Source organism: Pseudoalteromonas sp. GutCa3 (assembly GCF_002836155.1).
Lineage (GTDB): Bacteria > Pseudomonadota > Gammaproteobacteria > Enterobacterales > Alteromonadaceae > Pseudoalteromonas > Pseudoalteromonas arctica.
This window is the reverse complement of record NZ_PJBK01000023.1, coordinates 1-53064: the sequence shown is the minus strand read 5'-3', so window position 1 is coordinate 53064 and position 53064 is coordinate 1. Positions and strand designations below refer to the sequence as shown.

The following is a 53064-nucleotide window of genomic DNA, read 5'->3' as shown; positions in this document are numbered from 1 at the left end:
CAATTTATATTTAACTTTATTCACTTTTAATAGCAAGCTTCTTCTTTAGCTTTTCTTGCCACTCTACAGCAAGCTCTGGCAAAGTTAATGCTTCTAAAAGTATGTCTTCATAACCTACATATTTTTTATCAAAAAATGCCTGAAACAGTTTTTTAACTGATATGTCGTGCGAGGCTTTCTTCTCGATAACAACACTATCACCCGTTTTTGCAACGCCCTGCTCTAGTACCCTAAAATACACGCCAGTGCAGTAATGCTGCGTAAACAGTTTAAGGCTGTTTTTATTATTAAGGGCGATAGCGAGTTTAAAACAGGGTACACGAGGCTGGCTTACTTCAAGCAGTGCAGTACCAATTCGAATATGGTCACCTATGTGTATATTCGCTTCATTAAGGTCAGAAATCGTGAAGTTTTCGCCAAAGGCACCTACTGCCAAATCATCATTCTCGAGGGTTTGTTTCCAATACTCATAATGATTGTGCGAAAAAGCATATACCGCTTTATCTACCCCGCCGTGATTAACTAAATCAGCTTGCTCGTCACCTATAATGTTTAGTTTTTCAATAACAACAGGTTCGTTAGTTGGGGTTTTGAATATTCCCGTTTTCACCTCTTTACCATTATGAATAAGAGTTTTAATTTTAGAAATATTAGTCGAGATGATTTTCATTGCGATACCAACGGATGAGGAAGTAAAGATTAATTATGCAGGTTTTAAAATTATTATAAATAAATTAAAGCAAAAATGACCGCTTAAAGCTAAGCAGTCATTTCACAATATACAGTTTTTATTATTCTGCTTGTTTTAAAAAATACGTTTCGGCCAGTCCGTTATGTATTCCAGCTAAGTCTATTTGTATTTCATCGATAAAGTCATGCAACAGACCATTTTTAAGTACTCGTACGTCTTTATTTTCTAACTCAACAATTGCATCATCAATTGATTTAATAATTTCTGTTGAGTTTGGCAAAGGTAAAACCAATGCTTTTAATTCATTCATACAAAATAAAATAGATCGTGGGAATACTTTGCTGTGCATCACAAATTCTATTACATCAGCACGCTGTACTCTAACGCCCATTTCTTGGCGATACATTTGATAAGCACTTAACGAACGCAATAAACTGATCCACTGAATATTATCAAACGGCTTCACTTCTTCTTCATTAGTAATTAACGTAGCAGAGCGAATATCTAAAATTCGCGATGTCATATCTGCGCGCTCTATAATCGAACCAAAACGGATAAAAACATAGCCCTGATCATGATTAATTGTGGCATCTAACGCCCCAAATATTTGATGGGCTGAATCTATAATCTTTTTTAAATACTCAAAACGCCCACGCTTTGTAATCCCTTCTTTTTGATTGTCTTTTACATAATAATACAGAGAGTTTATTTCTTCCCATACGTCTCGCGGTATTACATCACGAATTGTACGCGCGCTTTCTCTGGCAGAAGTGATAGAGTTTAAAATTGACGAGCTATTATCACTACCAACAAGTAAATACCTTAATGCTTTTTGCTCAGAAAAATCAGTATGGTTTTCTGAATACGCTTTGCGTACACCAATAATATCAATTAATGGCTCCCAGCCGGTACATACGCCTTTGGGTAAGTCCATCATCAGTAAATTGTTAACGTTGATTAAACGAGCTACATTTTCCGCACGTTCAATGTATCGAGATACCCAATATAAAGTTTCGCCTACTCTTGATAACATATTATTTAGCCTCTTCGTCAACAATCCAAGTATCTTTACTGCCACCACCTTGTGATGAATTAACCACCAAAGAGCCTTTAACCATAGCAACACGCGTTAATCCACCAGTGGTAACTTGCGTATCTTTACCTGATGATAAAATAAACGGTCTTAAATCGGTATGTCGGCCATCTGGTTTATTGCCATCAAATGTGGGTACTGTTGATAAATCTAATGTTGGTTGAGCTACCCAGTTTCGTGGGTCCGCTTTAATTTGAGCAATACACGCTTCTTGTTCTTTTTTGGTTGATTTAGGACCAATTAATAGCCCGTAGCCACCAGACTCATTTGCTGGTTTAACAACAAGCTTATCAATGTTTTTAATCACATGGTCGCATTCTTTCGGGTCCAAACATTTGAACGTTGGGACATTAGCAAGTTTAGCTTCCTCGCCTAAGTAGTACTTAATCATCTCAGGTACATAGGCGTAAACTACTTTGTCATCAGCAACGCCTGCACCTGGTGCATTAACCAAAGCAACATTACCTTTAGACCAAGCACGCATTAATCCAGGAACGCCAAGTTGGGATTCTGGTAAAAAGGCTTCTGGGTCTAAAAACAAATCATCTATACGACGATAAATAACATCAACTCGTTGTAGCCCTGTGATTGTTCTCATGTATACACAGTCATCTTTTTCAACAACTAAATCGCGCCCTTCTACCAGTTCGCAACCCATTTCTTGGGCAAGGTAACAATGCTCAAAATAAGCGGAGTTAAACACCCCAGGAGTAAGTACCACGACTTCTGGTTTATCTTGTGGACGAGGCGACATTGCCGCTAGCATATCAAATAATTGTGAAGGGTAATCATCAACAGGTAAAATCGATACTTGCTCAAATAATTCAGGGAATACACGCTTCATTACAGAGCGATTTTCAAGCATATAAGATACACCAGAAGGAACACGCAGGTTATCCTCAAGCACATACATTGTACCGCTACCATCGCGTACTAAATCTGAGCCACAAATATGCGCCCATATCTTATTTGGCGGGTTTATTCCCACGCATTGCTGGCGAAAGTTAACTGATTTTTCTAGTAACCCTTTTGGAAAAACACCATCTTTTATTATTTTTTGGTCGTGGTATAAATCATCTATAAAAAGGTTAAGCGCTTCAACACGTTGCTTTAAACCAACCTCTACGCTTTGCCATTCTTTTTTACCAATAGTTCGAGGGATAATATCAAACGGCCAGGCTCTATCAATCATATTACCTTCGTTGTAAACCGTGAAAGTAATACCCATTTCTTTAATTGCTAAATCAGCAACCGCTCTGGCTTTTACTAATTCTTCTGCTGATAAATTAGCAAAAAATTGTGCTAATTGTGTTCCATGCGATCTAACGTTTCCTTGTGCATCAATTAATTCATCAAAGAAACCTTTTGTTTGGTACGCTTTCCAATCAATTTTCATACACTCTTTCACCTTATCCATCATCATATATGACGTAGTTAAACTGCTATTCCATTCGAATCATATCAACCGCTACATCAAGCAATTGACTACCGCCACCAAATACCACTCCTTTTAAAGGAGTTACGTCAGAAAAGTCTCGCCCTACGGCTAGAGTAATATGCTGATCGCGTGGTAAAACATTATTTGTTGGATCAAAATCAACCCAACCAAAGTTTGGCACAAATACCGCAAACCATGCATGAGTTGCATCTGCACCTTCTAGCTTTTCTTCGCCTTCTGGCGGCATGGTTTCTATGTACCCACTTACGTATCGACCTGCTAACCCTACGCTACGTAAGCATGCAAGCGCAAAGTGTGCAAAGTCTTGGCAAACGCCCCTTTTTTGTGCAAAAACAGTGCTCAAAGGCGTACTAATTGTTGTAAAACCAGGATCATAATGAAATTCATGAAAAATCCGTGCCATTAGATCTTTGCATGCAGAAATTATATTTTTGTGTGCATCAAACGAAATTAATGCGTATTCCTTAATTCCTTTATCTATTGGAATAAGCTGTGAAGGTAGTACAAATTCAGACGTTTTTAATAATTCCGCTGTATTTGGTTTAACCAATAAATCACGTACTTTTCGCCATGCAATATCAACACTCTCTAAATTGCTATTAGCGCCGACTAACAGCTCTACCTCGCTGATCATCGTTACTTTAAGTTTTTTATGCTGTATTGCTATTTCAAACGCTGTTACCTGATTATTAAAATAATCAGTAAATGTTTGTAAGTAAGTCGGTGTAGGTTCAATTTCTACACGACTACTGTGGCATATTTGCCCGCGATTCGTTTTTGGCGTTAATCGCGCTTGGTTTTGACACAAACTAACAAAGTCTGAATAGTTGTATGTAGTCGAGTGCTTTATTTTATATTTCACGATTGAGCTTGCTCAATATTAGTCCAGTTCAATTTATTTGCCGTTTGGGTATGAGAAAAATACTGTAGTAATAATACATCACAAAATGTATCTAAGTTCATACGCGTATTATGGTTAAATTCGATTAACTGGTTACGTTGTCCATTTGCACTTTTTTGTAGGTAATCTTTTTCGGTTACATAACAACTTGTTTTAGAAAGTAAAATTGCTTTTTCGTGTGCCGCAATTACGCCTTGTCTGCGTTTTGTGGGTAAATGCTTACACAACTTATTAATTTCCTCTAACTGAAATAATAAAGAACGTGGGTATTCAGCATCTAAAAGTAATAGCTCAAGCCCTGTACCAATGGTTTGATACATTCTATATCGGCGCTTATGCGTAACTAAACTAACTTGGCAACTTAGCACGGCTTCAAGTAAGCCAAGCTCTTCGGGCTCGTCTAACTCTTTGGTTAATAAAGCCGCACTTAGTGATGTTATTTGTAAGCTACGCTCTACTCTTCTGCCCATTTCGAGTAAAAACCAGCCATTACTATTTGGCATACAATCTGCAATCGAGCCATTAAAAGCCATAATTGAGCCTATAACTCTATCTAGGCTGCTTTGCATTGCACGCGTTGGAATATTAATATTTACATTTTTAAATACTTTAATTTGCTCATTAATATCATCAATTATTCGACGACTATCATGAGATAGTAATTCTTGAATTTGCACCGACGCATTTGCAATGTACTTTAATGTATTAATAATACTGCCAGCGCATTGCTCGTCTGCAAGCAGTTGAAAGGCGGTTTCTTTAGACAGATTTACATCAATGCCATCTAGTTTTAAATCAGGTTCTATATAGGGATAAACAATATATTGCGACCTAATGGCATTAGAAAGCCGTGCAACTATACTTTTTCGTATTGAATCTGGGTAAACAGAAAATTCGGTGTACTTGTCTATAAAAATACGCAATATACGTATGGTATTTTCGCAGCGTTCTAAGTATCGGCCCAACCAAAAAAGGTGCTCAGCCGTACGGCTCGAAATAACCCCTTCGAGTAGCGTTACATCCATTCTTTTTCTAATTGGCACCGGTGGATTATGCTCGCCTAAATCAACTCTATCGGCTGTATTTATCCATGTATCTTTGATCCAACCAGATATTCTCGGGTTGTTACTTTTTTCGTTCGAAAAACACAGTGCTGAAGGAAGTACTTCTACGCCATTTTCAGTGGTTAATGCATAGCATCTAAACACCACTGGCTTGGAGATTAATTGCCCGTCATGCCAAAATGGTGCACTGCTAAAAGAAGGTTTTTCTTGGAAAAAGTAATTATCGGGTTCTTTGCTAATAAGTAGCTTTATTTCTTGCTCGTCTAGCACTCCATCTAACTTGAGTGTAGGGTCTATAGCAGATAGTAGTTCGAGGTTATTCCAATCAACGGCTTGCGCTTCTTTTACACTTAAGTAATTTGGCTCACCTAACAACAGCGGTTGTTTTAAAATTTGCTGCGATAACTTTTCTAAGTTGCACTTTATTGAAGGCGACGAGAGCACACCGCTACCAAACGGGTTTAAAACCTTAACCGACCCTTGTCGTACCGATTGTAATAAGCCCGGAATACCATGAAGTGAATATTCAGTTTGCTCTAAAGAGTCAATACAACGATCAGAAACCCAGCGTAAAATGACATTAATTTTACCCAAGCCTTGTAACGATTTTAAACAAACGTCACCACCACGTACAGTTAAGTCGGCGCTTTGTACTAATGTATAGCCAAAGTAGGTAGATAAGAATGCATGCTCGTTGTAGTTAGGATCATCAATTCCTTGGGTTAGAATTACAATTCGTGGGTCATCCATGTAGTGGGTATATTCATTAATACCCTCTTGGAATAGGTTTAAAAATTCTTTAATTTGCTGAACATTACATTCGGCAAATTCTTCAGCCATTACACGCCTTGCAATAATACGGCTTTTAATTAATAGCCCTAAGCCTAACGGGCACTGACAATGATCGCTTAATACTTTAAATTCGCCTGTTGGCGTGCGGTAAACATCTAACGCGGTAAAAAAAAGTGTTAATTCGTTACTAGGTAGGCTAAAACCTTCGCGTAAGTAATTAGGGTCTTGGAAAAGCTGCTTTGCAGGAATATGACCATCAACTAATAATGTTTGGTCACCGTAAATATCTTGCTGAATTTTATTTAATAAAAGGGTTCTTTGTTTTATTCCCTCTTCGAGCAACACCCAATCAGCTTTAGATAACATAAATGGCAATGGGTCGAAGTGCCACTGCTTATTGCTTTCATTTTTAATATTGCCATTTTGTAGCAATTGGCTAATTTCTGTAGCGCGGCTGCTAACATCATCTGCTGTTAGACTAGCTAAACGCTTAAATAAAGTATCCCAATGGTCTGGGTTTAAACCACTGTGGTTTGCTAGTTCATCATGTCCATGTGATTTATCAAGGTATAAAGACAACCACTCAGGCAATTCCGGCATCGCGTTATTGTTAATATACAAGCTGAAAGTGCTCCAATTTATAGTAAATAGCCGTGTTCATAATGATGCTTTAAAAATATTTAGTCATTCCACTTTAAATAATTTCAAAGTGGAATGACACAACTATCAATTATTATTTAAAGTTAGGCTGCCTGCGTAAATCCAAGGTATTTGGATAATCAGGATTACTACTTTCTTCATCAGGTACCACGTATTCACTTGCGCTTTGCGCCGATTGAAAACTATGCGTAACCGCCGATGGGCTCCAGCTTGGTTCTGCTGATGCAAGTAACGATGGTGTATGCCCATGCTCCCAAAATCTTGCAACTCTGCGCCCTTCAGCTTCAAATGCATTAACCGGTAGCGTTTCAGGATTACGACCCCCAGCATGGCTCACATGATATACAAAACCTCCAACTGAACGACCTTCCCACGTATCGATTAAATCAAAAACTAATGGAGCATGTACGCCAATAGTTGGGTGAAGCGCTGTAGGTGGTTGCCAAGCTCTGTATCGTATACCCGCGACCATTTCATCTTTTGCTTTACCTTTAACCGGTTTAAGCGGCACTCTTCGACCATTACACGTTACAACATAGCGATCGCTCATTGTTCCTTGTACTTTTATTTGTACTCTTTCTAATGACGAATCTACATAGCGCGCCGTACCCGACGCACTTGCCTCTTCGCCTAGTACATGCCAAGGCTCGATTGCGGTTCTAAGCTCAAGTGTAACGTTATCAAGTTCTCGCGTTCCACATACCGGAAATCTAAATTCAAAAAATGGATTTAACCAACTTAACTGAAATTGAAAACCTGCCTGTTGTAAATCGCGGCTTACTTCAGCTAAATCGTTTTCTACATATTGTGGTAATAAAAACTTATCGTGTAACTCTGTACCCCAACGTATTAATGGCTTGTGGTAAGGTTTTTTCCAAAACCAAGCAAGTAAAGTACGCAACAGTAGCATTTGCACTAAGCTCATTTGTGAATGTGGAGGCATTTCAAAGCCTCTAAATTCTACAATCCCTAAACGACCTGTGGCTGAATCGGGAGAATAGAGCTTATCAATACAAAACTCTGCTCTGTGTGTATTACCCGTTAAATCCACTAATAAATTACGAAGTAACCTATCAACTAACCAAGGTTCAGGCACTTCACCTTCGGGCATATGCGAAAAGGCAATTTCTAGCTCGTATAAAACTTCATCACGGGCTTCATCCACTCGCGGTGCTTGGCTTGTAGGACCAATAAAAAGCCCCGAAAATAAATACGATAAACCAGGATGATGCTGCCAATAGGTAATAAAACTTCTTAAAATATCGGGTCTTCGTAAAAATGGGCTTTGCTCAGGTGTTTCGCCACCAAGCGTTACGTGGTTACCACCACCAGTACCAGTATGGCGACCATCTGCCATAAACTTATCGGTACCTAATCGGCATTCTTTTGCTAAACCATATAACGTTGTAGTTCGACTGACTAATTGATCCCACGATGTTGAAGGATGAATGTTTACTTCAATAACACCTGGATCTGGCGTTACAGCGTATTTTTCTACGCGGCTATCTTTAGGTGGGCTATAGCCTTCAATAACAAGCGGCATTTTAAGTTCTTTAGCCACACTCTCTATACTACTTATTAAACCCATGTAATGTTCAAAATGACTTGTTGGTGGCATAAATATATATAAACGCCCCTCTCTCACTTCCATTACAAGCGCAGTTTTAACCATTTCTTTACCAATAAAGCCCTTTTTAAGCTTTTTAGCTTTGGTAAAATTTTCTGGAATATCAAACGGGTCGCGGTCAATAATATTGCCGCTCCACTCAAGGCTGTCTAAAGGTAGGCGATAACCAAGTGGTGATTCACCCGGTAATAAAAAACAATGACCCCGTTTAAACTCCCACGTACACGACTGCCAACAGTTTTTACTATCGTTCCATTTTAAAGGTAGAACATAGCCAACAGGCTTTTCTATGCCTTTATCCATTTTGGCTAAAAAGCCTTTTCGGCTCATTGCATGAAGAAGCTCTGGTTGATCTGGCTTTATTTCGGTAGGTAATGAGGCTTCTTGCCACATGTGATATAAAATATCTTCATAAGCCGTAGTAAGTGCCTTGGTTTCAAGACCAAGTGAGTCACACAGTTTATCAGCAAACTTTTTAGTATCGGTATGATCAAATTTATAATCTTTATTAGGATCGGCTAATAGTGCAGCATCTTGCCATAAAGGCTCACCATCTTTGCGCCAATAACATGCGTATTGCCAACGTGGTAATGGCTCACCCGGATACCATTTACCTTGTCCGTAATGAGTAAAGCCACCTTTTGTGTATACTTTATTCATTTCTACAAATAAATTTTGAGCTAATATTCTTTTTTCTTTACCATCGGCATCAGTATTCCACTGAGGATGTTCCATATCGTCAATAGAAATAAACGTAGGCTCGCCACCCATAGTTAAATGTATGTTTTCTTCATTGTAAACATTGTCAACGTGCTGACCTAAGCGGTTAATTGCCGCCCACTGCGCCTCAGAATAAGGCTTAGTAACACGTGGGTCTTCGTGTACACGCGTTACTTTATTATAAAAGCTAAACTCAGATTTACAGTCGTCTATACCGCCGGTTACCGGCGCTGCCGAGCTTGGCTCTGGCGTACATGCCAATGGAATATGCCCTTCACCGGCAAATAAACCCGAGGTAGGATCAAGCCCTATCCAACCTGCACCTGGAATATACACCTCGGTCCATGCATGCAAATCGGTAAAGTCTTCTTCTGGACCGCTTGGACCATCTAGTGATTTTTGATCTGAGGTTAGCTGTACTAGGTAACCCGATACAAATCGAGATGCCAACCCTAAATGACGAAACAATTGTACTAACAACCAAGCAGAATCACGACACGAACCTGTTTTTTTACTTATTGTTTCGTTTGCCGTTTGCACACCGGGTTCTAAACGAATGCCATAACCTACTAATTCATAAATAGCTTGATTAACAGCCACTAAAAAATCAACGCTTCTAAGCGGCTCTTTAGGGTTTAAAGATTCAATTAATTCTTTAAATTTTGGACTGGCTTTGCGTTTTTTTAAATAAGGAGTGAGTTCTGACTTTGAAATAGCATCGTAAACAAACGGGAAGTTTTCGGCGTAATCTTCTAAAAAAAAATCAAAAGGATTAATAACCGTTAGTTCGGCGACCAAATCAACTGTAAAACTAAATTCGGTAGTTGGCTTGTTAAACACCACCCTCGCTTGGTAATTACCAAAAGGGTCTTGTTGCCAATTTATATAATGATCTTCTGGAACTATTTTTAAAGAATAACTTTTAATTTTTGTACGGCTATGTGGCGCTGGACGTAATCGGAATATATGCGGCCCCATATTAACTGACCGATCGTATTTATACTGAGTATGGTGCGAAATCCCAACTGTAATTGTCATCTATTAATTCCCCTTTAATAATGTATGGCCACAATATAACGCTGAAAATATTATTTGGACTAATTCACTTGTGCAATTTTCATACCAAAAGACTTGCTTAAGTAGTACTGTTCATCCACTCGCGGCTCTTGCACAAAGCAACGTTATGCATAAAGGTTTTGACCTAATTAATAGGAAAAACACACCAATTCAATAAATAGTAAACTTAGTGTAATTTAAACCATCAATTTTAGATTTTTAATGGTGCAGAAAATGCACCAAAATAGTGCTTTAAAATAACTTACAATTAAAGCTAATTAATTTAAAATATTGAAATAAAACAAATAAAGTTAATTTTTAAAAATACTTACTCCGTTATTTATAACGCTAAACGGTTATAATTAAAAGTATTTATTTAGAGTTTAAAAATCATTAAAAATAATCATTAAATAGTAAGAAATAGTTCACAATAAAGCTGCTGTTAAAGTAAGTAACGGTGCTATACTAGATCGATTTTTAACCGCTTACGTTACAGTAAAACTAACAATCTCGATGACATAAAACAAGCAACTTTTAATACATAGATGCTTACTTTAAAGAGTAGTTTTGCAGTGGTGTGTTTTAATTTCAAACAAAACAGAACACGTCCAATTTGAAAAACCAGCACACCTCACTAACCTGTTAATTTTTCATTATCATCAATGCTAAAGGTAATGCAGCCCTGGCGTATTTTCAGATTTTTTAAATCAACCCAATCTACCTAATAGGATATTTTCTTATGCAAAAGCTAACAGATGTCGGTGAAAACTTAGTTAATGGTATAGCATCTCGTTATAACCTCAGTCACGATGCAGTAATTCACATGTTAGTTAGCGTTAATAACGGCGGTTGCTCAATGGCGCAGTTTAATTGCCCAGAACTTGGTGGTTCTGGTCAATGGATGCGCGGCGGAATGACAATGGTTGGCGACATGTTTAACAACGGCTTAAAATCAACCGTTGATAACTTATGCAACGAACTTGCTAATATATTGAGCAATAACCAAATATTTCCGGTTATTCCTGCAGGAACGCCTGGCAGCAATCAATGGTGGCCAGGTAATCTAGGCAGCCCATTTAGCAGTGGTGCGCAAAATAATATTCGCTACGCTATATTCCCTAATCGCTTAGCCGTTGAATTAAATGGACAAGTGAGCGTATACGACACGTTAGATCATAATATTGGTGGTGTAAGCCAACAGCAAGGCAATAATACCTCTCTTACATTTAACAGTCAGTGGGGGACAATTAATGTAAATACCCTGCCATTAATTTCAGGGCAAACGCCAACGCCTCCAGAACCTCAAAAAGATTTTACGCAGCAAGTAACGCAGCCGAATTTTGCATCGTTAACACCAAACCAAGTTGAAGCACCGGCTAATAATACTGTGGGGCAATACTCGGTAGACGAAACACTTCAAATTATTGAAAAGTTAGCACAACTTCGCGACTCTAATGCGTTGAGTGATGATGAATTTAATATTAAAAAGTCTGAACTTTTAAAAAGGATTTAACCACTATCCTCCAATAGCATAGCGCTAAGTAAAAGTGGTTTATACGGTCTCTTTTTTATTCGGTAACATATGAAAACATTTAAATGTAATTGCACAGATCAACTTATTTTATTTTTTGAAAGCAGCCATTGTTTGGCTTGTGGCAGAACCGTGGGTATTGATGATGAGTTCGACCAAGTTGAACCCTATGAAATTGATGAACAATCGGGGCTATTTTACAAAGCAGAAGCGCCTGAAGTTTTTTATAAAAAATGTGATAACAACGCTCAGTATCACGTATGCAATGGCATGGTTAATTTAGATACATTTATACCCGTTGCCGATAAAGACGAAGTGCTGTGTTTTTCGTGCCGCTTTAATGAAACTGTGCCCGATTTAAGTATTGTTGAACATATTCCATTATGGAAAAAAATGGAGACAGCAAAACGTCGCGCTTTGTATACATTAAAGTCATTATCACTCCCTTTAAATACAACGATTCAAGAACCTGAAAGCGGATTAAGCTTCGATTTTATAGCAGACCGTAACGTAAGCGATCACTTTGTAAGCCCAATTATAGGTCAAGACGTTGTATTTACAGGACACGACTGCGGGCATATCACTATAAACCTAGCCGAGGCAGATGACGTAGCACGCTCACAAGCTAAAATAGCAATGGGTGAGCGTTATCGTACTTTACTTGGTCATTTTCGCCATGAACTTGGTCATTATTATTTTGATCAACTAATTGCAAATTCACCAAAAAAACATACTTTATGTAAGCAATATTTTGGTGATGACGAATTAGATTACCAGCAAGCACTCGATACTCATTATAAGCAAGGTGCGCCAGCTAACTGGCATGAAACCTTTATTAGTGAATACGCTACTATGCACCCTTATGAAGACTGGGCAGAAACATGGGCGCATTACATGCACATTATCGATACGCTTGAAACAGCCAAAAACTTTTCAATTACAGGCTCAACAACGGGTAATGAGTTTGAATTAGATGAAGCAGACGAGCTTCGATTGCCACAAAGTGCTTATTACTTTAATTCACAAACATCGATTGATGCTATTTTAGATACTTGGATGGAATTTTCGATTATTCTAAATTCACTAAATCGCAGCATGGGACTTGCCGATGCCTACCCATTTGTACTAACTCAAGCGGTGCGAACTAAGTTATCTTTCATCCATCATGCTATCCATAACAGGCTTAATTTAATGCCTGATTTGGGCATAGGAAAAGTGTAATAAAATAAGCTCAGTCCAAAAAACATTTTAATAAAGAGCCATTTATTCTTGCTATGACTTTTCATGCATAGGTAGATGGCTTTTTTATGATGAGAAAAAAGCCGTAAAATAAAAGTCTAAAGATAGTATATATCCTACTTTCTCGCTGAAGCTTTATTAGCTTGTCACAGCGAGGTTATTCTTAAGTCGACTTATGACTTTTTCTTGATAAGTACTTACTGTAGAAAACTTTTGTATTGATACAAATAAGTCAGTTAGTTTTTCGTTTGATATATCAGAGATATTAATCCCTTTGTATATAATAGGTGCATTATTTTGTCTGGTTAAATTATCCGACAGTAAAATGTTCAATTTTACTGTACGTGCTAACTCTTCTTGATACAGAAAAAATTCTCTTAAATGTGTGCTAACAATATTGGCTGGTTTTGATCTGTCTATCATTAAAATCTCATCTATCAATCGATTCAATCTACTGCGAGATTCGATTGCTTCGTCGAGAATATCTAACCAATTAAGCTTTGTATTTGATAGTAAAGCTAAAAAATATACCGTACGTGCTTTATTATAATTAATAAAACCAGGCCACATAACATCTTCGCTAGATACTTTAAGTGCTTTATCAAACTGCTCAGCGGCAGATTTAAGATACATACTTACTTCTTCAAGTATTGATGGCTCTATAGTGTTAATATTTTTTTGAGCCAGCTCTAAACCATCAATCGACAAAATATCTACAGAGTTCATATTTAGCGACTCACGTAATAAATGCATGCCTTTTTTGTTGTAATACAAACCTAGGTAATTATGGTAAATGGTTTTTGTCACTGGATTACGAAGAATTGGACCTCTCACATGAAGTAAGTCTGCATGAATATTAAAATTATCATCAGCCACAAAACTTTGGTAAGAAACAACAGCTTTAAATAGCTTTATTGTTTCCGTTATTTGAATTGAATTACCTTTACTCACCGAGTGCAATATTTCACGGCGCCTATCAACTTCTGACAAAATTGTGTCCATACGCTTTTTATAAAGCTCTTTGTTAATTTCTGATGCATTAAAAACAGCTGGAAATAAAACAATTAGGTCAATTATATATTGCAGGGTATCGGCAAAAAGAACGGCGGTTTCTGACTCTTTTTTTAGTTTATGCTCAATAGAGTCAAAAATTTCTTTCTCTAGTGTATTTTCATCTTGGGACTTAAACTGATTAATTAACTCTGGAAGTGAGGTTACGTAATTTTCATTATCTAAAATGTTACCTTCCATTTTACTAATGTTATTTACACTATCAATTGATGTATATGTTCTAACAGTAATAAATAAAGCTAATACGGCTATACAAAAGCTTACTGTTGATATGGTAAAGCTTAGTAAATCTTTACCTTCTTTTAAATCATATACCCATACAGCAAGAAAAGCTGAAAGTAGAACAAGTAATAATATTGTAAAATATAACATTTTTGATGTGCGCATATGTCTTCCAGACTTGGGTCGGGCTAACAATCTAATATTGCTGATTTATAACACGAAAAACGCAGACTTCACACGCAAACTGAGAGCTATATAACCCCTGTAGAGCACAAGTAATGAAATATCTGCATCACTTTTCCCATTTACCCAGCGCTTGTTTGTCACTTTGTTTAAACTCAACCCAATTTGATGAGTCTTTAAAGTGCTCTTTTTTCCAAAACGTGGCGTGGTTTTTTAAATAATCCATTATAAATTGTGCGCCTTCGAACGCGGCTTGGCGATGGCGGCTGGTCACGCCTACAAACACAATTTGCTCGCCAAGTGCTAAGTAACCAACGCGATGAATAATACATATTCGCGCCAATTGCCAGCGAGTTTGTGCTTGCTCTGCAATAGATTGAAGGAGTTGCTCGGTCATACCAGGGTAGTGCTCCAGCTCAAGTGCAATAACGTTGTCACCACTGCTGAACTCTCTTACCAATCCTGTAAAGGTGACAACAGCGCCATCGCTTTTATTATTACTACAAAGCGTATTGTGCTCGTCACCTACATTGAAATCATCGGTTTGTACTTGAATATGTATGCTCATTAGCCACCTGTAACCGGCGGGAAAAAGGCAAGCTCATCCCCTGCTTTCACTATTTCGTCGCTTGATGACATAGTTTGGTTAAGCGCTGCAAGTAGCTCACGCTCTTCCAGCCACGGTTGCCAATGCGGGTATTGGCTCACTAATCTTAATTTAAGCTCTGAAATAGTAAGCGGCTGCGTAATCTCAAGGCTTAATTTACTGCACTTTAACCGCTCTTTTAGTTGCCCAAAAAACAATAACTCTACTTTTTGGGCGCTAGATATTGCATCGTTTGGATTAATCGCGCTGCCAACTACCATTTTTGCCCCCTGCTTTTTGAGTAACGCGCATGCCGCTAATTTCCATTAGTGGGTCGGCTGCTTTACACATATCAAACAAAGTAAGGCTAGCCACAGATACCGCTGTTAACGCTTCCATTTCTACACCCGTTTTACCGGCAAGTTTGCAGTAGCTGGTTATTTTAATTTGGCTGTTCGCTTCATCAAGTTCAAAATCAACAGCTACTTTAGTAAGTGCAAGCGGATGACAAAGCGGAATTAAATCGGCGCACTTTTTAGCGCCTTGAATACCCGCTATACGTGCCACGCCTAACACATCGCCCTTTTTGTTTTGATTAAGCATTACTTGTTCAAAGGCAAGCTTGCTCATGCTAATAAATGCTTCAGCTGAGGCATCGCGCAGGGTTACGTCTTTGAGCGATACATCAACCATATTCGCTTGGCCGTTTTCGTCAACGTGGCTTAACATACTATTGCTCACGCGATTCACACTTTTTACCAATGGTAACGTGCGGTGCAAAGTTACACGGTTTATGCATTGAGTTAAGTTGATCTTTTATAATGCCTGTCCACGCTGTTTTACATGCGCCTGTAGAGCCTGGCATACAAAAAATAACGGTGTTGTTAGCAAGGCCTGCCAATGCACGAGATTGAATAGTTGAGTTACCAATTTCACCGTACGAAATATGTCTAAATAGCTCACCAAAGCCGTCTACGCTTTTATCAAACAGCGGCGCAAATGCCTCAGGTGTTGAATCGCGTTCGGTAAATCCTGTACCACCAGTCACTAAAATAGCGTGAATGGTGTCATCGGCAATCCACTGCGATGCAATAGCGCGCATTTGGTAAACATCATCTTTTACAATTTCTTTATCTGCTAAGTGATGACCCGCCTCAGTTAGCGCTTTAATTAAGTAATGACCAGAAGTATCGGTAATCGCATCGCGCGTGTCGCTTACTGTAAGTACGGCAATATTTAAAGGTATTTGTGTATCGCTTGTGTGGCTCATAATGTTTTTCTCAATTGGTTAATGCTTAGGTCAAAATGCTCATTTACAGCTTTAAATTGCGCCGGTGTATTGGTGTTTATTAATGCATGCGCTTTATTACATGAAAGCGTTTGCACACCAATGCTTTGGGTAAACTGTTTTATTGATTTATGACTGTTTGCGTTTGTGAGTATGTGTTTTAAATGATTTTTTACACTGTGTGTATTACGAATATACAGCGGTAGCGGTTCATTTTCAAAGTGCCAAGCATGTATTTGTGACTGATTTAATTGATTGCTCACACTTTGTACGTTATTTGTCTGAGAAGCCAGCACTATTGTGCTTAACAAACTACTTGTGAGTAGTGGCATATCTACCGCAGTAATAAGTAAATCGTGCTCGGTGGCTATTAATGTTGAGTAAATTCCGCCAAGGGGTCCACTATTTGGGTATATATCTTTAACGTACTTCTCTGAGGGATAATCGCTCGGTGAATAATGGTTCAATGACTTGACTGGATTTGTAACGTTGCGGCTTATTAGTGTATTTTTAGCACCTGCGTCTTTTAATAAATCACACGCATTGTGCAATAGCGTTTTGTTTTTTAAAACTAAATCGGCTTTGTCTGTGCCCATTCTTGATGACTTACCACCAGCAAGCACAACGCCTGTAAAATCTCGCTTAACTTTTATATTAGCTTTTATATCAGCTTCTATATGAGTATTCACATCAACTCCCATATTAGCCACCTAACATGGCTAAGTGAGTTGTCGCACCTGTTAAGCGTTTATCTAGCTCATGACTTATTTCTTTATTGCCCATAGCGGCTCGAATTGCCTTTACGGTCGCTGCAGTATCGTCCTCGTTTAGCAGTTCGCGTAAATCTATACCTTGCTCTGCAAACAAGCATAAGTGTAATTTACCCAGCGCCGACACCCTTAAACGATTACAGCTTTTACAAAAATCTTTGCTGTAAGGCATTATTAAACCGATACGACCATCGTAATCAGGATGACAAAATTCCTCAGCGGGCCCATTTAATTTCCCCCTAACGACTTGTAACCAGCCTTGAGCTAAAAGCTGTGCTTTAACCGTTTGCCCACTTAAGTGGTTTTCTTCAAAAAAGGTTGCGCCGTCACCCGTTTCCATTAATTCTATAAAGCGCACTGTAACTTTGTGGTGTTTTACCCACGCTAGAAAATCCTTCAATTGGTTTTTATTGAACTGCTTGGCAAGCACCGCATTTATTTTTATATCTTTTATGCCCAGCTCTACCGCGCGTTCAATCCCTTTTAAAATAAGGTTAAGTTTGTCGTGCCCTGTTATGAGCTTAAACATACTCGGATTTAAACTATCAATACTGACATTAAGCGCATCAAGCCCTGCTTCAGCAAATTCATCAATTTTCTTTAATAAATTAAATCCGTTGGTAGTAATGGCTACTTTTTCTATGCCAGGTGTATTTTTACAGAGTTTTATAATATCGGTTACGTCGTTTCGTAAGCATGGTTCGCCACCTGTAATACGCACTTTTTTAGTACCTAGCTCTGCAAACGCATTTACCAAAGTGCTAATTTCGTTTTTATTTAAAAAATTACGCGGCGTATCGCACTGATACCCGTTTGGTAAACAATAACTACAACTAAAATTACATACATCGGTTATTGAGAGGCGCAAATAGTTAAACTGCCGACCAAATTGATCATTAAGCATATGCTTCCTTTTTTCTTTACATTACAACCGCAACATCAATGCTGCTAGAACCTGCTTTGTAATGTTGTTTTATTAATTGGCTTAATTGTGTTTTACACGAACCACAGTTCGTTCCACATTTAAGTTCAGACCCCAATTGCTCGACTGTGTTTGCACCGTTTTTAATGGCGTTTATAATCGGCTGCTCTCTTACTTTAAAGCAGCTACACACTTGCACGCCTTGGGTAAATTCTTCATCGGGGGTTGCATAAAGCAAAGACTGTAACTGTGTAAAAGTCAGTAATGGCTCTGCAAATAAATGGTTTATCCACTCAAGTGATATTTCTTTTTGCTCATTAGAAATAACACCAACAAACGCTAATTGATCGTTTTGAATACACTGCACATGCATGGCTTTTGCCGTGCTCATAGCCGACCATTGCCCTTTTAGACCAGTTAAGGTTTGGCAGTAATACAGTAAATCACTTTGTGGCTCATTAAGCGCCAATTGGTAATTAAAGCAATTGCTTGCATTAACTTTGAGCCAAAAATCACTGTTTATAACAAGTTCGTTTTTAGCAAACAGCTGCATATATTGCACAAAGGGTGCTTTAACTATATTAACAGCGCCGTGTTTGCACTCAGCCTGACCAGATAGAGGGTCAACTACCGATTGATACAACCCACTTACTGTTGCTGACGATGCAAATTGTTTGTTCCAATGAATAGGCATAAAGCATTCACCTTTTCGCACCGAATCGGTTACTTTTGCATGCGCGGTAACGTGCCCTGTTTGGGCAATTGCACTTATTAAATCGTTTTGTTTAATTGCTAATTTACTGGCATCAAGCGGATTAATTTCTATATACGGGCGTGTAATATGCGATGAAAGCGCAGTGCTTTTACCCGTGCGGCTCATAGTATGCCATTGGTCGCGTATACGACCCGAGTTCATTACAAACGGATAATCACTTGATGTTTGTTGAACAGGTAGTTGCGGCGTTATAGGTATAAAACGCGCCTTTTTATCAGCGGTGCTAAATTGGTTATCTGTAAAAACCTGACCGTTTTTATAAGGCTGATTTTTAACAACAGGCCACATAATGGGTTTTAAGTTATCGTACTGGCTTTTTGTGAGCCCAACTAAACCAGAGAGATTTAATAGTCGGCTGCCTTTATTTTCAAAGTCGGTTAATTGTGCCCATTCTTCAAAAATGCCACTTGGGTCTGTAAAATCAAACCCTTCAAAGCCCATTTTTTTAGCAACATCGCACATAATTTGCCAATCGTTTTTAGCACCAGAGTAAGGTGCAACAAACGGGCGCTGCCTTGATATTCTGCGCTCTGAGTTGGTTACTGTGCCGTTTTTTTCGCCCCATCCTGTTGATGGAAAAGCAACATCGGCAAATTTTAACGTATCACTTTTTGCAATACAGTCAGATACAACCACCAGCTCGCAGGTCTCTAATGCTTTTTTTATAGCGGCGTTGTTAGGCAAGCTCACCATTGGGTTTGTTGCCATTATCCACACTGCTTTTATTTTGCCTGCGGCTATTTCATCAAACATATCAATAGCATTACTGCCTGCTTTTTTAGCGATAGTTGGCGAGAGCCAAAAACGTTGTACAAGTGACTGATGCGCTTCGTTTTCAATATCTAAATGCGCCGCTAACTGATTAGCCAAGCCACCGACTTCGCGTCCGCCCATCGCATTGGGTTGCCCAGTAATCGAAAACGGACCACTGCCTGGTTTAAGTAATTTACCTGAGGCTAAATGCGCATTAATTATGGCGTTGCATTTATCTACACCCGAGCTTGATTGATTTATACCCATTGAATAAAAGCTAATCGCACTTGGGCTGTTAGCAAATAGCGCATAAAACTCAGTTACTTGCTCAATTGCTATATCGCAAAAGTCGCTAACTGCCTCACAGCTCCATTTTGTTGCCTCTTGCAGTGCGCTTTCAAAGCCGTTTGTGTGCTGAGCAATAAATTGCGTGTTGAGGTGGTTATGCTCATTTAAATAATTAAGTAAGCCGTTATAAAGCGCGGCGTCACTGCCTGGTTTTATATTTAAAAATGTGTCGGCAAGCTCAGCGGTGTCGGTTTTTCGTGGGTCAATAACCACCACTTTCATATTTGGGTTAAGCTGCTTTGCACGCTCCATTCGCTGATACAAAACCGGATGAGTCCATGCTGCATTAGATCCAATTAAAATAAGCAGCTCAGTTTGCTCTAAATCCTCGTAGGTACACGGCACTACGTCTTCACCAAAAGCGCGTTTATAACCTGCCACAGCAGATGACATACACAGGCGCGAATTTGTATCAATATTGCCTGAGCCTATGTAGCCTTTCATTAATTTATTCGCGATGTAGTAATCTTCAGTAAGTAACTGCCCTGATACATAAAATGCCACCGCATCGGGTCCGTGCTTTTGTATTATGTCGTTAAATTTATTGGCAACGTAGTCGGTTGCTTCATCCCACGTAACGGATTGGTTATTAATAAGAGGCGACGTTAAGCGATTATCACTGCCTGTTGTGTCGAGCAAATGCGTGCCTTTTACACATAAACGACCAAAGTTTGCGGGGTGCTCTCGCATGCCTTCAAGCTTGGTTGGCACATTATTAAAAAGTGAAATATCAACACCACACCCTACACCACAGTAAGCACATGTTGTTTGTTTTAAACTCGTTTTATTTATAGTTGGTGACGTGTTTGCGGTTGCCATACTGCTCTCTTTTAGTGTGCTTTAATTTATGCGGGCTGTTTAACAGGCTCATTAAGAGTAACTACGTTAATAGTGTTACTTGCTTTAGCGAGTGCGCTGCTTATTACGTTTTGAACGAGTTTTTCACAACCACCACAGCCTGTACTGGCTTTGGTGCTTTGCTGCACACTTGCCAAATCTATGCAGCCTTTAGCGACTGTTTGTTCAATGGTGTGTTTAGTTACTTTATGACAAGCGCAAATAATGGCGTCATCAGGCAAGTCATCGGCGCTTAGCTCTGCTATGTCGCCAGCAAGGGGCATAATGAGCGCTTCTGGGGCGGTGGTAAGTTCAATGTCGTTTAAATGATATTGCAGTAAATTATCGTAATCGCTGGTATCGCCAACAAGCACGGCGCCAATCAGCTTATTACTTTGTGAATTAGTGACTACTTTTTTATAAATACCATTGGGTTGATCTTCAAAATAATAGCTTATTGCACCTTCGCTGCGTGCATGTGCATCGCCAATAGAGCCTACTTCAACACCCATTAATTTAAGCTTGGTGCTCATATCGGCACCGCTAAATTCATCGGCTTTATTGTCTAAGCCAGTACTTTGCAAAGTACCTTGCTGGGTCTGTTGTAAAATATGCCCAACTGCAATTTTAGCCATGGCGTAACCGGGTGCCACTAAGCCAAAAATAAAATTATTCCATAGTGCACATTCACCAATTGCGTATATGTTTTTGTCGCTCGTTTGACAGTGGTTATTAATTACAATACCGCCGCGCTCGCCTAACTCTAAATTAAACTCGCGGGCTAAATTATCATAAGGGCGAATACCCGCCGAAAATACAATCATGTCGGTTTCAAGGGTTTTGCCGCCTTTAAAACACATTTTGTAACGGCAACTTTCACCTTCTACTATTTCCTCAGTCGCCACTGACGTATGTACAGTAACGCCCAAATCTGTAATTTTGTTTTTTAGTAACCGACCGCCCCCCGCATCAACTTGTACACCCATAAGTTGCGGTGCAAATTCTATTACGTGGGTCTCTAAACCCAATTGCTTTAATGCGTTTGCAGCCTCAAGACCCAGTAAACCGCCACCAATTACCACGCCTACTTTGCTGCCGTGGGCTGAGTTTTTTATTGCGTGTAAATCGTTAATGGTGCGATAAACAAGGCAATGCTCACGATCTTTACCCGGTATAGGCGGTACAAATGGGAATGAACCTGTAGCAAGCACAAGCTTGTCGTATTCAAACAACTCCCCTTTAGCGGTTGTTACAGTTTGCGCATCACGATTTATGTCAACCACTTTAGAATGAGTATGAAAGCGTACTTGCCAATCGTCATAGGTTTTATTGCATGTAAGTGCTAGGTCGTCTGCGGTTTTGCCTTTAAAAAAAGAGGATAGTTGCACGCGGTCATACGCTAAACGGTCTTCACCGCTCAATACGGTAATTTCAAATTGCTCATCAGCCTGATTTTGAGAAACCAGCTGCTGCACAAAATGGTGCCCCACCATTCCGTTTCCTACCACTACAACACGCTGCTTGCTTAGCATTTACTCACCTTAAAATGATATCTACTTTAGTAATTGACTAAAATTGAAATCGAATGATTTGTTATAGGATTGTTATAGCAATATGTAAGCCAAATATATAAGCATTTAAAATCAGCAAGTTGCCTACATTGGTGCAGAAGTAAAAAGCATAAAGCCCCACAAGATGGTGCAATTGCACCATCTTGTGTCGCTATAAATTACAAGAGGATATTAGAAGATAGTGAGGATTAAAATTTAGCGCTCATCCATACCCACAATTTTTGAGTATCGACTTTATTAGCTGCAGTATCGCCCGCTGAGTAATCAGCATATTTAACACCCACTGCGTATTGTTTATTAATAGGTTTAACGTATTGTACGTTTAGTTCAGTACCTAAATCGTCAACCCCATTTGATTGCTCATTAGCATCAAAACTGTGATAAGCCACCAGCCATTTTCCGTCAAACGCTTTACCATTTAAGCTTATGTAAGTGTCGTCCAAGCCTTGTGCGGGTGTATTTAAAAATGTATCTGCCCAACCATTAAATTTATGTAACGTGGCAAGCGGTGTTTCAAACCCGTAATCGCCATTATCAGAGCCAAGTGACTCTATGCCAACTTTTAATGTTACTGTTTTTATACCCAAACCATTTAAATCAACAGCGCCTTCAAGTGCATAGTAATCGGCATCAAAATCACTCACGCTTGTTGAGGCAGACTGCGTTGCATACTCCGCTTTGTAATAAAATTTTATGTCGTTTAGGGTTTTATTACCGTTAAAAGAGACGCCATAAGTGTCTAAACTGTCGTCTTGTAGTGCATCGTCACTTAATAAGTAACTGTATAAAACCACTTTACCGTAGTCTGTTTTAAAGCTTGCATTAATAAGATGATCGGACGACTCAATGTCTTTATCGTCAGCAAATATGCGGTTACGCTTATTTAAATAACTGTATTGTAAATCTATGTTATTAAATGCGTAATTAATGGTTGCTGCATCAAAGGTTTGTCTGTCTTGGCGCCAACCTACATGCCCAACAAAACGCTGCCCATCAAGGGCTATTACTTGGCGTCCTACTTTTAGCGATAGACCATCGCGGGCATATTTAACAAAACCTTGGTCTATCTCAGTGTTTTCTGGGTCTGCAATAACAGAGTAATTAGTGTTTTTCCCCACCGTATTGTTGTAATCATCTACGCCCAATAGGCTGCGAGTGTCTTCTACTTCAATAAGGGCTGAAAAACCATTAACCTCGTCTGTTTGATGCGTTAAGCGGGTTCTAAGTGTTAAGCCGCTTGCATCTTTTAAGGCATTGTTTTGATCAACGCTTTCAAAACGCAGTCTAAAATCAAGATCAGTTTGCGAAGCTTGGCTTATTGAAGGCGTAGTGAAGCAACCCAGTATAAAAATAATAGGTAAGTTGTTCTTATAGTTAAGCATTTTGGTTCTCTACGTTTTAATTATTAATACACATACCAAAGCAATAAATAAACACAGCGAAATACATTTCCACACCATAACTGGATCGCGTTTCATTATTGAACTTTTATTAGCGGTACTTTCTAAATAAGGATTAGGTTTGTTGATATCGTTTATAAACTCAGAAAAAGCTTGGTATCTGAGCTCTGGTTTAGGGGCAAGCGCCTTCATAAGGGCTTGATCTAACCAAAACGGAATATCGGCTCTGTATTTACGAATACTTGTGTAATGCCAATGGCTGTAATCTTTTGGCGCTACGTGGTTAAGTGGCAGTGGTTTGTAAGGCAATTTTGAGCATAATAACTCGTATGCAATAACGCCAAGTGAAAACAAATCACTTTTAAAATCGGCATGCATAGTAATAAGTGTTTCGGGTGCGGTGTAGTCGGCAGTACCTTGTGGGCAATCATCCGCAATTTGTTTAACCGATTCGTCCATAGCCGCAACACTTACTGTGCCGTAATCTATTAGCGTTACTTTTCCGTGCGCATCTATCATTACATTATCGAGTTTTAAATCACGATGTACCATATCGAGTCGTTGAAACGCCCTTAGTGCATGTACTATTTGTTCAATAATACTGCGCACTTGGGTTATTTCTGGGTGCGGCACGTCGTGCTTCCAATCACTAAGTGTTTGCCCGTCCATGTACTCACAAATATGATACAAAAAACGACTTTGCGATTGCGTACTCAGTACTTTCATCACGTTTAAATGGTTTATGCGTTGACCTACCCAGCCTTCTCTTATAAAGCCTTGAAGGTAGTGCACATCGTCTTCAAAATTAACCGAAGGTGCTTTTAAAACCACAGGCGGTATATCCGGCGCTTGTTGCACTAAATAAATATGCGAGCGACTACTGGCATGCAATTTACGGATAACCGTGTAGTCATCAATTTTTTGCCCAACATTAAGCGCAGGTGGAATTTTTCGTCGTGTTAGCGAATGATAAAGTTCATCTAACTTTTGCTCGGCAATATTTTCTACTTTTACAAGCAAACAACTTACGTTGTCGTCACTACCTCGCGCTAATGCAAGTTCGGTAATTGCTTTAGCTGCATTTTCTAAATTAGTGTGATCTAAATTAACGTGTTCATTAATTAATTTAGCTATATCACTACTTGGGAGCACATCGTGTACACCATCGCAGGTTAATATATAAATATCGTCTGCTTTTAGGTCAACTTCGTATACATCTATTTCTTGATGAAGTTGTGCGCCAAGTGCACGTGTTAGCGTATCATTTACTTTGTGATCCCGTGTTATTGCCTCTATTTTATTTCCTCGTAGGCGGGTAATACGCGTATCACCTAAGTGAAATATATAACCCGTTGCCGACTTTAAAATAAGTGCTGTAAAAGTGGTCATCCAATCGGCTTGGCGTTGACCAAGGTGATTGTAATTAACTGATTGCGAATAAAGCCACTGATTTAAACTCGCTAATACCTTCGACACTGACTTTTTAACAGCCCAACTTTCGGGGGTATTTAAATACTCATTTATAAAATGAGTAACCGAAAGTTGAGACGCTTGTTTAGCATTTTTTGCTGATGAACACCCATCGGCTAAGCAGGCAATAACGCCTTTAGACTCTTTTTCTTGCGCTTTGGTATTAAGAGCTGCAAACGCATCTTGGTTTTCTGCTTTTAACCCTTTAGCACTGTGCCCGCCAAATGAAACGTTGAGTTCATTTTTTAGCGCTTTAGCGTGGAGTGTTTCATCAAACATAGTCAATAATGCCTTAAGTCACTGAAATAAGTTCAACGGTGCCGTCTTCATTTACTTCGGTAATGTGTCCGTCTGGTTCTTTCATAAAAAACAGTGCGCCTAAGCCAAGTAATGCACTACCCGCAATAATGAAAAAGAAGGTTTGATAATCAACAAGTGACAATGCCGTTAAGTACACTACTGCACCAACATTACCGTATGCGCCTGTCATACCTGCAATTTGCCCTGTTAAACGACGCTTAATTAGCGGTACTGCGGCAAATACAGCGCCTTCACCTGCTTGCACAAAGAACGAACATGCCATAGCAGCTACTACAGCAAGCCATAAAGGCCACGATGCATCAACCAAGCCCATTACAAAATAACCAACAGCAAGACCCATCGTAAGTACAATAAGTGTTATACGACGACCCAATTTATCTGAAATCCAACCGCCACCAGGGCGAGATGCTAAGTTCATAAATGCGTAAGCAGAGGCTAAAATACCGGCATACACCATATCAAGCGCAAATACATCCATAAAAAACAGCGGCAGCATAGAGACAACCGCAAGCTCAGAACCAAAGGTTGTAAAATATAAAATATTTAAAACAGCCACTTGCTTAAATTCATAACGATGCGACTCAGGTACAGGCTCTTTAAAAATATGACCATTTACGTCAAAGGTTTTATACACTTCGTAAATATAAAGTAGGACTAAAAAAGCATACACAGCAAGTACAAAATTAGCCGAAATTAGATTAGCACCGGTTGGCGAAAGCTTCCAAGTAAGTAATGCTAATGCGCCGTACATAGGAATTTTCATAATAAGCAGTAATACAAAGTCTCCTTTACTGGTAACTTCCATTGCGCCTACTTTTTTAGGTTTAAAGTATGTACCGCCTTTTGGCGTATCGGTTACATTTAAGTACCAAATAACACCAAATATAACGCTTAATACACCGGTTAAACCTACTGCATAACGCCAGCCATCTTCGCCGCCAAACATTAGTGCAATAATTGGCAATAACATAGCCGCTGCTGCTGAACCAAAGTTACCCCAACCGCCATAAATACCTTCCGCTATACCCAACTCGTTAGCAGGAAACCATTCACTCACCATACGAATGCCTACAACAAAGCCTGCACCAATAAAGCCTAAAGCAAAACGCGCTATTGCGGCTTGCTCAAATGTGGTTGCCATAGCAAACATAAAACATGGAATACTACAGCTAATAAGTAGTGCCGCATAAACAATACGGGGACCAAATTTATCGGTTAGCATACCCACCACAACACGCGCTGGAATAGTTAACGCTACATTTAAAATTAGTAATGTTTTAACTTGTGCCATGGTGATCCCAAGCGAACCTGCTATAGCACCTAATAATGGAGCATGGTTAAACCATACAAAAAATGACACAAAAAAGACCATCCAACTCAGATGTAATACTTTCATTTTTCCTTTAAAGGATATTAGGTTAAACCCAGAACTCGGTTGCATGTTTATTTTCCTCGTAAACGTATTGTTGTTTTATTAAAAGCCCCACCCTTTTGTCTAGGCAGGCACTCGAACTTGTTAAGTTTTAGTTAACACATTACAGCAATTACTGAGCCACTAATTAAATTTCATATATTTCAGATGGTTATGTGTAAATCCTGTTTTAATACGTTATAGTTGCACTATATGAGTGAAGAGGGATGGACTGTTAGAGTGCAAATAAAAAGCGTTACTACTTGCTCTTGGATTTAACAAATTGGTATTGTTCAAAAAAAGTATGAGAAGTTTAAAAATGCAAAAACCACCATTAACTTACCAGCAGCAACTGCGCTATTCTCGGCACATTATGCTCCCGCAGCTTGATATAGACGGACAAGAGCGACTATGGCAATCGCATGCCTTAATTATTGGTGTGGGTGGGCTTGGGTGTGCGGTAGGTCAATACTTAGCGGCATCTGGCGTTGGGACGCTTACCTTAGTTGATAACGATGAAATAGACGTGACCAACCTGCAAAGACAAATACTGTATAAAGAAAGTGATATTGGTAGCTCAAAATGCAGTGCTGCTAAAAAACAGCTTAACGCGCTTAATAGTGAAATAGACATAAACACTATTGAGGCATTTTTTGATGCAAGTACCTCTACAGAACAATTATTTAATAACATTGATATAGTGATTGATTGCTCAGATAACCTAACAACGCGCAATGCGCTTAATAGCGCCTGTTTTAAGGCTAAAGTTCCGCTAGTGTCAGGCTCTGCAATACGTATGGAAGGACAAGTCGCGTGTTTTACTATGGATGAAAACAGCCACTGTTATGGTTGTTTATCGCAATTTTTTAGTGAACAAACACAAAGCTGCTCTGAATCCGGCGTACTTTCCCCAATTGTGGGGCTAATAGGCAGTATTCAGGCTACTGAAGCGCTAAAAATGCTTGCTGGTTTACCCAGCGGCTTAAGCGAACACTTATTGCTGGTGGATGGTTTAAGCATGGAGTTTAATCGTTTTAAAATAGCTAAAAACAGTCAATGTGCGGTGTGCAGCATTTAGTTATTCTAGATTACTGATTGTTGTATAAAGCACATCGCCCACTTTAAAGTCGTTTTTGTCCCACACTCGTCTTGAAGCCAAGCAATACAATGTTTGCCCATCTACATTAAGCGTTAGCTGCCACTTATTATTAATAAGCTCAGCCTGAGTTAATATCGACTTTAAAACATTACTGTGCGTTGTTTGCTCAGGCTTTAACGCACTAAACGACATTTGCTCACTTTCTATAATTAGCTTATTACTGCTATCTATAAGTGCAGGAAGCACAAAAAGCGGTTGCTCACTTTGCTGTAATTGCAGTTGATATAGCCCGTAGTCTTCATCAAATTTAACCACATTGTAATTAATTAAGCTCAGCGGTGTTTGTCTATCGTTTGCATAAATAGCTTTTGCAACGTGTGCACTTGCACCTTGGTTTATCACCTTACCTTTATCAAGCTGAATAAGGGTATCGCAGCAAAATAGCAGCTCTTTTAATGAGTGACTTACTATTATAAATTTAATATTAAACTTAACTGCAAACTCGCTAAGTTTAGTGAGCGTTTTAAAACGCAATGACCAATCAAGCGCACTAAAAGGCTCATCAAGCATTATAAATTTTTGACCAGCTAATAGCGTACGCGCAAATACTACACGTTGGCATTCGCCACCCGATAAGCTTTGTACGTCACGGTTTAGTAAGTCTTGTAATTCAAGCGCTTTAACAACGTATTCTAGCGTTAAGCTAGTTTGTTTATTCCCGCAGTGTTTTTGTGTAAACGCTAAATTACCTGCCACATCTAAATGAGGAAACAACGGGCACGATTGCAACTGAAGCGTAATACCGCGTTTATCGCTTGGCAACTCATGCACTGGCTGATTGTTTACATAAACACTTTTTGCAGGCTCTAAACCGCTAATACAACGCAGTAATGTTGACTTACCCGAACCGGAAGGTCCGTAAACACCCAATACATTAAACGACTCAAGCTCAAGGTTTATATCTAAATCAAAATTATTGAGTGCTTTAAAAAGGCTTAACTTAATCATGTTATTGCTTAACCCCTACAATGCTTTTATTAAACTTAAATAACAGCACTAAACAGGCAAACGAAATAGCCAGTAAAATAAGTGAAAGCTGATGCGCCGCCGTATAATTTAACGATTCAACATGGTCATAAAGCGCAATAGACACCATCTGTGTTTGCCCCTGAATATTACCGCCAATCATTAATACCAAACCAAACTCACCCAATGTATGCGCAAAGCCTAAAGCAAATGCGCTACCAATACTGGGTTTTAAAAGCGGAATAATTAAATGCACAAAGCGTTTAAACGGGCTTAATCCAAGCGCAATGGCAGCTTCGTTATAGGTTTGATTAATATGTTTAAATCCAGCCACAAGCGGCTGCATTACAAAAGGCAGCGAATAAAAAAGCGAGCCAATAACAACTCCCTGAAAACTAAACGCAAGCTGTGTACCCGTTAGCCAAAACCAAAACTGCCCAAAAGCGTGATCAGGCGAAAATAAAACAAGTAAGTAAAACCCTAATAACGTAGGCGGCAGCACTAAAGGCATTGCAATTAATGCCTCTAAAAATGGTTTAAATTTACCGTTATAGCCAGCGAGCTTGTAAGCCAGTGGAATACAAAAAACAAGAAGGAGTACTGCGGTTATAAAGGCAAGTTTTATAGTTAACCACAGCGCGGTTAAATCACTTTGAAGCATTGTTGTCCTTTATTCTGTAACCTAATTCAATTAACTGCTGCTGCGTAGCCTGCGTCATTAAAAATTGCATGAGTTGCTTAGCGCTAGCACGCTTTTTAGTCGACTTAATAATAACGCCTTGTTGAATTATATCGGGATATTGATTTGTAGGCAGCACGGTGTAATCTAAATATTTTTGATCTTGCGTGTTACTGTAAGCTGCCTTTAGTGATGAAACAGCCACCAGCCCTATTCCTACATTACCACTTTCAACAAACTGAAATGCATGCGTAATATTATTACCGTACACATAATTTACTGGCTTTTTAAAATGGTTATTCGCGTAGTGCTCTGAGGCACGCCCGTATGGTGAAAAACGCGGATTAGCAATGGCTACTTTATCATTTACTTTTTCAGCTTTGGGTTGCCACAAAGCAAGTTCGCCTAACGCGTAAGTGATTAAGCTACTTTGCTCGGCATAGCCTTCTTTAATAAGTGATTGCGGTCGAAAATCGTCAGCCGATAAAAACACATCAAATGGCGCGCCATGCACTATTTGCGAATATAAAACACCGCTAGAAGCGGCTGATATTTTCACGTCAACATTAGGTAATGGGGATTTTTTTAGTAGGGTTTGCAATACAGTTTTAAAATTACTCGCTACGGCTACTTGCAGCGTTTCTTTTGCATTTACGCCGCACGAAAGCGTGCATGCTATAAGCAAAAAATAACCCAACCATGTATTGTAAAGCTTTGACATTATAAGTATTGTTTCAAAATAAAATGATTTAAGTAAGCAATATATATGAACGATGTTTGCAATGCACCCGGTTTATTGCCAATTGAAACTGCAATACAAAATATACTTGGCTCAATAACGCCTGTTAAAGACGTTGAAACCATCACTATAATGCAAAGCGTTGATCGCGTTTTAGCAAGCGATGTTAAATCAACTATAAACGTACCAGCGCATAACAACTCCGCAATGGATGGCTATGCGCTATGTATTTCAGATAAAAGCTTAACCTATACACAAGTAGGTAGCGTGTTTGCAGGGCAAGTTTTTGAAGAAACGCTTACCCCTGGGCAGTGCGTAAGAATAATGACCGGCGCCGCCATTGCACCTGGCGCTAACGGCGTTGTAATGCAAGAAAACGCCTCGGTTGATGGCGATAATATTACGTTTACCGCGCAACCAGAACTAAATGAAAACGTACGTTTTGCTGGTGAAGATATAGCAATTGACGATGTTATTTTAAAAGCGGGCGATAAATTAAAAGCCGTTGATGTGGGGTTACTTGCATCTTTAGGAATTGCCAATATAGACGTGGTAAGAACCCTAAAAATAGCCGTGCTTTCTACAGGCGATGAGCTAATTGAACCTGGTCAGCCGCTTAAGCAAGGCGCTATTTTTGAAAGCAACCGCGCTGTTATTATTAGTGCGCTGCAACAAAAAAATATAGACGTGATTGATTTAGGAATTATTCCTGATGACAAAGAACTCATCACTAATGCATTTTTAAAAGCGAACGAACTTGCCGATGCCGTAATAAGCTCAGGCGGTGTATCGGTTGGTGAAGCCGACTTTACGAAAGAAGTGCTCAACGAAATTGGCAATATCCACTTTTGGAAAATAGCCATGAAACCAGGCAAACCTTTTGCCTTTGGTAAATTAAGTAACAGTTACTTTTTTGGCTTGCCAGGTAACCCTGTGTCGGCTGCTGTTACGTTTAATCAGTTAGTAGAGCCTGCACTGCAAAAGCTGTCGGGGCTTGGTGAAGTAAATCCTAAAATGCGATTTAACGCGGTTACTACATCCGTTATTAAAAAGCGCCCAGGAAGAGCCGACTTTCAGCGCGGTACAGCAACAATTAACGAGCAAGGTGACTTAGTGGTTGCCCCGTTTAATAAACAGGGCTCGGGTGTACTTTCGTCGCTTAGTAAAGCTAACTGCTTAATTGTAGTGCCAGCACAAAGCGGCAATATCGAAAAAGGCGCAACAGTAAGTATTGAGTTGCTATAAAGCCTAAAATGCTACAGCTAACTGTATAATTTAGCTGTAGCGCTATGTAGCCTCTAAAATATTTTTATATTTAATGTTTGAATTAAACAATTTAACTTTTCGCTACGTCCTACAAACTCTTCTTTACTCAATTTATTAACACACTTTAGCGCATTTTTAGTCGCAAAGTATCTATCATAACTTAGGCTTCTTTCGCATTTAACACTATACGTTGAGGGCCAAGAGCCACCAGCACCTGTTGCTACTCCAACAACATTACATGTAGCATCTATATACTGCTCCCATGCTGATATTTGCGCTTTAACTGCATCTACTTGGTAATCGTCATTTAGTTGTGGGTAGATTTCATCCATCATTTTACTGATTTTAGTTTTGTATCTATTGCCCTCTAAATTATAAGTATTGCCCGTGTGCATTGCACCGCCTTTAGGCCAACCATCAGCACTTTGTGCAAATGCGCCAAATGATAAAATAGCAAAAGCAAACCCAATAATAATTTTATTCATTTTAAATCTCTTTAATACCAATCTGCTTATATATGGGGTCTATTTAACGTTAAGAAAATTACGCTAGAACTAGGCAAAAATTTTTGTATCTAGTTGTTCTAAATAAAAAATTTTTAACGACGTTATAGTGCAATTTAATTCGTTAAATTGATCAAAGATTTATGCAGGTTGGTATAATAGTTAGACCAGATACCTGTAAAAAAACGCCTATAAAAAATGCCGCTAAGCTTAACTGAGCGGCATTTTATTATTCAATAAGCTTTTAAAGAGGTCTATTTAAAAACCAAATATTTTTAAATCAAAAAACTTAGTCGCCACTGTATTTATAAATATCACAGCTAGAATGACAGGAATAAACGTTGAAAGTGAAAAGTTAACGTACTTTTCCATCAAGCTTCCCGCATAATTAGGCGAACCTAAGCTTAGCTCTTGTGTTAAGCGTGCTTTTTTCCAGCGGTACATTACAAACAAACACACCATTAAGCCATTAAGCGGTAAAATTGTGTCGTAAAATACATCAACAATAATATCAAAAAAGCTCTTATTAACGCCGCCATAACTGGTGAACGAAGTAAGGCTGTCAATCATACCAAACGACATTGTACATAAAATAGTAAGTACACCGGTTGAAAGTGTAAGGATGCCCAATGCTTTTTTACGGCTAATACCTTTACGGTCACTTAGTGTTGCTGTCGGTACTTCTACTATTGAAACAAGTGAAGTAATCGCTGCAAAAAATACTAATAAGAAGAATGAGAACGCAACAATAGACGCACCTACATAACCAATATCATTTTGTAGTGCTAATAATATTTTAGGTAGGTATACAAAAATCATTGATACAGACGAGTCAGAAAGTGCTGATGGGTCTGTGTTTGGATCAAAGCTAAATATAGCGGGCAACACCATTAGGCCCGCTACAAACGCAACGAGTGAGTCCGTAATAGCGACCATTTTAGCGCTACTTACAATGTCATCCTTTTTAGAAATGTACGACGCGTAAGTCATTAATATACCCATACCCAGCGATAGCGAGAAAAACGCTTGGCTTAATGCGCCATTAAGTACACTTGCACTCATCTTAGAAAAATCAGGAATAATGTAGTATTTAACACCGGCCATTGCGTTATCAAGCGTTAATACATAAGTAACTAAGGCAAGTAGCATGAAAAGTAAGGCAGGCATTAAAAATTTAGCGGCTTTTTCTATGCCTTGTTTAACACCCCCTAATAAAATTAAGTTAACAATAATAACCACAACAGCCATATAGCCAAACACAGTGTAACTATTAATAAAAACACCAAAGTGGCCAGGATCTGCAAGTAAATCTAAATTACCGAGACCTGTTTGCGTTAAGTAACCAAAAATCCAAACCGTAATTACCATATAAAACACAGCAATCATAAATGGTGTAAGCACCGCTAAAAAACCTGCTAGCTTCCATTTTTTATCGTTATTAGATAATAGCTTGTACGAACCAAGTGGATCTTTTTGAGCGTTACGACCCATTGCCATTTCAGCCATCATGACTGGTAAACAAATGAACACGACAAATAAAGCGTAAATTAATAAGAATGCGCCACCACCATTTTTGGTAGCAGAAACCGGAAAACCAACTAAATTACCAATACCAACAGCCGAACCTGCCGCTGCCATTATGAATCCGAGACGGGAACTAAATCGTTCTCTATTTTCGCTCATGCATAAAACCTTTTTATTATTTTGTATATTTCAGCGACTCTACCAGTGTTACACAGAGATTTTCAAGCAATTACAGCTTAAAAATAAAATCGAAGTGTAAACCTGTGTAAATACGCTTTTAATTCACCAATTTTCAACGCTGTGGTAGTATTGCGTTAATCAAATTTAACAATTTTTATGAGATTCCTTATGTTGTACATGATTCACTCAACAGACGTTGAAAACAGCTTAGAGCTTAGAAAAGCAGCACGCCCGGCACATTTAGCACGCCTTAGTGAGCTTGATTCACAAAACCGTTTATTAACTGCGGGTCCATTTCCGGCAGTCGATAGTGAAGATCCTCAAGAAGCAGGTTTTACCGGTTCATTAGTTGTTGCTGAGTTTGAGTCAATAGAAGCAGCTCGAGAGTGGGCAGCAGCTGACCCTTACGTTGCCGCTGGCATCTATGAAAATACAATTGTTAAACCTTTCAAAAAAGTGTTCCCTGCTTAAAAGTGTATTAAACCCTAAGAGCGTGTGTTGCACTGTAATTCAGGGTTTGTTCACAAGATTTTAATTAAAATTACTGGGATAAAAGCGAATTTAGCGTTTTTACTTGAATTTTAGTAACTTAGTTAATTAAACTAAGTGGGTCTGGTCTAGGAGTTTTCCATTATGCGCGTATTATTAAGCCTCGGTTTTATTGCTTGTGTTAGCTTAGCTAACTTTGCTCAAGCAGCGACGGCCACCCAAGCATCTCATGCTGAGGTGGACAAAAAGAAAGCCGTAATACTTGCAAAGAAAACAATAGGCGGTAAGACCTTAAAAATTACCGAAAAAACAGATTTTTATACCGTACGAATACTCAAATCTGACGGCCACGTCGTTGATTTACATATAAATAAAAAAACCGGCGAAGTGAAAAAGGATTAACAAATGCGAATTTTAGTTATTGAAGACGATTTACATTTAGCAGATAACCTACGTAATGCTTTAGAAAAAGAACGTTACAGCGTGGATTTATGTCACGATGGTGAAGCAGGTCTTTTCCACATTACAGAATACCCGCTTGATATGGCCGTAGTTGATTTAGGTTTACCTAAAATAGACGGTATTGAGCTAATCAATAAAGCACGAGCACAAGGCATTACTATCCCTATTTTAATCTTAACAGCGCGCGATCGCTGGCAGGATAAAGTAGAAGGTTTGGATGCAGGTGCAGATGACTACCTTACTAAACCATTTCATGTTGAAGAACTTATTGCACGTTGTAATGCATTAATTCGTCGCAGTGCTGGTAAAGCAAATCCAGAAATGACTGCGGGTCCAATTAAAATTCATACACGTTCACAACAAGTATGGGTTGATGATAAAGAACTTAGCCTTACAGCTTACGAATATAAAGTACTTGAATACTTAATGGTAAATCCGCAAAAAGTAATTTCTAAATCAGAACTTACTGAGCATATTTACGACCAAGATTTCGACCTTGATTCAAACGTAATTGAAGTATTTGTACTACGTTTGCGTAAAAAGCTTGACCCTGAAGGCGTACTAAACCCAGTAGAAACACTACGTGGGCGTGGTTACAGGCTTAAAAGCCAGTGGTAATACCGCAAATATCGTTAAAAATAAGGCAAGGATTTATCCTTGTCTTTGTTTTATTAGTCGCACTCCCTATCTTATTTTATTCAATTGGCAAAGCGTATTACGCTTCACTTGTTGATGCGACAGAAAAAACCCTCGAGGCACAGCTCTACTCGCTAATATCTGAAGTCGACTTTACTGAGCATGGTATTATTATGCCCAGCACTATTTTAGCGCCTGAGTTAAACAGATTAAATTCAGATACCTACGCAATGATTTACCGCGATGATGACCCTGTTTGGAACTCAGAATCAGCTGTAAATTTAAACTATGTACCTCAACAAATAGAGACCAAAGCAGGTGCCGCCGACTTCAGGCGCGTGGAGTATAATAATACCGCGTACTGGCAACTTAGCCTGACTGTAATTTTAAACAACATAGATCAATCAGAACAAGCTCGCTTTATATTAGTCAAACGTAACGACGCTCTACTTCGTATAATGGATGGCTTTAAGCAAACCCTTGTAGATTGGATGTTTATCATGGGGATTGCAATTGCAGGCCTAATGGCGATTGGTTTCATTTGGAGCGCTCGCCCACTCCAACGACTCGATAAAGAAATAAAAGCGATTGAATCGGGTGATATTCAAGAAATTAAAGGCCTCTACCCTGTAGAGCTGCAAACAATAAAAGCAGACCTAAACTTGCTACTTGAGTCGCAACAGCGCCAAAAAGAGCGCTATAGAGCCTCATTGAGCGACCTTGCTCATGCACTTAAAACACCGCTTGCAGTACTAAAATCAAGTCCATTGGCAAACGATGCCGATGCACAAGAACAACTCGACCGAATTAATGTGATGATCGAGCACCAATTAAAGCGTGCTGCAACGGGTGCATCAGACACGTGGAAAAAGCAAACACCTATTAAGCCAGTACTTGATTCAATACTCAGTGCTATGGCAAAAGTATACCGTGATAAAGATATTATTTTTACCTGCACCGTAACCGAAAAAGATTACTTTTTAGGTGACCAAACAGATTTAATGGAATTACTCGGTAACTTGATTGATAACGCCTGTAAAGCGTGTCGCTCGCAAGTAGAAATACAAGTAATCCAAAGTAAAACTCTGTGTATTGGAATTAGCGATGATGGCCCTGGTGTGCCAGAGGATAAACGTGAATCTTTACTTACACGTGGTACTCGCCTCGATACATACGAAAGCGGACACGGCGTAGGCATGGCGATTGTATCTGATTTAGTTAAGTCGTATAACGGGACGCTTACCATTACCGATGCTGATAACTTAGCCGGCGCTCAATTTATCTTAGAGTTTAATTACAATGACAAAAAGTAACTATTTATTAAAACTAACTGCCATTGTGCTATTAGCTACAAGCCAGTACAGCTTTGCAGATGAGGCATGTACTTTAGCCGCTAAAGCAACAACCGATGAAGCTAAGCGGTATATTCAATGCCTAGATAGCCAGATTGATAAAGTAAAGCAAGCACAAGGCAGTTGGATACAAAAGCGCAAATATGAGCTAACTAAATCACAAGAAAGCACAGGTAATACGCAAGTACTGCCGTTATTTATGCGCAGCATTAAAAATAATGAAAAGTACCTTGAGAGTGCCTGCCAATGGCGTTACTTAATAAAACTTCCTAATGCGACAACAGCAGCCATTAGCTATAAACTCTGTGAAATTGAGCTTATAAATCAATTTACAGAATCACTAAAACACCCATTTTAACGTAACTTAAGCACACTAAACTAGTTATACCAACCTGCATAAATCTTTGATCAATTTAACGAATTAAATTGCACTATAACGTCGTTAAAAATTTTTTATTTAGAACAACTAGATACAAAAATTTTTGCCTAGTTCTAGCGTAATTTTCTTAACGTTAAATAGACCTCGTATATAAGCAGATTGGTATTACGTTTCACTACTAGTTCCCTTTAGTCTACTTGACAATTTATTCATATCAAAACAAACTATCTACTAGTAGATTGCTAAATAGCTAATAGGTAAACAAATGACTAAACCAGTAATAATTATAGGTGGCGGACTGGCCGGCTTATACAGTGCGTATAAATTACAACTGCTTAATATTGAGTACTTATTACTGGAAGCTAAATCGCAATTAGGCGGCCGAATTTTTGCTGCGCAATCACCAATAAATAACGGTGTTAGTTTTGATTTGGGTCCTACGTGGATATTTCCTCACCAACCAAAAATCCAAGCTTTAGTAAAGTCACTCCACTTAAGTATATTTGAGCAATACAACAAAGGTGATGTGTTATATCAAGCACCTAACGCCAAGCAGCCTCAACAAATTGCAGGTGCTGGAGATATGCAGTTATTTAGACTCAAACACGGCATGAATACCTTAATAACTGCCTTATACGAGCAACTTAATCCTGATTCAGTGTTATTGGAACACAATGTCACTGAGCTTAAAAAAGGTGATAATAACTGGCAAATTACGGTTAATCACTTAGGTAATATAAAGCACTTTACTACTGAAAAACTAATTTCAGCAATTCCTGCTCGTATGGTTACAACACACTTAACACCTGAACTATGGGCTACTCCAACGCTCATAAACCGCCTTAGTAGTGTACCTACATGGATGGCAGGACAAGCCAAATTTATAGCTACTTTTGAACATGCATTTTGGCGTGATAAAAACTTATCAGGGCAATGCTTTAGTCGCGTAGGCCCAATGGTCGAAATTCACGATGCCAGTGCTGAAGATGGCAATTACGCCGCATTATTTGGCTTTATAGGTGTGCCCTACTTATCAAGAAACCAAGTAACTAAAGAGCAATTAATTCAAGCCTGTGCCCAGCAGCTTAGCTACTTTTATGGTAAAGATGCTGAAAAGGCAACGGGGTATTTTATTAAAGACTGGGCAGACGATAAGTTTGTAGCTAATAGAGACGATCAAACTCAACCTTCGCAGCACCCAGAATTTGATTTTTCAGGCTTAGGTGAGGAAATAAGTAACCTCAATATTCATTTTGTAGCGAGTGAGTTTGCAAAACAAGAAGCAGGATATTTAGAAGGCGCAATAAACGCGGTGGATGACGCTATTAAATTGTTTGTTAATTAATAGCCCTGTATTTACTGATAACTTAACCATCAAGGGCTTTAATTTTACAGCCCTTGATAGTTATAGATGTTAGTTATTTTTAGCAACGTCTTCGCCACTGCCTAGTAGAGTGGCAACCCACTTACCTTCAGCACTGGCTTCTAAGCCTATTTTTACAATCATAGTTAAGGGCACAGATAAAAGCATACCCACAGTACCTAATAACCAGCCCCAAAATATTAATGATAAAAATACCACTAGCGTTGAAAGACCCAGCCCTTTGCCCAAAAACTTAGGCTCTACAATATTGCCCATCACCGTATTTATTGTTAAATAACCTGCAGCAACCAATCCCGCAATTAACGGACCTTGAGTAATAAGCGCAAGTAATACAGCTGGTACAGCAGCAATAATTGACCCAATATTAGGAATGTAATTGAACATAAATGCCAATACCCCCCACAGCACAAAGTAGTCAACGTCTAAAATCCATAAGTAAAACGCAGCAATAATACCCGTACCTAAACTTACTAGCGTTTTAATTGCCAGATATGAATTAATAGACTCTAAAAAGCGGTCAATTTGCTTCATTTTGCTATCGGGATCTTCAAGTGCCATATGTATTTTTTTGCTCAGCATTGGCCCTTCAAACAACATAAAAACAACGGTTAAAATAATTAAAAACATGTTTGCCATTACGCCACCTAAACCGGTGAGCATATTAGTGGCTACATCAACCATTTTACCTGGGTCGAACATATTGATTAACTGCTCTTTATTAATCAGTATGTTGTATTGAGATGCTAAATCTACAAGCCATACAAATTCTTCTTTGAGTTGTGTTTTATACTCAGGAAGTTGCTGCGAAAAATCGTTTATTGATTGCCCTACAAGCCCGCCCAGGCTTACACCTAAGCCAACTATAATAAGCACTACCAACATAACAGCAATGCCTTTAGGAATTCGGTAGCGCGCAAAAAACTTGATAAGCGGATTACAAATAATGGCAATAAACGCCGCCAAAATAAACGGAATAATAATTACACTTGCCGCTTTTATCCCCGCGAGTACGACCACTAAGGAAGCAAAAACTATTAAGCTTTTATTTACTCCAGTTAAACTTGCCAATTTATTAATCCTTTTATTAATGATATGGCTTTAGTGTAAGGCAAAAGGTAATTAAATGAAATAATTACGAAGTGATCATAAAAGCCTGTTTTACGTATAAATTTGCAAAGCTGTTTGCTAGCGAGTATGTTTTTTAATCACTTGCTACTATTTTATTGTAAGGATTAATAATGCATATATTTGTTACTGGCGCGACGGGATTAATTGGTAAGCACTTATGCCCTTTTTTACTTCATCATAATACTGTTACTGTGCTTAGCCGAAATCCGACTAAAGCAAACGTATTATTGGGCCATAAAGTTAAAGCCGTAAGCAATGTCAATGCAGTAGATTTTAACACTGTTGATATTGTTATTAATTTAGCTGGCGAACCTATTGTAAATAAACGCTGGAGCGACAAACAAAAGCAAATAATACGCGACAGCCGTATTGGTGTTACACAACAAATTAGTGAAGCTATTAAAGCTTGTAGCACTGCCCCGCATACTTATATATCTGGAAGCGCCGTTGGGTTCTATGGTCGACAAAATAGTAACCCTATTGATGAAACTTTTGAAAACCCACACGACGAATTTAGCCACCAGCTTTGTAAAGACTGGGAAAACGCAGCGCTACTCGCGCAATCAGAACACACCAGAGTGTGCCTTTTGCGCACGGGTATTGTTTTAGCTAAAAAAGGTGGAGCATTAAGTAAAATGCTCCCTGCCTTTAAATTGTGTTTAGGCGGCCCAATTGGTAATGGCGAGCAAGGAATGTCGTGGATACACATCGACGATATGATTCAGCTAATACTCTTTATTATTAAGCATCCAGAAATATCTGGCCCTGTTAACGCAACTGCGCCAAATCCTATAAGCAATGCTCAATTTGGTAAAAGCTTAGGCGAGGCGTTATCACGACCTGCATTTATCACTATGCCCACTGCAGTACTTAAACTATTAATGGGTGAAATGTCAGACTTACTAACAACGGGACAATTTGTAGTCCCTAAAAAGGCGCTCGTTCATAATTATCGTTTTCATCATCCTGATATTAAATCAGCTTTAGAGAGTTTGGTTTAGCGGGCGTTAATAATTCTTGAGGTAAAATATGAAAATTGAAAAAGCAATCCTTTTAACTGAATTGACCTTTTCTTATTAATACATAATAATTACAATAGTTAGTTAAATATATATTTCATCATTTTATAATAAAGAGAATAAATCATGTTTCATTTGCCTACTGTGATCTTCTTCTCTTTTATCCTTAACTTGTTCATAAGCTTATTTTTTCTCTCAATTTATAAATATAAAAAACAAACATCTTTTTTATTATTTGGTTTAGCCTGTGCCACATTTGCATTAGCCGAAATACTGGCATGTTTGCGCTTATTCATAGATCTTCCTTTAATAACCCACTATTTAGCTAGTGTTTCAATGATTACTAGCCCACTTTTAATCATTGTTGGACTATATAAATACAAAAACGTACAAAATATTAGCTTAATGCCTCTTTACTGCATATTTGGTTTTTCTAGCTTATTGTTATTGGCAATTTATCCTTTCGGTGCAGCAAAAATGCTAACGAGTTTAGTAATTGCCGGATTATTTATTTACACAGCGTATTTAATCAAAAGCATGAGCTTTGTTGCTAAAGCCCAGAAAAAGGCGTTAATTACCTGCTTTTTAGTGCACAGTGGAGTTATGTTTTTAAATGCTATATTTCTATCAATACCCGTACTTAGTTCGAGTATTCAAGATGTAGCAACCCCTTTGCAAATTGTGCTTATTAGTCATTTACTATTAGCCACACTGAGTGCTCTTATACTGCCATTTTTGTTATTTTCTAATAGTGAATACACGCTATCGAACCTTGCCAATACCGACTCTCTTACACAGTTATTTAATCGCAGAGGTTTCTTTAATAACGCCAAAGCAGTCCTTAAACAACCTAATAACAATGATATAAATGTATCTATAATTATTCTAGATATCGACTTGTTTAAGCATGTAAACGATAAGTACGGCCACGACACGGGCGATCAAGCAATTAAATGGATTGCGCAGCACATAAAAGAGCAATTTTTTGATGAAGGTATTAGCGCCAGAATAGGCGGTGAAGAATTTGCAATATTACTACCAGACTATTCCCTACGAGCAGCTAAAGAATATGCAGAGCACTTACGTGAAAATATTTCTAAGCATCCGTTTTATTATCAAAACGCGCATATAAAACTATCTGTGAGCGCGGGAGTGAGTCACTCTGTAAATGGTAAAATGAGTGTAAAAGACTTACTGTCGTTGGCTGATAAACGCCTTTACCTTGCTAAAGAAACCGGCAGAGATAAAGTAGTTAGCTTTGACGAAAAAAACCTCTTAATGCAGTGCTAATTATTTTACAAGCTATTATAAAAAAGGTTCCTCCTATAAAAACGTGGTAACTCTTTGTATTTATAGCGACTTGCTCCTATTTAGTTATATCAATTAGCTCAAGTATTTATGCAGGTTAGTATTAATCCTCTACATAAAAAAAGCCCTTCATTCGAAGGGCTTTGGTATACACACAATAGAGTTAATAAACTACTTACAAGACAGTGTAGCCTCGCCTGCCTTACTTGGCACAAACTGAATATTAGCCACAGAAATTGATGCTTTACCATTGCTGCGTAAGCTAAATGGGCTTGTTAGGTTTGCAAAATTAACACCCTTATCAGCAAAACAACCTAAATCGATTGATACTGACTGCCATTTATTCTCAATGGTTTTATCCACTACGTTTGCTAAATCAATGCTTGCACCACATTCGCCCGAGCAATTCATAGCAAGTGCTATATCGCTCGTTAGTGCTTCGTTTAATTTAATATCAAAGCTAATCACACTATCGGCTTCAACGTAGGCAATGGTATCTTCTGCAAAGCTTGTTACTATTTCAGCACTGGCTTTTTCTGCACCGCTAAAGTTAAATTGGCGCGCGTCTTCTTGTACTATTTTGTCCTCAGTTCGGTATTTAATTGCACCAAATTCATGAGTACTACTCGATACATCTAAAAGCTCATCGCCCGATTTTAACAATAAGCGCCATGGTGCTACAGGTGCACCAACAAGTATATCCATACTCGTAAGCCCTGAGTTATCAAGTTTAGAGTCTTCATCAAGGTCGTCAGCTAATACGTTTTTATCGCCGTACGTTAAACCAAAACCATAAGGGAGTAATGGGTCGTAATTTTCATCGCCTTTATTAACTGCAGTTTGTACCGCTGATTTAGGCCAAGAAAACGATAATTTACCTTTAAAGTTATTTTGAATGGTGCCGTCTGCCGCTTTTAATAAAACATCAGCAATACCTGCGCCTTCTGTACCTGGCAACCATGCAGCTACAAACGCGTCAGATGCGTTAAGTTCGCTGTTAACCCACATAGGTCGACCTGATATAAACACCGATACAACAGGGATACCTTGCTCTTTTAGCGAGTTTAAAAGTGCTAATGACTTTTTATTTCCGCGCTCAAACTCAAGGTTATCTTTATCGCCGTGCCCTTCTGCGTAAGGTTCTTCACCAAATACAACAATAGCAACATCAGGACGTTGTTCAAACGTGCCATCAGCACTTAAAGTAACACTTCCACCTGCTGCAGATATTTGCTCTTCAAGCCCTTTATATATCGAAGTAGCACCAGGGAAATCAGCATTTTTATTATTAGTCCCCTGCCACGTAATACTCCAACCACCCGACTGTTTACCTATATTATCAGCACCATCACCTGCAACAAGTACACGTTGATTAGCTGCGATAGGTAATAGGTTATTTTTATTTTTGAGTAATACAAGCGATTCGCGCACAGCTTGGCGTGCGACTTCGCGATGCTCTTGCGCACCAATTAGTTCTGTTTTACCCGAGTAAAGACGCTTAGCCGGACTTGGTTTATCAAATAAACCAGCGCGAAGTTTTACGCGTAATATTCTGCTCACTGCATCATCAATACGCGACATACTAATTTCGCCTGACTTAACTTGCGCAATTGTATTGTTATAAAGTGGCTTCCAGGCACCTGTTGGCACCATAAAAATATCAAGACCAGCATTAACGGCTTGTGCACAACTTTCGTTAGTACAGCCTTTAATTTGCCCATGGCCATTCCAATCGCCCACTACAAAACCATCAAAACCCATACGTGTTTTTAATACATCTGTAAGTAAGTATTTATTGCCGTGATTTTTAACGCCATTCCAGCTATTAAAAGACGCCATAACCGATTGGCTACCTGCAGACAAGCCACCTACATAACCTTGGGCATGAATATCAAATAGCGACTGTTCGCTATCTATATTATTTCCCTGATCATCCCCATCAACGGTGCCGCCATCGCCAATAAAGTGCTTAACCGTACTAATTACACGCTTGTCACTTAAAAAGTCGCCATCGGCTTTACCTTGTAAGCCATTTACTATGGCTGCTGAGTAATCATGTACAATTTTTGGATCTTCTGAGTAACCTTCGTAGGTTCTTCCCCAGCGATCGTCGCGCACTACGGCAACTGTGGGTGCAAATACCCAATCAATACCCGTAGCCATTACTTCTACTGCGGTAATAGACGCTATTTGCTCTATTAAATCTGGGTTATTAGCCGCGCCTAAACCAATGTTATGTGGAAAAAGCGTCGCGCCAATTACGTTATTATGACCATGTACTGCATCGGTGCCCCACATAGTTGGGATACTACTGCCATCAAGTGAGTCATCAACAGAAGCTTGATAAAAGTTCTCTGCTAAGGCCACCCAGTCCATTGGTGTTGCATGTTTGTCACCATTAGGGAATGCACCACCGCCATTAAGATATGAACCAAAGCCATATTTACGCATGTCTTCAACGGTAATATCACGAATTTCTGGCTGAATCATTTGAGCAACCTTTTGCTCAAGTGTCATGGCTTTTAAATAGTTAACTATTTTAGCTTCAATATCGGCATCTTTTTTAACAGCAATATTAAGTTTTGGCCAAATTTGCGCTGTTTTAGATAACGTTTCATTAGTTTCAACCGATGTCACTGCGTCGTTTGAACAAGCCGATAAAGTACCTACTGATGCAATTAATGTTGCTAAGGCTATTTTATTAAGTGTAAAAGGGGTTTTCATTATAGAGTCTCCTGCGCTTGAACTGGTTTGCTACCGCTTAAACCATAGAACACGATAAATATGTAACATAAAATAGGTAAAACATACGAAAGTTGAACACCCACACTATCAGCAAGTGCACCTTGTAAAAGTGGCACTATTGCACCACCCACAATCGCCAAACACAAAATACCAGAGCCTTGAGCTGTATGCTTACCAAGCCCATTTAACGCTAAACTAAAAATAGTGGGGAACATAATAGAATTGAATAAACCAACCAATAGTATTGACCACATTGCTAATTGACCCGACGTGCTCATGGCAATAACGACTAAAATAATAGCCATGGTTGCATTGAAGCCAAGTACTTTACCAGCAGGTAATTTTTGCATTACAGCAGCACCAATAAAACGCCCAACCATAGCACCACCAAAATAATAAGTGATGTAATGAGCTGCAGCATGCTCTTTTAGCCCTGCTATATTTTCTTGTGCTAAAAAGCTTACTAAAAAGCTACCAATTGCCACTTCTGCGCCAACGTACATAAATATACCCACAGCACCTAATACAAGATGGCGATACTGCCAAGCACTGCCTTCAATTGCCTCTGATTTTTCGGCTTCTGCTTTTTGCTCGCTCATAATGTCTGGTAATTTAAGCCATGCAAAAATACCGGCTAGTAAAATAAGCATTGCAGCTAAAAGGAGGTAAGGAAGTTGAACTGACTCTGCATTTTGTGCCGGTGTTAAAAAGGCTTCTGACGCTGAGTCCAGAATTAACAGAGCACCAAATGATGGCGCAACCGTAGTACCTAACGCGTTAAAAGCTTGGGTTAGTGTTAAACGAGACGACGCAGTTTTTGCTGAACCCAACAAACTTACATAAGGATTTGCAGATACTTGTAATAACGTTATGCCACTGGCAAGTACAAATAAAGCAAATAAAAATACAGGATAACTATGTAAAGACGCTGCTGGGTAAAATAAGATACACCCTACTGCCGCAATTAAAAGCCCAACCACGATTCCTTTTTTATAACCAAGCTTTTTAACAATGTGTCCACTAGGGAGTGACATTAAAAAGTAAGCGCCAAAAAAGCAAAACTGCACAAGCATTGCTTGTACATACGTTAAATCGAAAACCGCTTTTAAATGCGGAATCAAAATATCATTTAAGCAGGTAATAAAACCCCACATAAAAAACAGTGAAGTTAAAGATGTAAGTGCAAAACCATAGTTTTTATCTTGGTGGTTTTGCGACTGTGTGTGTGATGTCAGTGGTGCTGAACTAGCCATGTGCTCTCCGCAATTTATTATTATAAATTGATCTTCAGTAAGTAATTAATACAAACCCCGCTAAGGCGCAGTATTTAAGAGTTGACCTGAAGATTAATTAACATTAATCTAAAAATGTAAGCGCTTTCACGGCTAATTAAATACGAACATGTTACATATTTCAACAACTTTTATTTTTAATAATGTTTTGTATCCGCTGAAAGTCAGTAAAAATAAGCGCTAAGCGTGCAATTAAGTTCTCAAAAAGGTTTGTAACCAATGACAAAAATATCATTACCATTTAATTCACCTCTATTAACAAAAGACTTTGTTTATGGTGTAGCTACAGCATCATTTCAGATAGAGGGCGGGTATGAGCATCGCTTACCGTGTATTTGGGATACCTTTTGTAGTACTGCAGGTAAAATTGCTGACAATTCACATGGTCATATTGCCTGCGATCATTACAATAATTGGCAACAAGACATAGATTTAATAGAGTCTCTAGGTGTTGATGCTTACAGGCTTTCTATTTCATGGCCTCGCGTGATGACTCAAGACGGAAAGTTAAATCCTGTAGGCGTTAAGTTTTATACTGATATTTTAGATGAGCTAAAACGAAAAAATATAAAAGCCTTTGTTACTTTGTACCACTGGGATTTACCGCAACACCTTGAAGATGAAGGCGGCTGGCTCAACAGAAAAACTGCTTACGCATTTGAGCAATACGTAGAACTAATTACTAACGCATTTGGAACACGAGTTTATTCTTACGCTACATTAAACGAACCCTTTTGCAGCGCGTTTTTGGGTTACGAAATTGGCATACATGCCCCGGGCTTGGTCGGTAAACAGTATGGTAAAAAAGCAGCTCATCACTTATTACTCGCTCATGGTCTGGCCATGAGCGTGCTAAATAAAACATCGCCTAATACTAAAAACGGCATTGTGCTTAACTTTACACCCGCGTACCCACTTACAGATACTCAACAAGACATAGACAGTGCCAAATACGCTGATGACTACTTAAATCAGTGGTACATGAAACCAATAATGGATGGTAAGTACCCCGATATAATAAACCAATTACCAAGCGATCATTTACCAGACATACACCCTGGTGATATGGAATTAATTTCTCAGCCAATTGATTACTTAGGCATCAACTTTTATACCCGCCAAGTTTATAAGGCGCATCCTACTGACATTTATGAACCCATTGCACCAACGGGCCCGTTGACTGATATGGGATGGGAAGTTTACCCGCAATCGTTCACCGACCTGCTCGTATCGCTAAATAAAACATACACCCTACCGCCTATTTATATAACCGAAAATGGCGCAGCCATGCCCGATACATATAATAATGGTGAAGTTAACGACTTAGATCGTTTAAATTACTATAATGATCACTTAAATGCGGTTCATAATGCGATTGAACAAGGTGTTGTTATACATGGCTACTTTGCTTGGAGCTTAATGGATAACTTTGAATGGGCAGAAGGCTACTTAAAACGTTTTGGTATTGTGTATGTAGATTATAAGACGCAGCAACGCACTATTAAAAATAGTGGCTTAGCTTATAAAGAGCTCATCTCTAAAAGATAAAAGTATACCCATAACTAAAAACAAGTATAAAGCGGGATAAATAATCATGGTCAGTGTAAAAGAAAAAATAGCGTATGGCTTAGGCGACACCGCCAGTAATATTATTTTTCAAACAGTTATGATGTTTTTAATGCTGTACTACACAGACGTAGTGGGTTTATCGCCTGCTGTTGTAGGTACTATGTTTTTAGCAGTGCGTATTTTTGATGCCGTAACCGACCCGTTAATGGGTAACCTTGCTGATAAAACACATACGCGCTGGGGGCACTTTCGCCCCTACTTACTTTGGCTTGCCCTCCCTTTTGCCATTATTAGTATTTTAGCGTTCACTACGCCCGATTTAGAAGGCACCGATAAAATAATTTATGCCTTTACTACTTACACTTTGCTTATGGTTGTCTACACCGCTATTAATATTCCGTATTGTGCTTTAGGTGGCGTACTTACAAGCGACGCAAAAGAGCGCGTAACCATTCAGTCTTATCGGTTTGTATTTGGTATGCTAGGCGGCGTAATAGTAGCGGGTTGTACTATGCCAATGGTTGAGTACTTTGGCCAAGGCGATGCCGCCAAGGGCTATCAATACACAATGACTGCAATGAGTATTTTAGGTTTTGTACTGTTTTTACTTTGTTTTTTAGGCACAAAAGAGCGTATACAACAGCCTAAAGAGCAAAACATTCCCTTTGCCCAAAGTGTTAAAGCATTAATTAAAAACGATCAATGGCGAACACTTTGCTTAGCTGCATTCTTTTTACTTACCGGGCAAGTATTAAGGCTTACGCTTGCTGTTTACTACGTAAAATACTATTTAGGTCGAGACGATTTAATCACCTTATTTATGACGCTAGGTGTTGCAGCCAGCATGGTAGGTTGTGCTTTAGCTCAACCACTTGCAAAACGCTTTTGCAAAATAAAGGCCTATATAAGCTTACAAGTTATTGCCGCCGCTATTTGTGGTTTTAGTTACTTTATTAGTAAAGATCAATTAGTACTCGCATTTACTGCCTTTATTTTATGGAAATTCTTTTTAGATATGGCAACCCCGTTGTTGTGGGCAAAAATGGCCGATACCATAGATTACGGGCATGAAAAAACAGGTGTACGCATTACGGGTTTGGTTTATTCAGGCGTTATATTTTTTATTAAGATGGGCGTGGCTGTAGGCGGCGCAATTGCAGGCTGGTTGTTATCTTTTTACAGTTATCAGGCCGATGCAGTACAAACTCTTGATACCCAACACGGTATTTTACTGTCATTCACTGTACTACCTGCTTTTGGCTCATTATTTGTTGCCTACATAATGAAAAAATATACACTGACTAATCAGGTTGTTGAAAATATTCAATCTAAACTAACAGCTAGTTAAGATATATACTCTAAGGTATTATTTAGCCGAAGTAGTTAAGGATAAGCGAGTGAACAAATAACATGGCAACAATTTATCAAGTCTCAGAGCTTGCGGGCGTATCGTTAGCCACCGTTTCTCGCGTGATGAACAAAAATACCCGTGTAAGCGATAAAACTAAACAAAAAGTGCTTGATGCTATGGCGCAGCTTGGCTACAAGCCTAATTCAATAGCGCAATCTTTAGCCTCTAACTGTACTAACAGTGTCGGTATTTTAGTGTCTGAGTTACATGGTCCTTTCTTTGCCCAAATGATGGCAGGTATTGAGTCAGAGCTTCGTGCTGCGGGTAAACACGTTATTATTACCACCGGACACAGTGAAGAAGACAAAGAACAAGAAGGCATTGAGTTTTTAATTAGCAGACGCTGCGATGCCATTATTTTGCACGTAGAAGCCGTCTCAGACGACTACCTAATAAAACTAAGCCAAGGCTCTACACCCGTTTATTTAATGAGCCGTTACGTAGAGCAACTAAAAGACAACTGTATCAGTCTAGATAATCAATTAGGTGGTTACCTAGCTACTAAATCGATATTAAATCAAGGCCATACACAAATAGCGTATATTGCAGGCCCGCAGTTTAAAGCCGATGCTTTTAACCGCTTAGAAGGTCACAAACAAGCGCTTACAGAGGCTGGTGTTAAATTTGATCCTACGCTTTATTATATTGGCGACTTTAACGAAACTGGCGGTAGTAAAGGCTTAAAACATTTTATTGATGAAAAACTTAGCTTTACTGCACTGGTATGCGCCAATGACGAAATGGCCTCCGGTGCCATGAAGTATGCACGAGAGCACGGTTATAACTTACCAATTGATTTATCGATTGTTGGATTTGATAACGTTATTTTTGCAAACTACCTATACCCTACACTCACGACCATAGATAATCCGGTCGGGAAAATGGGCGAAATGGCAGCTAAATTAGTGCTTAAAGACGTATATCAAAATAAAAACCTCGTTATAAATCGTTTTTTTGAACCTACTTTAATGCAGCGCGATTCATCAGCGCCACTTATTAAATAAAAACAAAAGACTAAAAACGAGTACTGATTTTGGTACAAAAAAAGCGGCTAAATACCGCTTTTTGTATGTGAGCTACTTAACAATCCAAGGCGTTACTTTAATAACGTTCGATATATCGCCAAGCACTACGCTATCATCTTCCCAGCTATCTTCAACTGCAAAATAACACACTGACTTTTCACACGTTATGCTCTTATCATCAAATTGCATTGGGCTTTTAAATGTAACTGCTACGCCCTTTTGCTCTGGTAATAAAAACCACATTAATTTACTTACAAAAAAGCCCGACAAATCAGTTAACAGCTCATCAAGTTCTTCGTTAATGGTATATAACGACTGCTTTGAAAGTGCTAAACCTTCAAGTTCGTTTGCTTCTATTTGTAGCTTTAATTGGCAATCGTGTACAGGATTGAGCGGCTCTACTACAATAACCGCTTTATCGGTATCAAGCTGCTTATCGAACGGCAATAGTAATTGTGCTTTATCGGTAAAGTTAAGTGGATACTCGTTTCTTTCGGTTAAAATAGTACCGCTTTTAATCGCACATGTTTCATTAGTACCAATATCACTAATGTAAAAGTTAACTCGCGCATATTGAAAATCGCCTTTGTTAACAACTTTTAAGCGGTCGTAAAAACCGTCATACGACATCACAAATTCTCTCGCATTTACATTAAATGCACTGATGCTCAGCAGCACTAACACAATAGCGTTGGTACAATTAAAAATGTATTTATTCATCAAAGTAGGCTCTATTTTGGCTAATCATCGTGTTTAACTCTTCTATATACGCTTCACCGCGCTCAGAGTAAGACATTAAACCATGTGTAAGTTCAGTCGCTAAAATTGGTTTTTGCTCAAGACGTAAGTTTTCACGTATTGCGCGCAAATCTTTATAAGCAGGATGCGTATTTATGTTTTTAAAGTAAGAGTTTATAGCAGCTCTTACCGATTTAAACGCAGCAACTTCGTGCGCAGCCCCGGTATTACGGCGTTTTGGCACCATGCCACAACCTTTTGTGTAGCACCACTGACCAAAAAAGTTAAGGCCAATACGTGCAAAACGCGAAGTGCCCCATGCAGATTCGTTTGCAGCTTGCATAAGCGCTAATTCTTTAGGAATTATATCAACACGGCGTAGTGCTTGCGTAAGTATTAGCGTATCAACTGTGGTTGGTAAGTCATACGACTTTAAAATTTTAGCAATATCTTTGTTTTGCTTTTTTTCTAAAGGTAATTCGTTTTGTAACATCATGCGTGCTATTTCGAGCTTAGCGCGTTGCTGTAATATTTTTTTATTTTCGGCTTCAACGTGCGGACGAATAAAGCTAAAAAATGCATGTTTTTTTTCTTTAACATCACTAAATTCTGAAAACTTTGGCAGTTTTACATTATGTAATGGTTTTTCTTTTTTCTTCACTTTTTTTGGTTGTTCTGACGTTTGCTCGTCTAGTTCAACATCGTCACTTTGTATAAACGGGTATGCAAGCGCCCAAACAAAAAATACAGTTAGTAAAAGCTTAAAAATCGTTTTTAACATCTATTCTCTCTATTAAACTTAGTTATGCATGGTTTATACACAAGCATACGAAGGCGCATTATACCTAAGCCACTTTATAAACGCGAATAACTGGGGTTTGGTGACCTTTTACGGTTGAATTTTCAGCAGTGTATTTGGGTTTTAGATAAAACAGAGCCTATGTAGTGCATTTGTTCATTCGCAATTTATAAGTCCATCGGTATACTGAGCAAAGTTTAATAATATTAACTATGTGTGAGTAAGCAGTATGGATAAACAATGGCAAAGCCGAATAATAGAGCAATATAAACATCGTCCTAACGATAATCGCTCGCCGTGGCAGGTCGACCGTTCGCGTATTATTCATGCAGCTGCATTTAGGCGTTTGCAAGCTAAAACCCAAATTATGGGCATTGGCCTAAACGACTTTTACCGCACTCGCCTTACCCACTCTTTAGAAGTATCGCAAATTGGTACTGGCATATTGCGCCATTTAAAAGCGCAACATAGCGACTTTACGCACTTTCCATCAACCGGACTGCTCGAAACACTGTGTTTGGCGCACGATATTGGCCATCCGCCTTTTGGTCATGGTGGTGAAATAGCGCTAAATTACATGATGCGCGATCACGGTGGTTTTGAAGGTAACGCACAAACACTGCGCATAGTTGCAAAACTTGAGCCCTACAGTAATGGGCACGGGATGAACCTAACTCGTCGTACTTTATTAGGTTTTATAAAATACCCCGCGTTTATTAATACGCTTTGGCATACCATTCCCGACGATACAACCGGTCGTGCATTTATAAAAGCAGATGATTGGCGACCTGCCAAAGGGTTGTACAACGACGATGCAGCCATATTCAATTGGATAGTAGAACCACTGAGTCAAAACGATAAAACGTTGCTGGGTAACCATGCCGCTATTGATAAGTACCGCGCTAAAACAACATATAAATCGCTCGACAGCGCCATAATGGAGCATGCCGACGATATAGCATACGCGGTACACGACTTAGAAGATGCCATTGCAACCCATGTACTTACATTAGACGATTGGCAAACTCATGCTCTACCTCATTTGAAAGCATTAAACTTTAACTGGTTAAACACCATGCTTGAGTCGCTCACCCAGCGTTTGTTTTCAAAAAATGATTATGAGCGAAAAGACGCCATAGGTGAGCTGGTTAATACCTTTATTATTCATATACATTTAGATATTCAAAACGATAATTTTGAATGCCCTATTTTAAAGTACACCGCTAAATTAGATGCCCAATACGACAATGTATTGCAAATATTTAAGCATTTTGTGTTTCAACGTTTAATACGTGACCCCGAAATGCAGCAAATAGAGTTCAAAGGTCAAAACTTACTAATAGAGTTATTTACCGCGTTTGCTAGCGATCCGCTGCGTTTATTGCCCGAAACTACACAAGCACAATACATAGAAGCCGAAAAACAAAATCAAGGGATGCGCATAATTTGCGATTATTTGAGCGGAATGACCGACGAATACGCTTATAAAACGTATCAACGATTGTTTTCACCTATGCAATAGCTAACTGCTAACTACTAACTACTAACTAC

At 38.9% G+C, this 53064-nt stretch carries 44 protein-coding genes; 16 read left to right on the top strand and 28 right to left on the bottom strand.

Going from position 1 to position 53064, the window contains the following annotated elements:
* Window positions 1-16: 16 nt before the first annotated feature.
* From CXF64_RS04720 to CXF64_RS04695, 6 genes are all read right to left on the bottom strand, one after another.
* Entirely contained in the window at window positions 17-670 is a 654-nt protein-coding gene (locus CXF64_RS04720) for an MOSC domain-containing protein (RefSeq protein WP_101216456.1), read from the bottom strand.
* A 121-nt stretch (window positions 671-791) separates the two neighbouring features.
* Window positions 792-1724, bottom strand: coding sequence for an alpha-E domain-containing protein (locus tag CXF64_RS04715; RefSeq protein ID WP_101216455.1), 933 nt, complete (start codon window positions 1722-1724; stop codon window positions 792-794).
* Window position 1725: 1 nt separating this feature from the next.
* Window positions 1726-3180 carry a circularly permuted type 2 ATP-grasp protein gene (locus tag CXF64_RS04710; protein WP_007585223.1) on the bottom strand — a complete coding sequence of 485 codons (1455 nt, stop codon included), beginning with the start codon at window positions 3178-3180 and terminating at the stop codon, window positions 1726-1728.
* Window positions 3181-3226: 46 nt separating this feature from the next.
* The gene (locus CXF64_RS04705; RefSeq protein WP_024590933.1) at window positions 3227-4105 is read right to left on the bottom strand and encodes a transglutaminase family protein; all 879 of its coding nucleotides are present in this window, start codon (window positions 4103-4105) and stop codon (window positions 3227-3229) included.
* Entirely contained in the window at window positions 4102-6621 is a 2520-nt protein-coding gene (locus tag CXF64_RS04700; RefSeq protein WP_101216454.1) for a circularly permuted type 2 ATP-grasp protein, read from the bottom strand. The genes CXF64_RS04705 and CXF64_RS04700 overlap by 4 nt, the downstream gene beginning before the upstream one ends.
* Before the next feature lie 112 nt (window positions 6622-6733).
* Window positions 6734-10045: a transglutaminase family protein gene (locus CXF64_RS04695; RefSeq protein ID WP_024611322.1), complete on the bottom strand. Its 3312-nt coding sequence runs from the start codon at window positions 10043-10045 to the stop codon at window positions 6734-6736.
* Between the two features lie 757 nt (window positions 10046-10802).
* Between CXF64_RS04695 and CXF64_RS04690 the strand changes: the two genes are divergently transcribed.
* Together CXF64_RS04690 and CXF64_RS04685 are read left to right on the top strand one after the other, a co-directional pair.
* A complete protein-coding gene (locus CXF64_RS04690; RefSeq protein WP_007585227.1) occupies window positions 10803-11576 on the top strand; it encodes an SHOCT domain-containing protein in 774 nt (257 codons plus the stop codon).
* A gap of 69 nt (window positions 11577-11645) precedes the next feature.
* Window positions 11646-12815, top strand: a complete 1170-nt coding sequence (locus CXF64_RS04685; protein ID WP_101216453.1) for a zinc-binding metallopeptidase family protein — start codon at window positions 11646-11648, stop codon at window positions 12813-12815.
* Between the two features lie 156 nt (window positions 12816-12971).
* Here CXF64_RS04685 and CXF64_RS04680 read toward each other — a convergent pair whose 3' ends face one another.
* From CXF64_RS04680 to CXF64_RS04625, 12 genes are all read right to left on the bottom strand, one after another.
* Complete coding sequence (locus CXF64_RS04680) at window positions 12972-14291, bottom strand: hypothetical protein (RefSeq protein WP_101216452.1); 1320 nt, start codon at window positions 14289-14291, stop codon at window positions 12972-12974.
* 127 nt (window positions 14292-14418) lie between these two features.
* On the bottom strand, window positions 14419-14877 hold the full coding sequence (gene moaE, locus CXF64_RS04675) for a molybdopterin synthase catalytic subunit MoaE (protein WP_008167810.1): 459 nt from the start codon (window positions 14875-14877) through the stop codon (window positions 14419-14421).
* Entirely contained in the window at window positions 14877-15176 is a 300-nt protein-coding gene (locus CXF64_RS04670) for a MoaD/ThiS family protein (protein WP_101216451.1), read from the bottom strand. Before CXF64_RS04670 ends, moaE begins: the two co-directional genes overlap by 1 nt.
* Window positions 15154-15624: a cyclic pyranopterin monophosphate synthase MoaC gene (moaC, locus tag CXF64_RS04665; protein ID WP_007585237.1), complete on the bottom strand. Its 471-nt coding sequence runs from the start codon at window positions 15622-15624 to the stop codon at window positions 15154-15156. The genes CXF64_RS04670 and moaC overlap by 23 nt, the downstream gene beginning before the upstream one ends.
* Window position 15625: 1 nt before the next feature.
* Window positions 15626-16165 carry a molybdenum cofactor biosynthesis protein B gene (gene moaB, locus CXF64_RS04660; RefSeq protein ID WP_101163066.1) on the bottom strand — a complete coding sequence of 180 codons (540 nt, stop codon included), beginning with the start codon at window positions 16163-16165 and terminating at the stop codon, window positions 15626-15628.
* Entirely contained in the window at window positions 16162-16884 is a 723-nt protein-coding gene (locus CXF64_RS04655) for a molybdenum cofactor guanylyltransferase (protein ID WP_101216450.1), read from the bottom strand. The genes moaB and CXF64_RS04655 overlap by 4 nt, the downstream gene beginning before the upstream one ends.
* 1 nt (window position 16885) lies before the next feature.
* The gene (gene moaA, locus CXF64_RS04650) at window positions 16886-17857 is read right to left on the bottom strand and encodes a GTP 3',8-cyclase MoaA (protein WP_101216449.1); all 972 of its coding nucleotides are present in this window, start codon (window positions 17855-17857) and stop codon (window positions 16886-16888) included.
* 16 nt (window positions 17858-17873) lie between these two features.
* Window positions 17874-20570 (bottom strand): nitrate reductase, encoded by a 2697-nt coding sequence (locus CXF64_RS04645; RefSeq protein WP_101216448.1) that lies wholly within the window; start codon window positions 20568-20570, stop codon window positions 17874-17876.
* Between the two features lie 26 nt (window positions 20571-20596).
* Window positions 20597-22120 carry an FAD-dependent oxidoreductase gene (locus CXF64_RS04640; RefSeq protein WP_101216447.1) on the bottom strand — a complete coding sequence of 508 codons (1524 nt, stop codon included), beginning with the start codon at window positions 22118-22120 and terminating at the stop codon, window positions 20597-20599.
* 227 nt (window positions 22121-22347) lie between these two features.
* Window positions 22348-23541, bottom strand: coding sequence for an alginate export family protein (locus CXF64_RS04635; protein WP_101216446.1), 1194 nt, complete (start codon window positions 23539-23541; stop codon window positions 22348-22350).
* A 9-nt stretch (window positions 23542-23550) separates the two neighbouring features.
* A complete protein-coding gene (locus CXF64_RS04630) occupies window positions 23551-25308 on the bottom strand; it encodes a bifunctional protein-serine/threonine kinase/phosphatase (protein WP_101216445.1) in 1758 nt (585 codons plus the stop codon).
* Window positions 25309-25321: 13 nt separating this feature from the next.
* Window positions 25322-26791: a NarK family nitrate/nitrite MFS transporter gene (locus CXF64_RS04625; RefSeq protein WP_101163073.1), complete on the bottom strand. Its 1470-nt coding sequence runs from the start codon at window positions 26789-26791 to the stop codon at window positions 25322-25324.
* 289 nt (window positions 26792-27080) lie between these two features.
* Between CXF64_RS04625 and moeB the strand changes: the two genes are divergently transcribed.
* A complete protein-coding gene (gene moeB / locus CXF64_RS04620) occupies window positions 27081-27839 on the top strand; it encodes a molybdopterin-synthase adenylyltransferase MoeB (protein WP_024607902.1) in 759 nt (252 codons plus the stop codon).
* On the opposite strand, the gene CXF64_RS04615 is transcribed toward moeB, so the two are convergent.
* Genes CXF64_RS04615 through modA form a run of 3 tightly spaced genes read right to left on the bottom strand, consistent with a single transcriptional unit; the run spans window position 27840 to window position 30286 of the window.
* A complete protein-coding gene (locus CXF64_RS04615; RefSeq protein WP_101216444.1) occupies window positions 27840-28868 on the bottom strand; it encodes an ATP-binding cassette domain-containing protein in 1029 nt (342 codons plus the stop codon).
* A 1-nt stretch (window position 28869) separates the two neighbouring features.
* The gene (gene modB, locus CXF64_RS04610) at window positions 28870-29547 is read right to left on the bottom strand and encodes a molybdate ABC transporter permease subunit (RefSeq protein WP_101216443.1); all 678 of its coding nucleotides are present in this window, start codon (window positions 29545-29547) and stop codon (window positions 28870-28872) included.
* Window positions 29534-30286 (bottom strand): molybdate ABC transporter substrate-binding protein, encoded by a 753-nt coding sequence (gene modA, locus CXF64_RS04605; protein WP_101216442.1) that lies wholly within the window; start codon window positions 30284-30286, stop codon window positions 29534-29536. The genes modB and modA overlap by 14 nt, the downstream gene beginning before the upstream one ends.
* A 45-nt stretch (window positions 30287-30331) precedes the next feature.
* Between modA and moeA the strand changes: the two genes are divergently transcribed.
* A complete protein-coding gene (gene moeA, locus CXF64_RS04600) occupies window positions 30332-31549 on the top strand; it encodes a molybdopterin molybdotransferase MoeA (RefSeq protein WP_024608739.1) in 1218 nt (405 codons plus the stop codon).
* Between the two features lie 53 nt (window positions 31550-31602).
* Here the strand turns inward: moeA and CXF64_RS04595 are convergent, their stop codons facing one another.
* On the bottom strand, window positions 31603-32055 hold the full coding sequence (locus CXF64_RS04595) for a hypothetical protein (protein ID WP_101216441.1): 453 nt from the start codon (window positions 32053-32055) through the stop codon (window positions 31603-31605).
* Between the two features lie 276 nt (window positions 32056-32331).
* Window positions 32332-33756: a sodium-dependent transporter gene (locus CXF64_RS04590; RefSeq protein ID WP_010552537.1), complete on the bottom strand. Its 1425-nt coding sequence runs from the start codon at window positions 33754-33756 to the stop codon at window positions 32332-32334.
* 189 nt (window positions 33757-33945) lie between these two features.
* Here CXF64_RS04590 and CXF64_RS04585 point away from each other — a divergent pair, with 189 nt between their 5' ends.
* From CXF64_RS04585 to CXF64_RS04560, 6 genes are all read left to right on the top strand, one after another.
* Window positions 33946-34248 carry a YciI family protein gene (locus CXF64_RS04585; protein WP_010552536.1) on the top strand — a complete coding sequence of 101 codons (303 nt, stop codon included), beginning with the start codon at window positions 33946-33948 and terminating at the stop codon, window positions 34246-34248.
* Between the two features lie 162 nt (window positions 34249-34410).
* The gene (locus CXF64_RS04580; RefSeq protein ID WP_002959808.1) at window positions 34411-34668 is read left to right on the top strand and encodes a PepSY domain-containing protein; all 258 of its coding nucleotides are present in this window, start codon (window positions 34411-34413) and stop codon (window positions 34666-34668) included.
* Between the two features lie 3 nt (window positions 34669-34671).
* Complete coding sequence (locus CXF64_RS04575) at window positions 34672-35346, top strand: response regulator transcription factor (RefSeq protein ID WP_007375447.1); 675 nt, start codon at window positions 34672-34674, stop codon at window positions 35344-35346.
* The gene (locus tag CXF64_RS04570) at window positions 35340-36677 is read left to right on the top strand and encodes an ATP-binding protein (RefSeq protein ID WP_010552535.1); all 1338 of its coding nucleotides are present in this window, start codon (window positions 35340-35342) and stop codon (window positions 36675-36677) included. Before CXF64_RS04575 ends, CXF64_RS04570 begins: the two co-directional genes overlap by 7 nt.
* Window positions 36664-37074, top strand: coding sequence for a hypothetical protein (locus tag CXF64_RS04565; RefSeq protein ID WP_101216440.1), 411 nt, complete (start codon window positions 36664-36666; stop codon window positions 37072-37074). Before CXF64_RS04570 ends, CXF64_RS04565 begins: the two co-directional genes overlap by 14 nt.
* A 286-nt stretch (window positions 37075-37360) precedes the next feature.
* Window positions 37361-38440: a flavin monoamine oxidase family protein gene (locus CXF64_RS04560; RefSeq protein WP_101216439.1), complete on the top strand. Its 1080-nt coding sequence runs from the start codon at window positions 37361-37363 to the stop codon at window positions 38438-38440.
* 69 nt (window positions 38441-38509) lie between these two features.
* Here CXF64_RS04560 and CXF64_RS04555 read toward each other — a convergent pair whose 3' ends face one another.
* Window positions 38510-39547 (bottom strand): AI-2E family transporter, encoded by a 1038-nt coding sequence (locus tag CXF64_RS04555; protein WP_007585280.1) that lies wholly within the window; start codon window positions 39545-39547, stop codon window positions 38510-38512.
* Window positions 39548-39717: 170 nt separating this feature from the next.
* Between CXF64_RS04555 and CXF64_RS04550 the strand changes: the two genes are divergently transcribed.
* Window positions 39718-40608, top strand: coding sequence for a TIGR01777 family oxidoreductase (locus CXF64_RS04550; protein WP_101216438.1), 891 nt, complete (start codon window positions 39718-39720; stop codon window positions 40606-40608).
* 354 nt (window positions 40609-40962) lie between these two features.
* Window positions 40963-41916: a GGDEF domain-containing protein gene (locus CXF64_RS04545; RefSeq protein ID WP_101216437.1), complete on the top strand. Its 954-nt coding sequence runs from the start codon at window positions 40963-40965 to the stop codon at window positions 41914-41916.
* A 189-nt stretch (window positions 41917-42105) separates the two neighbouring features.
* Here CXF64_RS04545 and CXF64_RS04540 read toward each other — a convergent pair whose 3' ends face one another.
* Window positions 42106-44658 carry a glycoside hydrolase family 3 protein gene (locus tag CXF64_RS04540; protein WP_101216436.1) on the bottom strand — a complete coding sequence of 851 codons (2553 nt, stop codon included), beginning with the start codon at window positions 44656-44658 and terminating at the stop codon, window positions 42106-42108.
* Complete coding sequence (locus tag CXF64_RS04535) at window positions 44658-45932, bottom strand: sugar MFS transporter (protein ID WP_024590904.1); 1275 nt, start codon at window positions 45930-45932, stop codon at window positions 44658-44660. Before CXF64_RS04535 ends, CXF64_RS04540 begins: the two co-directional genes overlap by 1 nt.
* Before the next feature lie 258 nt (window positions 45933-46190).
* Between CXF64_RS04535 and CXF64_RS04530 the strand changes: the two genes are divergently transcribed.
* From CXF64_RS04530 to CXF64_RS04520, 3 genes are all read left to right on the top strand, one after another.
* Window positions 46191-47519 carry a GH1 family beta-glucosidase gene (locus CXF64_RS04530; RefSeq protein ID WP_101216435.1) on the top strand — a complete coding sequence of 443 codons (1329 nt, stop codon included), beginning with the start codon at window positions 46191-46193 and terminating at the stop codon, window positions 47517-47519.
* A gap of 46 nt (window positions 47520-47565) precedes the next feature.
* Window positions 47566-48888, top strand: coding sequence for a glycoside-pentoside-hexuronide (GPH):cation symporter (locus CXF64_RS04525; RefSeq protein WP_010552529.1), 1323 nt, complete (start codon window positions 47566-47568; stop codon window positions 48886-48888).
* A gap of 62 nt (window positions 48889-48950) precedes the next feature.
* On the top strand, window positions 48951-49955 hold the full coding sequence (locus CXF64_RS04520) for a LacI family DNA-binding transcriptional regulator (RefSeq protein WP_010552528.1): 1005 nt from the start codon (window positions 48951-48953) through the stop codon (window positions 49953-49955).
* 72 nt (window positions 49956-50027) lie between these two features.
* Here CXF64_RS04520 and CXF64_RS04515 read toward each other — a convergent pair whose 3' ends face one another.
* Together CXF64_RS04515 and CXF64_RS04510 are read right to left on the bottom strand one after the other, a co-directional pair.
* Window positions 50028-50696 carry a DUF2987 domain-containing protein gene (locus CXF64_RS04515; RefSeq protein ID WP_101216434.1) on the bottom strand — a complete coding sequence of 223 codons (669 nt, stop codon included), beginning with the start codon at window positions 50694-50696 and terminating at the stop codon, window positions 50028-50030.
* Complete coding sequence (locus CXF64_RS04510; RefSeq protein ID WP_101216433.1) at window positions 50689-51495, bottom strand: glucosaminidase domain-containing protein; 807 nt, start codon at window positions 51493-51495, stop codon at window positions 50689-50691. Before CXF64_RS04510 ends, CXF64_RS04515 begins: the two co-directional genes overlap by 8 nt.
* Window positions 51496-51742: 247 nt before the next feature.
* Here CXF64_RS04510 and CXF64_RS04505 point away from each other — a divergent pair, with 247 nt between their 5' ends.
* The gene (locus CXF64_RS04505) at window positions 51743-53035 is read left to right on the top strand and encodes an anti-phage deoxyguanosine triphosphatase (RefSeq protein ID WP_101216432.1); all 1293 of its coding nucleotides are present in this window, start codon (window positions 51743-51745) and stop codon (window positions 53033-53035) included.
* The last annotated feature ends 29 nt before the right edge of the window (window positions 53036-53064 follow it).

Bases quoted from the DNA above. Each gene is read 5' to 3' on its own strand.
- CXF64_RS04720 (WP_101216456.1), bottom strand. From the start codon at position 670: ATGAAAATCATCTCGACTAATATTTCTAAAATTAAAACTCTTATTCAT.
- CXF64_RS04715 (WP_101216455.1), bottom strand. From the start codon at position 1,724: ATGTTATCAAGAGTAGGCGAAACTTTATATTGGGTATCTCGATACATT.
- CXF64_RS04710 (WP_007585223.1), bottom strand. From the start codon at position 3,180: ATGAAAATTGATTGGAAAGCGTACCAAACAAAAGGTTTCTTTGATGAA.
- CXF64_RS04695 (WP_024611322.1), bottom strand. From the start codon at position 10,045: ATGACAATTACAGTTGGGATTTCGCACCATACTCAGTATAAATACGAT.
- CXF64_RS04690 (WP_007585227.1), top strand. From the start codon at position 10,803: ATGCAAAAGCTAACAGATGTCGGTGAAAACTTAGTTAATGGTATAGCA.
- CXF64_RS04685 (WP_101216453.1), top strand. From the start codon at position 11,646: ATGAAAACATTTAAATGTAATTGCACAGATCAACTTATTTTATTTTTT.
- CXF64_RS04680 (WP_101216452.1), bottom strand. From the start codon at position 14,291: ATGCGCACATCAAAAATGTTATATTTTACAATATTATTACTTGTTCTA.
- moaE (WP_008167810.1), bottom strand. From the start codon at position 14,877: ATGAGCATACATATTCAAGTACAAACCGATGATTTCAATGTAGGTGAC.
- CXF64_RS04670 (WP_101216451.1), bottom strand. From the start codon at position 15,176: ATGGTAGTTGGCAGCGCGATTAATCCAAACGATGCAATATCTAGCGCC.
- moaC (WP_007585237.1), bottom strand. From the start codon at position 15,624: ATGTTAAGCCACGTTGACGAAAACGGCCAAGCGAATATGGTTGATGTA.
- moaB (WP_101163066.1), bottom strand. From the start codon at position 16,165: ATGAGCCACACAAGCGATACACAAATACCTTTAAATATTGCCGTACTT.
- CXF64_RS04655 (WP_101216450.1), bottom strand. From the start codon at position 16,884: ATGGGAGTTGATGTGAATACTCATATAGAAGCTGATATAAAAGCTAAT.
- moaA (WP_101216449.1), bottom strand. From the start codon at position 17,857: ATGCTTAATGATCAATTTGGTCGGCAGTTTAACTATTTGCGCCTCTCA.
- CXF64_RS04645 (WP_101216448.1), bottom strand. From the start codon at position 20,570: ATGGCAACCGCAAACACGTCACCAACTATAAATAAAACGAGTTTAAAA.
- CXF64_RS04640 (WP_101216447.1), bottom strand. From the start codon at position 22,120: ATGCTAAGCAAGCAGCGTGTTGTAGTGGTAGGAAACGGAATGGTGGGG.
- CXF64_RS04635 (WP_101216446.1), bottom strand. From the start codon at position 23,541: ATGCTTAACTATAAGAACAACTTACCTATTATTTTTATACTGGGTTGC.
- CXF64_RS04630 (WP_101216445.1), bottom strand. From the start codon at position 25,308: ATGTTTGATGAAACACTCCACGCTAAAGCGCTAAAAAATGAACTCAAC.
- CXF64_RS04625 (WP_101163073.1), bottom strand. From the start codon at position 26,791: ATGCAACCGAGTTCTGGGTTTAACCTAATATCCTTTAAAGGAAAAATG.
- moeB (WP_024607902.1), top strand. From the start codon at position 27,081: ATGCAAAAACCACCATTAACTTACCAGCAGCAACTGCGCTATTCTCGG.
- CXF64_RS04615 (WP_101216444.1), bottom strand. From the start codon at position 28,868: ATGATTAAGTTAAGCCTTTTTAAAGCACTCAATAATTTTGATTTAGAT.
- modB (WP_101216443.1), bottom strand. From the start codon at position 29,547: ATGCTTCAAAGTGATTTAACCGCGCTGTGGTTAACTATAAAACTTGCC.
- modA (WP_101216442.1), bottom strand. From the start codon at position 30,286: ATGTCAAAGCTTTACAATACATGGTTGGGTTATTTTTTGCTTATAGCA.
- moeA (WP_024608739.1), top strand. From the start codon at position 30,332: ATGAACGATGTTTGCAATGCACCCGGTTTATTGCCAATTGAAACTGCA.
- CXF64_RS04595 (WP_101216441.1), bottom strand. From the start codon at position 32,055: ATGAATAAAATTATTATTGGGTTTGCTTTTGCTATTTTATCATTTGGC.
- CXF64_RS04590 (WP_010552537.1), bottom strand. From the start codon at position 33,756: ATGAGCGAAAATAGAGAACGATTTAGTTCCCGTCTCGGATTCATAATG.
- CXF64_RS04585 (WP_010552536.1), top strand. From the start codon at position 33,946: ATGTTGTACATGATTCACTCAACAGACGTTGAAAACAGCTTAGAGCTT.
- CXF64_RS04580 (WP_002959808.1), top strand. From the start codon at position 34,411: ATGCGCGTATTATTAAGCCTCGGTTTTATTGCTTGTGTTAGCTTAGCT.
- CXF64_RS04575 (WP_007375447.1), top strand. From the start codon at position 34,672: ATGCGAATTTTAGTTATTGAAGACGATTTACATTTAGCAGATAACCTA.
- CXF64_RS04565 (WP_101216440.1), top strand. From the start codon at position 36,664: ATGACAAAAAGTAACTATTTATTAAAACTAACTGCCATTGTGCTATTA.
- CXF64_RS04560 (WP_101216439.1), top strand. From the start codon at position 37,361: ATGACTAAACCAGTAATAATTATAGGTGGCGGACTGGCCGGCTTATAC.
- CXF64_RS04550 (WP_101216438.1), top strand. From the start codon at position 39,718: ATGCATATATTTGTTACTGGCGCGACGGGATTAATTGGTAAGCACTTA.
- CXF64_RS04545 (WP_101216437.1), top strand. From the start codon at position 40,963: ATGATTACTAGCCCACTTTTAATCATTGTTGGACTATATAAATACAAA.
- CXF64_RS04540 (WP_101216436.1), bottom strand. From the start codon at position 44,658: ATGAAAACCCCTTTTACACTTAATAAAATAGCCTTAGCAACATTAATT.
- CXF64_RS04535 (WP_024590904.1), bottom strand. From the start codon at position 45,932: ATGGCTAGTTCAGCACCACTGACATCACACACACAGTCGCAAAACCAC.
- CXF64_RS04530 (WP_101216435.1), top strand. From the start codon at position 46,191: ATGACAAAAATATCATTACCATTTAATTCACCTCTATTAACAAAAGAC.
- CXF64_RS04525 (WP_010552529.1), top strand. From the start codon at position 47,566: ATGGTCAGTGTAAAAGAAAAAATAGCGTATGGCTTAGGCGACACCGCC.
- CXF64_RS04520 (WP_010552528.1), top strand. From the start codon at position 48,951: ATGGCAACAATTTATCAAGTCTCAGAGCTTGCGGGCGTATCGTTAGCC.
- CXF64_RS04515 (WP_101216434.1), bottom strand. From the start codon at position 50,696: ATGAATAAATACATTTTTAATTGTACCAACGCTATTGTGTTAGTGCTG.
- CXF64_RS04510 (WP_101216433.1), bottom strand. From the start codon at position 51,495: ATGTTAAAAACGATTTTTAAGCTTTTACTAACTGTATTTTTTGTTTGG.
- CXF64_RS04505 (WP_101216432.1), top strand. From the start codon at position 51,743: ATGGATAAACAATGGCAAAGCCGAATAATAGAGCAATATAAACATCGT.